The following is a 57,671-nucleotide window of genomic DNA, read 5'->3' as shown; positions in this document are numbered from 1 at the left end:
GTAGAATATGTTAACTTATAGAAAGTTGGGGTATGCACTGCAAAACCTATACGAAATGGAGAATATTCAAATGGACGAAGGATTAATCCCATTTTTACATCAAACCCAGAACCTGAGATATTGTTATAACTTTCAAGAGAATAACCTTCTCCTCTTTTATATGATTCATCATACCCAGAATATTTATCATAATCCACATCATAGGCCCCAATGGTCAATCCTAAATATACACGATCATTTATATTAAAAGATACATTAAAATCATACTGATCAATTCCCCCCTTTTCTCTTGAATTAAAAACAGAAGAAGGCTCTACCGGCAGAAAAGGAACATATAAATCTGGTTCATTATCAATCCGATCTCTTTCTGTCAGACCTCCTTGATACCCCAAAGCCCCAAGCCATCCAGCATCAGGATCTGAGAATATCCTATTTGCATTATCAAAATCCAAGTGCTGCCTAGAATTATCCCAAACATATCGTTCTGCATCAGTTGCCTGTAAAGCCATAGAATTAGTTTGAGAAACATAATATGGAGATCCCGGATTACTAGGATTCTCAACTACTCCCATCATCCCCGACATCGACATATTTTTATAAAAAGATTTAGAACGCTTATAATTAAATCCAAAATTTACATAACGTAATGGAGTCTGATTACCTATTTTAGTAGCAAAAACAACTCCTATATTATCAAACGACCATCTATTCTTATCTATAGTTGATTTTTGACCTTCATATTTACTCTCCATTCCATAAGCTGAATAACTAAATGAAGTCATTACATCATTACTCCGATAGATACCAATACCAGCAGGATTTGTCCCCATTGTAGTTATATCTCCACCTAATGCCCCCATCGCACCACCCATTCCTACAAAACGAGCTGTACCATTCAAATCTTTATCTGCTATTTTGACACCATCATATACAGATTGTGCACTAACGGCTCCTATCACAAAAGATAAAGTATATATTACTGTTATAATCTTCTTCATAATCTAAATTAATCATATTAATACTATCTTCTAATTATCTTCTACTACTCCTACTAGAAGAACCGCCTCCTGAACGGGACGAACTACCGCCACCTGAATAACTACCGCCACTTGAACGAGAACTGCTACTGCTGGCTGGAGAATAACTTCTAGAAGATGAAGAAGAACGGTTACTATTATAGTTACTACGAGTGCTTTCCCTCGAATAAGTACGTGATGGAGAAGCAGAACTACCTCTATTATATGTCGAACTGGATCTTCTTGAAGAAGGAGAATATGTAGATGAACTACGAGCACTACTTCCGCGGGAACTATTATAAGAACTAGCACGAGTAGAGGTGCGAGTACTTGTCCCACTACTACGAGTACTACTTGGACGGGTATATGTACTTCTTCTTGAGGAGGATACATCTGAACGAGTAGATACTCCAGAACGTATGGATTCACTTCTTGAACCAACTACTCGCCCCGTTGAGACACGACCTCCAGAAGGTACGCTAGTAGTCCTACGTACTTGCGAACGACCATAATCTGAACGACGAGAAGTAGAAGAACTATATCTACTAGGAGCATATGAACGGCGACCCGTATAAGTGTTGCGTGCCCAATGGCTTCCACCACCCCAGCCCCAGCTAGGACCGCCGTGCCAATAGTGATGATGTCCCCAATAGCCACCACCATACCAACCACCCCAGTAGCCACCATACCAGCCGCCCCAGGAACCCGGGTAATATCCCCAAGAGTAGTAAGGACGATTCCAGCCCCAGCCATAATTCCAACCCCAGCCGTAAGAACCATAACGCCAATCCCACCAAAGCGGGTTACTGAACGTCGGGAATGCATAAGCATACATGCCGTCGGTATATACGTTCCAGTCCCAGGAATTCGGTCCGTAAACTACGTCCCAATATAACGGGCTGCTAATGCTAATAGCAAAACGCGGATTACGGAAACGGATGATACGTTCTGCGTACTCATAATCTTCCTGTGTACCGTCAAATTCGCCGGTCACCCATTCTCCATCCAAATCCGGATTAGATTTTTCTTTTATATATAAGGTATCATTGTCCATTACGAACTCATTATCACGTGCATCGTAACGGCGATTATATTCATCCACATCCCGTGTTTTTCCCTTACGGTCCTGAACAACTACGGTAGTACCCGGTGAAGTATAGATGTTGGTCACCTGTTGTTTCGTTTCCTTCTTAACCGGAGTTTCTTTCTTCTCCTGTTTATCTTTGGAAGGTACGAAGTAAAGGTCGTCATCAACGCTTTGTGCCAGCAAGCCTATCGGTAGGCACAAGGCAAATAGCAAGAAGTAAACAATCTTTTTCATATCATCTCGGTTTATGTAATTACTTAAACTTATTCACATTACAAAGATAAGGAAGAGATTTTTCGTCCGAAGGAGATTTTCCCCAAAGGATAATAGGGAAATCCCTATTTCTAACTATCTTAGTAGAAGATACATTGCACCTTGGCATAAAATTCAAGTAAACTTGATTTTCTATACTTGGTTTGTAGTATCTTTGCATATTATTTACCAGAAAATAAAACAACTATGAAGTATTTTGAGTTCACGTTCCATACAAGTCCTTGTACCGAAACAGTTAATGACGTACTAACTGCAGTGCTAGGCGAAGTGGGATTCGAGAGTTTTGTTGAATGCGAAGGCGGACTGACCGCATATATCCAACAATCGGTATGTGATGAAAACGCTATCAAAACTGTAATCGCCGAATTTCCTCTATCCGATACGGAAATCACCTACACATTTACCGAAGCAGAAGACAAGGACTGGAACGAGGAATGGGAAAAGAATTTCTTCCAACCGATTATTATTGGAGACCGCTGTGTAATCCACAGTACTTTTCACCAGAATGTACCCAAAGCGGAATATGACATCGTCATCAACCCACAAATGGCCTTCGGTACGGGACATCACGAAACGACAAGCCTCATCATCGAAGAATTACTGGACAACGAACTGAAAGATAAATCCTTGCTCGATATGGGTTGTGGGACTTCTATTTTAGCTATCCTGGCACGTATGCGGGGGGCACACCCCTGTACAGCCATCGACATCGATGAATGGTGTGTACGCAATTCTATCGAGAACATTGAACTGAATCATGTAGACGAAATCGACGTTTCACAAGGAGATGCTTCATCACTTACCGGAAAAGGGCCTTTTGACATTATCATCGCCAATATCAACCGGAATATATTATTGAATGACATGAAGCAGTACATTACCTGCATGCATCCAGGTTCAGAGCTTTATATGAGTGGATTCTATGTAGATGATATTGCTGTTATCCGTGAAGAAGCGGAAAAAAACGGACTGGCTTTTGTACATTACAAAGAGAAGAACCGTTGGGCAGAGGTAAAGTTTATTTATCAAGGCTAATCCCCTCCAACTGATTTTTCAGATAAAAACAATATCCCCATGTCCGGACATCACATATAACAAAATGGGAATGTCGGACATAGGGATGTCACATATAAAGAAATTTATGCGAACTCCTTCTTTACTTGCTCACACCATTCCTTGATTTTCTTCTTTGCCTGTTCAGACTGATTATCCAAATCAATCACCAATCCGCACCACTGATTACCTCGTAAGGCTCTGGAACGTTCGAAAGTATAACCTTCAGAAGAAGTGAAGCCGACTAATGTAGCCCCGTCTCCTTCAAAAACTTCCGCCAACAAGCCAATACCATCGGCAAAGTTTTCAGGATAGCGTATCTGATCTCCGAGACCGAAAATAGCAACCTTTTTTCCTTTCAGTTCCATTGTTCGAAGCTCCGGTAACAGTTCATCCCAATAAGTAGGCAGCTCACCGTCAAACCACGTGGAAGCTCCAACAATAAAACAATCGTAAGCTGTAAAATCATTCTGCCATGCCTGTTCAATCGCTACTACTTCTATCTTATCTTCTCCAAACTCTTTCTGAATCTTCTCCGCTACCCAGCTTGTTCTTTCAGCCTTAGTAGCATAAAATAAACCTATCTTTTTCATAATCTGTACAATTTAATATTCCAACAAATTCTTGGCAGCTTCGTATATCTTAGCCTCATCCGGCAATATTTCTTTTTCCAGAATCGGATTAAAGCCGACAGGAGTAAATGTAGAACCGACACGTTCTACCGGACCGTCCAAATAGCGGAACATCTCCCCTCCAATCATAGCCGCCAGTTCCGCACCGAAACCGGAGAATACTTTATCTTCGTGAACAACCAATGCTTTACTGGTTTTCTTTACTGATTCAAATATCGTTTCTTTATCCAACGGAATCAAAGAACGAATATCAATGACTTCTACTTTCCAGCCACCTTCTTTCTCCAGCCGTTCGGCAGCGTGTAAACAGAAATGGGTAGTGTTGCCATAGGTGATAATACTCAAATCTGTTCCTTCACGACGGATACGTGCCTTTCCGAAAGGAACTTCAAAATCTTCCGGTACAACGGCTGCTGCCTCCACCGAGTTATACAAAGCTTTCGGTTCGAGAAACAATGTAAAGCCCTTGGAACGCATACTGGTCCGCAATAATCCGGCGGCATCATCAGCAAAGGAAGGACAGACAATTCGTGCTCCGGGCAAAGTTGTCAAAGCTCCCTCTATATTTTGGGAATGGTATAATCCCCCACCAATATAACCACCGGAAGCTAGCCGTAAAGTTATGTTCGGAGCAAACTTTCCATTGCTACGCCAATACTCATGTGTACATTCTACATATTGTTCTACGGCAGGCCAGAAATAGTCAGCAAATTCCGCCCCTTCTATCACGACATGGATTTTAGGGTCAAAGCGGCTCATTCCGTTAGCTGTACCCACAATATAATCTTCCGCAATCGGTGCGCTGAATACACGTGCATCACCAAACTCCTGCTGCATACCTTTAGTCACATTAAACACACCGCCTTTTTCCTTGTTTGCTACATCCTGTCCCCAGATAAACGTATCGGGGTTATGACGGAATTCGGCTTTCAACGTTTCGTTAATGGCGTTCACCATAAAAGTTTTCTCTCCTTCTGCCTGATGGATACCTTCTTTATACTTTTGAGGCTGATAAGGTTCGGGTATCACAAAGTCATAGATACTCTTGGGATCAGGATCGGGAGCAGACAAGGCCTTTCGATTAGCGGCTGATAATTCTTTCTTTGCATCAGTCTCTATTTGCAGCAATTCTTCTTCCGTCAAACGTTTATAGCGAAGCAACATCCGGCGGAATTTCATCAACGGGTCAGCTTCTTTTACATATTCCAGTTCGTTTTCATCCCTGTACAAGGTATGTTTATCCGAATTAGAGTGGGAACCGATACGGACGCAATTGGCTTGTACAATTACCGGGTTACGAGTGGTTATGGCATATTCCCGAGCTTCGGTCATAGCGTTCATCGAGTCAAATACATCTTTTCCATTACAATAGATAATTTTCAGGTTCTTGAAACCTGAGAAGTTCTCTGCCACTTTCCGATTGGCCGTCTGTTCGGATTTCGGGACGGAGATACCGTAACCATTATCCTGTATTACGAAAATCACAGGAAGACGCTCGAGACTAGCGCCATTGATGGCTTCATACACAAAGCCTTCGGAAGTAGCCGATTCTCCATGAGAAGTTATGGCAACTCCTTTATGACCATAATACACCATAGCTCTGGCTACACCTGCCGCATGGAGGTCATGTGTCCCCGTAGCAGACGAGATATTTTCGATGTGCCATTTCGGTTTTGCGAAGTGATTAGACATGTGCCGCCCGCCACTACCGGGATCAGTCGCTTTCGATATACCATTCAGGATAATTTCTTCTGCAGTCATTCCGGCAGAAAGCACAGTCAGCATATCCCGGTAATAAGGGAACAGAAAGTCTTCGCCGAGAGTAAAAACCTGCCCAATAGCCAGTTGGATTCCGTCATGTCCTGCATAAGGAGCATGGTAAGACCAACCTAACGATTGCAGCAAATAGGAAGGGGCTTTCTCATCCAGAGCACGTCCCAATGTCATCAGATGATACCACTTCTTCAAGGTTTCAATATCTGTATTTTTTATATCATACTTTTTCATAGTTAATGAACTCTTTATTAATGAAACAATCAGTTGAATCAACCTTTCCAGTTCTCCAGATAATCGGCTATGAAATGCAGGAAGTTACCACCCAGCATACCGTCTACCACCCGATGATCGTAAGACAAGGAAAGATACATCTTATGACGAATAGCAATCGTATCACCTTCCGGTGTCTCCACAACAGCAGGTTTCTTTTCAATGTATCCCACTCCCAGAATAGCTACTTGAGGCTGATTTATAATCGGCGTACCGAATAAGCTCTTGAATGTACCGAAATTAGTAATAGTAAATGTTCCGCCATCAATGTCTTCCGGCATCAATTTGTTATCTCTTGCTTTTAATGCCAATGAATCAATGGCGACTGCCAATCCGTTTAGATTCAAATGGTCGGCATCATGCACCACCGGAACAATCAGATTTCCGTCATTCAAGGAAACAGCGATACCGACATTGATGTGTTTCTTGAAAAGAATATTATATCCGTCTACCGATACATTCAGCTGCGGATAAGTTACCAGCGCTTTCGCTACCGCTTCCGTAATCATAGGCATATAGGTCAGCTTCACTCCTTCGTGACGGAAGAAGACATCCTTATTCTTTTCACGCCAACGGACTAGCTTGGTTACATCCACTTCCAGCACATTCGTAACATGTGGAGATACTTTCTTTGACATAACCATGTGGTCGGCAATAATCCGACGGACACGGTCCATTTCTTTCATCTCTACTCCGGACGTATTGATAGGGGCAGATGATTGAGGTGTAGCAGTGGAAGCCACAGATTGTACAGCAGGTACCGGAGATGACTTTGGACTCGCTGAAGCAGCAGGCATAATAGCCGACGGTGCATTTGCAGTCGAAGTTATGCCTATTGTTGCCGGTTTCGGCTCGCTAACAAGCCCTCTCTTTTTCCTGTCAATATAATCTTTTATATCTTTTTTGCTCAATCGTCCTTCATAGCCAGTCCCTTGCAGGGTATCCAGTTCTTCCTTCGGAATCTTAGCGTCCCGTGCCAATTGAATCACCACTGGAGAGTACCAACGTTCTTCGACAGCAACACCCGGTTTCGGCACTTCATTATGGGATTTCTCTTTAGTAGTTTCCTGAGAGGAGTTCGATTCATTGGAAGTTTCCTGTTCACTAGCACTGTCACCGTCCAAATTAATAACAGCAACGACAGTGCCCACCGCTACCGTATCTCCCTCTTTACACAAAATCTCCATTACTTTCCCCGCTACCGGAGAAGGTATTTCCGCACTCACTTTGGCAGTGTTTACTTCAAAAAGCACATCGTCTTCCTGAACCGACTCACCTACCTTTACAGACCAAGAAACAATTGTTCCTTCGGTTATACTCTCGCCCAACTTAGGCATTTTTATTTCGAATCTTGACATAGACAGTAAATTTATTATTCAACCTTGACACATTACAACAATACGTTGAAATAGAAAGTTTTAAGTTAAAGTATTTTTAACCGGACATCAACGGTTACATATCCATTCTTCACGAATGTACTTCTCCGAACGAAGCCGGTTGACAGCTTCCTTCTCCTCTACACTGAAAGAACTGACGGATTGCGATTCACTGAAATATTGAAAAGCATTTTCCTTGAAATCATCCACACTCCCCGCCGGCAAATATCTACCGATATTAGTAACCTCACTCCGAATGGAAGGAACGGCATATACGGAAGACAAAGTGCCGTCATGAGCTATCACATCCGGATTCAATACCTTATTTAATATCGTGAGGTCTGTATCATAAAGCAGTGTGCAATGATATAATACTCTGTCTTTATGTACACACTGTGCACTCCCCGATATTTTCAATCCATTCAGATAGATACCCAGCCGTTCATCTCCTTTAGCTTCTATACCGATGAATGACAGAAAGTCTAACGTTCGCTGAAGATAATGAACAAATTCAGGCAAACGCGAAACTGTTTCTATAAAAGTAAAATTGACATTACCCAAATCGTGATATACTGCCCCTCCTCCCGAGAAGCGACGGGCAATAGCTATCCGGTGCTGTTTCGCCCATTCCTTGTCAACTTCCGACCGAAGACGCTGATGTTTCCCTATCACAACAGAAGGAACGCTCTGCCAAAGCATAAAAACATCCTCCGTTCCCTGCTTCAGCAAATACTCTTCTGCCGCTAAATGGAAATAAATATCAGTATAAGGACTGTATATACATCGAATCATAGGTCTCGAAGATAAGGGATTAAAACATTACTTCGTGATAAATCTCTCCAACCGTCGGATGCGGAAATACGGTCTTCTGAAATTCTTCCAGCGTATATCCTCTCTGAATAGCAATGCCTGCTATGACAATCAACTCCGACGCCGGATTTCCCAGCATGTGGCAGCCGATGATTTTGCCCTCTTCATCTTGAATCAATTTACAGAGACCGTTCCCTTGCTCATTCTCCGCAACGAATCGTCCGGAATAAGCCATTGGTAGTTTCGTAACACGATAAGGGAGTCCGAGTTTTATCAGTTCTTCCTCAGTCTTACCTACTCCTGCCATTTCGGGATTCGTATAAACAATTCCCGGCACACAGTCGTAGTTCATCCGATCTTCTACTCCCAATATATGATTGATAGCAACTTCTGCTTCACGAATGGCGGTATGTGCTAATAAAGAATATCCTGTAATATCTCCGCAAGCATATACCCTAGGATGAGTAGTCAGTAAATGTTCATCTACTTTCACTCCATTCCGATGTAGCTCTATATTCAATTGTTCTAATCCTACGTTGGACAAATTTGCCTTACGTCCTACACTAAGCAGTATTTTATCCGTTTCAATCGCAGAAGCCTTGCCTCCCTTTTCAATCACGACCCTATCAGGTTTCACTTCCACTACTTTAGTATCCAGATAGAAAGAAACTCCCCGCTTTGTATATTCCGTACGAAGCATACCACTGGTTTCCTTATCCATGACTCCCAATATTTCAGGCATCATTTCCACGATATGTACCTTCACTCCCATACTGTTAAAGAAAGAAGCAAATTCCATTCCAATTACTCCCCCACCGATAATTACTAACGTTTTAGGTAGTTCTTTTATCTCCAATGCCTCTTTGGAGGTCCAGTAATCAACTTCCGCCAATCCCGGTATCGGAGGAATCACTGTATCGGAGCCGGTACATACCAGCAGATACTTTACAAAATACGCCTCTCCGTCACAAACAATGCGAATCAACCCATTTTCTTCCCCTTCTACAAAAGCTTCTTTCTCCACAATCGTAACCCCGTAAGAATTGACAGTCATTTTCACACCACCCGTCAGCATTTTCACCGTTTTATCTTTGCGGCTCATAATTTTAGATAAATCAAAGGAAGGGGATTCGGCAAACACGCCATACTTGGAAGCATTCTTAATGCTATCCAGAATTTTAGCAGAATATAACAGAGTTTTAGTAGGAATACACCCTTCATTCAAGCACACCCCACCTATTGCTTTTTTCTCGAAAAGAACGGCTTTCAGTCCGTTCGCCCCTGCCCGTTCGGCGGCCGTATATCCGGCAGGGCCACCCCCAATAATAGCTATATCAAAATTCATAATCGTATATCTTTTTAATAATAATACGATTATAACAAATGAAAGAAGAAATTAGTTGTTCAGAAAAATAATGCCCGCTATTTAATTGTCAGTTTTTTGAGGTCCTCCAATGTACCGTTAAATACATTCAGGTCTACATCTTCCTTAATGCCGGGTACATTCCCGACATCAGTGTGTTGCCAGAAATTCCATTTACCCTGATATTTCACCGAATCCACATAATAATGTGCAATCCAATAAGGGTAAGCATTGAAAATGGAATCATCCAGATAACGGGTTTTAAATTTATAAGAAGTATAAAGAATGGGCTTCACCCCATAATGTGATTCTACGCGGTCCAACCAGCGCTTCAAACCTTGTTGCAGTTCTTGTTTTTCCTTTCTTCCGGTCACTTCCACATCAAGCACGGGAGGTAAGTCACCGGTATCCAGTTTTACCGTACGAATAAAAAAGTCAGCTTGTTTCAAAGCATCCGTACCAGGGATATAGAAATGATAAGCCCCACGAATAAAGCCATGATTACGAGCATTGGCAAAATTCACCTCAAATGTAGTATCGTTATGGTCCCCCCCTTCTGTCGCTTTCATAAAGACAAAGTGTAAAGGAGTAGCCGCTTGCTGGTTCCGCTGAAGTCTCTCCCAGTCAATTTTTCCTTGATAATGAGATATATCAATACCATGAATATCATATCCGGAAGGAATACAAACTCCATACTCCTTTAAACCGTTACAAGGTTTCCAACGATAGGCATAAGGACGAATGAAAAAATAGTAGAAGACAGCAGAAAAACAACCGACAATCATCACTGTCAGAATATTACGCAACCAGATAGGCATAGCACGTCCGTACTTCCCCTGTACTTTTTTCGAAGCATGGGGAGATTTGGAAGAAGAAACAGTTCTTTTTTTTCTAGTGGTGGAAGCAGCATTCTTCTTTTGAACGGCAGCTATCGGATTATTACGTGACGGCAAGTGTCTTAGTGATTAAAAATTAGTGATTGGTGACAAATGAAAAAAAAGCGGCGAACAGCAACCATACATTCTGCATGGCATTTACTGTTCACCGCTTCATGTTTATCGTTTACTTACCTTGTTCCAGCTGTAAAGTCTTAGTTGCCTGATCGCAAACTTCAGTAGGACCAAAGTACTGGATTGGTCCCGGATATACATAATCCGTTTCGATAGCCCAACGATCACGTTGTGCAGCGAATGCCTTGAAAGGAGCACCATCCAGTTTCACCAATGCTTTCTGAATAACCGGTTTCATTTCACCGTGACGACGTTCCATATTCATCATCATTGTGATAGGTACACCACCAGCAATCCATTCGGCAGCAGGAGCAGTTGTATTACGTACAGAAGACATATAACCGGTCTTACCGTTAGCAATCAACATAGAAGCTGTGTAACCCAAAGAGTAGCAGTAGTCAGCGTCGAAGTTTGATGGAGCAGCGCAACGGCCTTCGTAACCGAAGAAGTGGTGCTGAGCAGCAAACTTACCAACATACTTACCTTCTTCTTTCCATGCAGCCAATTTAGTAGCTACCATTTCGGACAACAGTTTTTCAGTTTCAATCAATGATACCTGAACGTTTCCGTGCGGGTCACGATCCAAAGTCAACTGACGTGCAACACCTTCCGGCAGACTTGCATAGATAGCAGAGTTTTCCGGAGAAAGTTTACGAATGATATAATCACGTTGGTGAGATTTCTTAATTTGAGCAAACTCTTCTGCGTTAGCAGCCAGGAAGTCGTTCAATTCAGCAATCAGACGTTTCATAGCCGGGATGAATTCGACCAATCCTTCCGGAATCAATACTGTACCGAAATTATGTCCCTGTGCAGCACGATCTGCTACCACTTTAGCGATATAAGTCACTACATCGTCCAAAGACATATCTTTTGCTTCTACTTCTTCAGAAACGATACATACGTTAGGTTGTACCTGCAAAGCACATTCCAGCGCGATGTGAGAAGCCGAACGCCCCATCAATTTGATGAAATGCCAATATTTGCGGGCAGAGTTACAGTCACGTTGAATGTTACCGATTACTTCCGCATAAGTCTTACAAGCAGTATCAAAACCGAAAGAAGTTTCAATCATATCGTTCTTCAAGTCTCCATCGATAGTTTTCGGGCAACCAATTACCTGTACACCGTATTTCTTAGCAGCATAGTATTCAGCCAACACACAAGCATTTGTATTAGAATCATCACCACCAATGATAACCAATGCTTTAATGCCCAGTTCTTTGATAATTTCAAATCCTTTTTCAAATTGGCTTTCAGCTTCCAATTTCGTACGACCTGAACCGATGATATCAAAACCACCTGTATTGCGGTATTCATCGATAATGTCAGCAGTCAATTCCATATAGTTGTGGTCTACCAGACCACCAGGACCTAAAATGAAACCATACAATTTATTATCCGGGTTCAATTTCTTGATACCGTCAAATAAACCGGAGATTACATTGTGCCCACCGGGAGCTTGTCCACCAGAAAGGATGACACCCACGTTCATAGCAGGAAGAGTTACAGCTTCACCAGCTTCGAATGTAATCAACGGCATTCCGTACGTGTTAGGGAACAATGCTTTGATAGCTTCCTGATCGGCTACAGACTGAGTAGCAGCACCTGCTACAGCTTTAACGGCTCCTGATGCCAATGCTTTCGGAAGTTTGGGCTGGTAAGCAGCCCTTGCGATTTGCAATGCACTTTTAGTCATTTTCTTTAATTTTTTATTTAAAGGTGTTAGTAAGTTTCTTCTTAAACTTGAAAAGCGTTGCAAATTTCGCATTTTTCCGTGAATTATAAAAGAGGAAGCACAATTTTATTTACGATTCCTTATTGTTTCCAACCTCCACCAAGCGCTTTATAAAGCTGTACGACGGCTATCAACTCATCACGAATAGCATTACTTAAGCCAATTTGTGCATCAAAGTATCCACGTTGGGCATCCAATACGTCCAGATAGTTAATAACCCCATTAATATATTGGAGCTGTGCCAGATCCATATAGCTCTTAGCCGAACGTTCCAAATTAGCACGAAGTTCGTACACCTCTTTTATCTTGTTAAAATTCACAATTGCGTTACGTGTCTCTTTAAAAGCTGTCAGCACGGATTTCTCATAGTTATGCACCTCACCTTCAAAAGCCGCTTTTTTCGCTTTCAATGCCGCACGGTTCTTTCCCCAACCAAAGATAGGAGTCAACAAAGCCCCTTCCATTACTGCATACGGAGATTTCAACAATTCTGACAATGAAGTACTCTCCGTACCAAAACCACCGGTCAGAGCAAGACGCGGAAACATATTCGTATAGGCTACTCCTACTTTCGCATTAGCAGCGATCAATTTCTGTTCTGCCTGACGGATATCAGGACGACGTTCCAACAAAGTGGAAGGCAAGCCAACCGGAAGTGTTTCCGGAAAATTGAATTCCTGAAGCAAACGGGAACGGGCAATACGGTTAGGATATTCACCTGCAAGAAAAGCAATATCGTTTTCCTTAAGAGAAATCTTACGTTCTAAATCCGGAACTAAAGTAGCCGTACGTGCCAACTCCACTTGTGCCTGACGATAGGAAGTTTCGGAAGTCAATCCTCCGGCAAAACGGATACGTGCCAAACGAACACCTTCTTCACGAGCTTTCAATGTTTGCTTAACTATGTCTAACTCTGTATCCAATGCTACCAATTCATAGTAAGCTTGTGCTACTTCGGCAACAATCGTCATCCGGAGTGCACGTTGCGCCTCTATAGATTGCAGATATTCAGCAATACTGGCCGAACGTGCCCAACGCAGATTTCCCCAAAGGTCGAGTTCCCATGAAACAAGAAATTGGGCTTCAAAAGTGTCTGCTTTCTTAAACGCATCCCCACCATGATTTTCCAATTCACGTTCAGCTGTTACTTTTCCTTTTATATCCGGAAGCAAAGCTGCAGTAGAGATTCGTTTTTGTGCAGCCATTTCCTTCACACGGGCAGCCGCTATCAACATATCCTTATTATGCTCCAAGGCACGGTCAATAAGGCTGCGGAGAGTGGAATCAGCATAAATATCTTTCCAGTCCTGATCTCCGAAACTGACAGAATCCTGATGTTGAGCCAAACTATCAGGTAAATGAAGGTCAGGACGAACGTAGCTTTTCCCTACCTTGCAGGAAGTTAATATTCCTGCAAATAATAAGATAGCCATATATAGTTTCTTTCGTTTCATTATTTCTTATGTTTTAAAATTTTCGACTTTGTTTTATACACCATTACAAAGAAGAAAGGCACGAGAATGATGCCAAATACAATAGCAAATATCATTCCGAAGAATACTCCCGTACCAATCGCCTGGCGGCTTGCCGAACCAGGACCGCTTGCCAATACCATTGGAAGCATACCAAGCACAAATGCAAGCGAAGTCATCAGAATCGGACGAAAACGTAATCTTGCCGCATAAATAGCAGATTGAATCAAATCTTCTCCCTTATCCACCTGCACTTTGGCAAATTCTACAATCAAAATAGCGTTCTTAGCCGCCAATCCCACCAGCATTACTAAGCCTATTTGGAAATAAACATCATTTTCCAATCCACATACCCAGACACCCAAATAGGCACCCAATGCAGCTACCGGCAAAGAAAGCAATACAGCAATAGGTACTGTCCAACTTTCATATTGCGCAGCAAGAAAAAGGAATACAAACAAGAATACCAGTGCCATAACCATACCTGTCTGACCTCCAGCTTGCTTTTCCTGATAAGAAAGTCCGCTCCATTCCAATCCGATATTATCAGGTAGGTGATCGCGGGCAATCTGTTCCATGATCTCCATTGCTTGTCCGGAACTATATCCTGGTGCAGCAGCTCCACGAATCACCGCAGTAGTAAACATATTAAAACGCTTGATACTTCCCGGACCTGTGGTATATGATGCATTGCCTAAAGAAGTCAGCGGTACCATTGCACCATTAGACGCTTTTACAAAGAATAGATTAATATTATCTTTATGTTCACGGTAAGGAGCTTCCGCTTGGATATATACCTTATATATACGGTTGAACATATTAAAGTCATTCACATACACAGACCCCGTATAAGCTTTCATGGTAGAGAACACATCTGCCAAAGGTACACCCAACATTTTCACCTTATCCCGGTCCACATCAAAATAGAGTTGCGGAATTTCTGACTGTAAAGAAGAAGACAATCCTGTCAGTTCTTTATGTTTGGAAGCATAGTACATCAAGGTATCGGTGGCATCTACCAAATTATCAAAAGTCGCTTCTCCACGAGCTTCCAACTGCATCTCAAAACCTCCGGAACTACCCAATCCCGGTATTACCGGTGGAGTAGACAAGTAGACCTTACATTCCGGATATTCTTTGAGGTGTTTCTCTACCGTATCCATAATTTTTTCGATGCTGGTATTCTTCCGTTCTTCCCATGGTTTCAGAATCACAGTCAGTTCAGAACGAGCCTGATTACTACCGACACGCGGACTGCTACCCGTCACATTCTGAATATATTCTATATAAGGATTCTTTTCCAAATAAGCTATGGCACGTTCCGTCACAATACGGGTACGCTCCAATGTAGCGCCTTCCGGCAACTCAAGTTCAATTTTAAAATATCCCTGATCTTCCACCGGCAAGAAACTGGTCGGAATAATACGGTGAATTAATAGGATAGCGATCAGAACCATTCCAAAAGCACTTAATACCCGACGAGGATGCTTTATTGTACGGGTTACGGCAGCTACATACTTATTACTACCAACACCTAGCCATTCATTGATCTTCCGAAAAATAATATTTTTTTTCTTTCCGCTATCCGGCTTCAATATTAACGAACACATCACGGGACTCAGTGTCAAAGCAACCACTGTAGAAATAAGTACGGACACCACGATAGTCACCGTAAACTGACGATACAACTGTCCCGTAATTCCACTCAGGAAACTAACCGGAACGAATACTGCAGCCAACACCAATGAGGTAGCAATCAAAGCGCTGGCAAGTCCGTTCATTGCTTTCTTGGTAGCTTCATAAGGACTTAGATGTTCCGTTTCCATTATATGTTCCACACCTTCCACCACCACAATCGCATCATCCACGACAATACCAATAGCAAGAATCAATCCGAGTAATGTCAATATATTTAACGAGAAACCGAATATTAACATGAATCCGAAAGTACCAATCAACGAGATAGGAACTGCCACAATCGGAATCAACGTTGCACGCCAGCTTTGCAAAGACAGATATACCACCAATACTACCAGCACCAATGCTTCAAACAACGTCTTATATACTTCGTGAATAGATTCAGAGATATAAGTCGTCATATCAAATGGAATCTCATAACTCAATCCTTCCGGAAAGTTCTCGCTAATTTCATCCATAGCCTCTTTTACTCTCTCGGCCACTTCCATTGCGTTAGCACCCGGTAACATATAGATACCAAGTACAGCAGCATTCTCTCCATTGATCCCACTCTCTGTATTATAAGAAGAAGCTTCCAACGACACGCGTGCCACATCTTTTAATCGGATAATAGAACCGTTAGCATTGGCACGTACTACAATATCCTCGAACTGTCCGACAGTGGAAAGACGTCCCTGAGTAGTGATAGGAATAGTAATATCCAATCCTTCCACCGGTTGCTGTCCTAATACACCTGCCGCAGATTCACGGTTCTGATCTTTCAAAGCATTTTGTAAATCCTGTACGGTCAACCCAAAATTTGCCAACTTATCGGGTTGTGCCCATATCTGCATGGCGTAATAACGGCTACCAATATTAGAAACGCGTCCTACTCCCGGGATACGGCGAATCACATCAAGCACATTGATTGTAGCGAAGTTACTCAAATAGATTTCATCAAACTTCGGATCAGTAGAAGTCAGACAGAGCGTCATTAATTGACTAGGAGCCTGTTTTTCTACTGAAATACCATTTTGAATCACTTCTGCCGGAAGACGGGATTCAGCTAGCTTCACACGATTCTGAATCTCAACTGCCGCCAAATCCGGATCAGCAGATACATCAAAAGTAACCGTTGCCGAGAAACCTCCAGAGTTAGAGCTATTTGATTCCATATAAAGCATCCCCGGTGTACCGTTGATTTCCTGCTCAATCGGAGTAGCTACCGCTTGTGACACGGTAAGTGCGCTGGCACCCGGATATGAGGCACTGATTTTCACTACCGGAGGCGTGATCTGCGGATATTGGTCTACCGGAAGCATTGTCAGACCGATAATTCCGACAATCACTATCACAATAGAAATTACAGCCGAGAAAACCGGCCTATCTATAAAAAAAGTAACTTTCATCTCTTATTCTCCTTTTGTGTTATCCTTCATTTCTATCGAAGTATTTCCAGTTTCAGTTGTAGTGTCTTTTACTTTTGTTTCCGGTGTACTGATTCGTACTTTCATTCCCGGTGTCAATTTATGGAAACCTTCCACTACAACCTTCTCTCCTTCCGCCAAACCTCTTTCCACTACTACATTATTTCCGACTTCCGGTCCTAATTCCACGAAACGTTTTTCTACCGCGTCATCTTTACGCAGAGTATAAATATAAGCTCCGCCCTTTTCGATAGTAACAGCTTTCATTGGAACAACAAGGGCTCCTTCGCGAACATCCAGCAACAGCTTTACTTTCGTAAACTGTCCCGGCAATAATACTTGTTTGGGATTAGGCATTTCCGCACGTACGGAGAAAGTACCTGTCTGAGGATCTACCTGAGGTTCAGCAAAATCAACATAACCTTTATGAGGATAAACGGTATTATCTGCTAAAGTAATCGTAATATTCGGTTGCCAGGAACGGGTCGAGTCTTGCTGGCCTAAATTAATATTTCTTTCTTTACTTTTCAGATAATCAAGTGCTGTCATACTGAAATCGACCAGTACGGTATCACTTTTCACAATAGTAGCGAGTAGAGATTTTCCTCCGGGTCCCACCAAGGTACCCAAATCCACATTTCTTTCACTGATATGACCAGACAATGGCGACCGGACAATGGTATATCCCAGTTCCAATTCAGCCTGCGCCAAGTCCGCCTCACTCATGGCGACCGTAGCTTCGGCACTTTCATAAGCAGCCTCAGCATTGTCCAAGTCCAACTGACTTGCAGCATTTTGTTCAAACAATGGACGTATACGCTTCAAATCTCGTTCAGCCTTCAAAGCCTGTGCTTCGTCTTTTTTCAACTGTGCTCTGGCCTTGTCGGCTTTTGCCCGATATTGATCCTGGTTGATTACAAACAAAACCTGATTCTTATTCACATACGTACCCTCTGCAAAAAGCATATTTTCCAGATAACCTTCCACCCGGGCACGTACTTCGACGAACTGTTGGGCACGAATTCGTCCCACATATTCCCCGTATATCTCTACATCATCTTTTACTACCGGTTCAACAATGACTGTCGGCATTTCCGGCGTAGCCTTCTGAGGTCGGGTCAACATCCAATACACGCCCAACACAACTACCGCACAGATTATAGCAGCAATGGTTCTCTTTCTCCTCAGTTTCAATTCATGTTTCGAAAAGAATAATCTCATATCGAATCTTATTATTTAATTTAACTTATGTTTGTTATATCCACATTTATACAATTTGCGTGCCAAAATCACTTTGATCTTTTGTTATCTAATAATCAACCATTTATGTCATTCACATTCTTTCGTGAGAATGGGGAGTTTAGCTGCAAAGTGTAGAATTAATCCACATTTCCGACTTTTGGAACATTTTTTTTAATTCCGATTTCAACAACTAAACAAATTATGCCCTACATTTGTATTTATATATACATCATCAACACTAGACCATGTCCTAATGAAAAAACAAATCTTCTCAACATTAGTTTTATCAATGTGCCTACTATTGCCTTTTTCCTTATATTCTCAGGAGCAACGCAAGAAGGTAGGTGTAGTTTTGAGTGGCGGCGGTGCCAAAGGAATGGCGCATATCAAAGCATTAAAAGTGATCGAAGAAGCGGGTATTCCTATCGATTACATAGCCGGAACTAGTATGGGAGCCATTGTAGGAGGACTCTACGCTATTGGTTATACTCCCGAGCAATTGGACAGTATGGTTCGAAAACAAAACTGGACGTTTCTGTTAAGCGACCGTATCAAACGAAGTGCCATGTCATTGACCGACCGTGAACGGTCGGAAAAGTTCATTGTCTCCATACCTTTCACCAAAAGTCCCAAAGATGCGGCTTCTTCGGGCGGAATTATCAAAGGGCAAAATCTTGCCAATCTATTTTCAGACTTGACTATGGGCTATCATGATTCTATCAACTTTGATAAACTCCCCATCCCTTTCGCTTGTGTAGCAGCAAATGTTGTCAATGGAGAACAAATTATATTCCACAACGGGGTCCTGTCAACTGCCATGCGGGCCAGTATGGCTATCCCAGGTGTATTTACACCGGTACGACAAGACAGTATGGTATTGGTGGACGGTGGAATTGTAAATAACTATCCGGCAGATGTTGTAAAAGCTATGGGAGCTGATGTTATCATCGGAGTGGATGTACAAAACGCCTTGAAAAAAGCGGATAAGCTGAACAGTGCTCCTGATATCTTAGGGCAAATCGTAGATATTACCTGCCAATCCAATCATGAAAAGAATGTAGACCTTACCGATACTTACATTCGTGTAAACGTAGACGGTTATTCTTCGGCTAGTTTTACTCCGGCCGCTATTGACACTTTAATGCGAAGAGGAGAAGAAGCAGCTAAAGCACAATGGAATTCCTTACTCGCTTTGAAAAAGAAGATAGGAATATCCGATAATTATGTTCCCAAACAACATGGTCCGTATTCTTCCCTCTCCAATGTACGTACAATTTATGTGACAGACATATCATTCTCCGGTGTAGAAGCTGACGACAAGAAATGGCTAATGAAAAAATGCAACCTGAAAGAAAATAGTAATATTACCACCCAACAGATAGAACAGGCATTATATCAATTAAGAGGAAGCCAATCTTATTCCAGTGCCAGCTATACGTTGACGGACACTCCCGAAGGTTATCACCTCAATTTCCTACTGCAAGCAAAGTATGAAAAAAGAATTAATCTGGGGATCCGTTTCGATTCGGAAGAAATAGCCTCTTTATTAATCAATGGAACGGCAGACCTCAAAACTCATATTCCTTCCCGACTATCTCTTACCGGGCGATTAGGGAAACGGTATGCGGCGCGCATTGACTATACATTAGAGCCTATGCAACAGCGCAACTTCAATTTTTCGTATATGTTTCAGTATAATGACATCAACATATATGAAGAAGGAGAACGCGCCTATAACACTACTTACAAATATCATTTAGCTGAATTTGGCTTCTCGGATGTATGGTATAAGAATTTCCGTTTTGGTCTCGGATTCCGTTTCGAATATTATAAATACAAAGACTTCTTATTTAAGAAGCCGGAATTTATCGGCTTGGATGTAGAATCAGAACACTTCCTTAGCTATTTTGCACAAGTGCACTATAACACATACGATAAAGGATATTTCCCCTCCAAAGGAAGTGATTTCAAAGCCGCCTACTCACTCTATACCGATAATATGGCGCAATACAATGAACAGGCCCCATTTTCCGCACTGAGTGCTTCGTGGGCAAGTGTGATTCCTGCCACCCGCCGTTTTTCTATCATTCCGTCGATCTATGGGCGTGTCCTGATAGGGAAAGGAATTCCTTATCCCCTGAAAAATGCTATCGGTGGTGAAGTATACGGTTTTTATATTCCACAACAGTTGCCTTTTGCCGGCGTAACAAACATGGAATTAATGGAAAATTCTATTATCATTACTTCTCTGAAGTTCAGGCAACGTATGGGAAGTATTCATTACCTCACCCTGACAGGCAACTACGGTTTGACGGACAGTCACTTCTTCGAAATACTGAAAGGCAAACAATTGTTCGGCATCAGCGCAGGTTATGGAATGGATAGCGTTTTCGGTCCTCTGGAAATATCATTGGGATATTCCAATCAGACTGATAAAGGAAGCTGCTTTGTGAATCTGGGATATTATTTCTGATTCCAATCTTTTATAATTTAAACTTTATACTATACAAATTTTTCCCGCTTCTGTAAATTCAGCAGACCGATCATCATCCAGATCAGACTGGAGGAGAAAAGAAATATACGATTTTTGATAAGAATCCCTTCCCATATCATCGGATGAAAATTATCAGGCACACGGAAGGGATTCAGCAAAATATTCCAAAATGAACGTTCTATGCTATTCATATTACTGAAAAACATCAGTACAATGCCAATGATAATCATAAGTACAGCCGTTCCGTTTCCACTCCGGGTAATCGTAGAAAACATAAAAGTCAAATTACCAAAAAAAAGAACCGGAAACATCAACTGCAAAGACATCTCAAAAGGATTGATTGGATACAGCAATAAGATAGCGATGTACGAAAAGACGATTAGAATAGCAAAAATAACCACGTAAATCATGAGTAACCGTACTCCCCATACTTTATACCGATAGTCAGGAATACCAAAAAGTATTTCCAATATCCGGCTGTCTTCGTCATTTTGAATGCCGAAGACAGCCGGGTAGAATATCAGCAATAAACATGGGAACATGAGTATATTATAGATAAGCCCTTCATTAATTTCTGCCCGGTTCCACGCACTCTGAAACATAAAAAAGGCAAAGAATCCAAATGCCGCTAACAGAAACCAAAAGAACTTTCCGGCAAAAATAATCTTCAAATTATATTTTACCACCTTAGGCAGCAGCTTTATTAATTGATTAAATGTCATATCATTCTTTTCTTTTAATTCATATTCTTCAATAGGCAGAGATAAGCATCTTCCAGATTGGCCTCAACTTCTTCGGCTCCTTCGTATGGTTGCTCAACAGAAAGATAACGAACACGGATAGTATCCCCTTGCTGGATATGATGTATGACCAAAGATTTATCCAATGCCTTTTCAAACTCCGTTTTATCTATATTAAACTGCCATACCTTTCCATTAGCCATTTCCACCATGTCCGCCGGATCACCGAAATATTTCAGTTCACCCTTGTTTATTACCACAACCTGATTACAGGAACTGGATATATCTTCAATGATATGAGTAGAAAAAATGACCACACGATCTTTACTCAATTCCACCAACAGATTACGAAAACGGATACGCTCACGAGGGTCGAGTCCTGCTGTCGGCTCATCTACTACCAGAATACGTGGCAAATGGAGCAAAATCAATGCAATGCCGATCCGCTGTTTCATACCTCCCGAGAAAGAACCGATATTTTCATCTTTCCGCTCATACATATGTACCGCATTCAAAACATACTCTAACCGTTCCTTACGCAAATCCTCATCTATTATTCCTTTCAGTATAGCCTGATAATCAAGAAACTCCCAAGATGTCATATTTTCGTAAGTGCCAAATTCCTGCGGAAGGAATCCTATCAAGCTTTGCAATTCTTCCCTATAGATACGGGTATCCATACCATTAATCCAGATACTGCCATAACTCTGCTCGAATATGCCACAAATCACGCGCATCAAAGTTGACTTTCCGGCTCCGTTCGGTCCCAGGAGTCCGAACATACCTGTCTGAATCTCAAACGAAACTCCACGCAATGCTTTAAAAGGTTTACGTTGTTTTCCAATCAAAGGAACACTCTTTACCATACGGAAGTAAAAGCGGCGAAGTCCGGCAAATCGTCCGGTAACACGTTCTATATTTACATTATGTTCATATAGATACTGTGAGGTAACGTAGATAGCAATACCCGCAAACCACAACAGCCCAATCATTACCACCAAACCGTTATTATCCAGTCGCTTGAACAGTTCGAACAAGATAACAGGAGGAAGTCCCCAGAATATCACACGGTTTACTGCCTTTACTCCCTTACTATTTTCGTAACGATAATATAAATAAGAACGTATTTTTCTCCACAAGTACAAAGCCGATGCATAAATAGCAAACGAAAACAGAAATATCCAAAGTCTATTTTGAATAAAAAAATAAGTAAAATAAACACCGAACGCTAACATACCGAATTGCCACAACACATTGACAAAGTCTTTTAGAGAATGATATTCACGACTCATTCCCAGCCTTTTCCGTATTTGCAGACCACTATGCCATTGACGACTGATACGTCCCGGCCAATCATATATCTTAACCAGATTCCGGACAGATATGTGTATTTCTTCATTCGGATCTATGACTTTCGATTTAGCTCTTCTAAGACTAGTCTGTGCAAAATAAGTCAGTCCTGGTATACCCGCAACCAGTGCTACTAAATAGATAGACTGCCAAAGTATTCCTTCAGCATATAGCCAGATACTGACAACGCCAACTACAAAAAGAACAAAATGGAAAATCCACATTTTACGAGACAAAGAACGATACCACCAAAGCACATTTTCCAATCCCATGCAGACAGTAGGAATCAAAATCAACGTCAATAAGGCAGAGAAAAGAAGTCCACCAATCACTGTAATAGCAAAAGGCGCCCCAATGGCTCCGGCATATTCCGTATCTCCCATGGCCAACGGCAACATAGCGGCGATCGTTGTGATAGAAGTTATCAAAATCGGACGGATACGTGACATTCCGGCAGTCATTAATGCCCGATTCCGGCGATATCCTCTTTTACGTAAAATATTAGCATAGTCTATAAGGATAATTCCGTTATTTACAACTACTCCCAGCAGAATCAAGAACCCCGTCAGCGTATTTGCATTCATCAGGCTATTGCTCGAAAGCAATAACGCCAGCAAAGAGCCGATAGCAGCAAGCGGAATAGTAAAAAGTAATACAAAAGGAGTTACTACAGACTCAAAAACAGAAGCAAGTATCATAAAAATCAAAATGAAGGCTGCCAGAATAAGAAATTTGAAATCTCCAAACTGATCCTCCTCATGGAATACTTGCAAGGCAACGCCTGAAGGTAGATTATAACCGGCAATCAATTGGTCTATATCAGAACGATAACTTCCCAATAATTCCTTTGAGGACTGCACATCTCTTGAGAAATTATAATAAACTTCAAGTTGTTTATCCTGATTGACACGTATGATCCGCGAACGTCCGCGACCATAATTAATAGAGGCTATATCTTCCAGATTGTGCATTCCACCCTTTGCATTTTCTATCCGAACAGCACGCAAATCATCAACTGTCTTTTCTTTTTGAACCTTCTCCTCCGCTTCTTCTTCCGTCTCTGTACTTTTTTTCAAAATTTCATCGCGAATGATAATGTCATAATTATCTTCTCCCACTTTAAAAGTCACTTCAGAAGAAAACTCGTTATTGAGTGCCGTTAATCCCGAAGTTATATTAGCACGATTGATATCATAAGTAGTCAGCAGAATCGGGTCAAAGTTCAGATTTATCTCTGGCTGACGAGGAGTATACGATACATGAGTATGTTGCACAAATTCCTGTTCATCCAGTAGGTAGCGGATTTCCTCAGCTACCATTTGCATCATTTCGAAATCAGAACCTCTGACAACCACTCGTTCATTATTATCACCAATACCCAGTAAACGCATAAAGCCTCCAAGACTACTCAATACCGAATTTTCCTGTCCGCCTCCCATAGCATCAGAGACATAGACTTCCGCCCCATTAATGTTCGAGACTTTGGATTGCACATCCGATTTGATGTCCGTAATTTTCCGTTTACCTATCTTTTGATAATCTTTTTGCAAAATGAGCGTAATAGTTGCTTCTTTCTCCCGGACACGGCAGATCAAATCTTTCTTTTCTGGGAAATCCTTCAGACGTTCTTCCAGCACTTTGACTATCTTGTCCGTATTCTCAAGGGTACTTCCGGTAGGCATTACAACACTTATATTAAACCGATCCGAATCCACTTCTTTCATCTGCTGCACATTCAAGGTCAGTGATAATATCAGAGTAGCAAAAAGTAAAATCACCGCTCCGAATATAGTGACTCCCGGATTACGCATACACGTCTTCAGTAAAACCAGATACACTTGTATCGGACGTTGAATAATCGACACTTTCTCATAAACGACACTTCTTCCTTTCTTCTTTTTCAGAATAACATAAGTGACCATAGGAATGAAAAGCAAAGCCACAAACAAGGAAATAGTCAGCGTAGATATAATAGACACCCCGATATGATGCCCTATCAGTTTAATCAGGAAATTATCTGAAAAGACAAACGGCAGGAAAACAGTGACAGTAGTCAACGTAGCTGCTACAATAGAGCGCCACACCTCTTTAGTGCCCTGAGTAACTGAGCGCTCGGGTGTGTAGCCGCTTCCGGATAAACGATAAATATTCTCCAGCACTACAACACTATTATCCAGTAGCATCCCAATGGCAAGTGCCATTCCCACTAATGTAAGGCTATTGATAGTAATGCCGGAAGCATAGAAGAAATTGAAGGCCGTATAAACTGAGATCGGAATTGAAAGTGCGATAAAGAACACCAGCCGCATATTTTTCAAAAAAAGCCAGAGAATGAAAACAGCCAACAATCCACCGACCAATGCCAGGTTAATGATTTGATTGATGTTATTCTCCATCGTTTCAGCCTTATTCTCCTGAACGACTATTTCCAGATCAAGCGGAACTATTTTTTCATTCAGTTTGTCAATCGCATCAGAAACACGGTGGGAAAGCTCTATAAGATTTGCCTGCGAATCATTTATCAATACCACAGAAACAGCCTCTTTCCCATTTACACGACTATAAGTGGTTTCATCTTTCAGATCAAAGAATACGGTTGCCACATCTTTCAACAAGACAGGTCCGGGAGCCACCACAATATTTTCCAGGTCAGATACTTTCGTATACATCGCATTTACGTGAACAAAAATCTTACTATCCGGCTCATTGGCAAAACCGACAAACGTTTTCTCCTGCGTATTCTGTGAAAGCAGATTACTTATCTTTGACGCCGTAAGGTTCAACGCTTTGCACACCTCCGAATGGAGACGTATCTCAATCGCTTTTTGCCGTCCGCCATATATATTGACAGATGCCACACCATCTATGTTCTCCAAATCGGAAAGAATATTATCCTCCACTAAGTTCCTGACACGGTCTGTCCCTCCCGAACCCCGTACCTGAAGTACCATAAAGTTATTGTTCATCTGTGCAATATCAACTTTCTGTACCTGCACAGTAAAACCACTGGGAAAAGATGCTGCCACTTCATTCACCTTTTCCTGCAACTTAAGAGCAGTCATCTTGAAATTGACATTCTTCTTAAAATCAATTTGTATGTTCGATTGCCTCCTGTCTATATAAGATTGCAGTTTGTCTACTCCTCCTATCGTACTGACAGCTCCTTCAAGCGGAATTATCACTTCCGACTCCACATACGAAGGGTCCATATCCTGCTGCGACGACACTTGGATAAACAATACCGGAAGCTCTGCATTAGGCAGCAACTCTACCGGAAGCTGTTTGTAGGACACATAGCCCAAAAGACTAAGTGCAATAAACAGCATACAGATCGTAATTCTCCTATTTAGTAAAAAGTTCATCTTCAGCTTTTTTTAGTTCGGTGATTTATACGCCTTTTTATCTTTTCAAGGACATAATATACACATGGGATAACCATCAAACTCATCAAAGTAGAAGTTATCAGTCCTCCAATCACAGCAATAGCCATTGGCGAACGAAGGGAAGCACCTTCACCAAATCCGAATGTCATTGGAAGCATAGCCAGAATCGTAGTCAACGTAGTCATTATGATAGGACGGATACGTTGCTGTCCTGCTTCTACAATGGCGTCAGTCAACTCCATTCCTGCCTGGCTAAGTTGGTTGATACGGTCTACCAGAATAATAGAGTTATTAACGGCAATACCTCCCAACATCACGATACCGATAACTCCCATCATATTAATCGTGGTTCCGGTAATGAAGAAAAGCAAGATAGCACCCACCACAGCCAGCGGAATAGTCAGCAGAATCGTAAAAGGATGTAACAACGATTCAAACTGTGAAGCCATGACCATATAAACAAGTACAACAGAAAGCAATAAAGCAAACAATAAGCTATGCATAGACTCCTGCCGTTTTTCTTCTTCTCCGGTCACTGTGATACTATAATTAGCAGGCAAATCAATATCTTTAACAGCCAAACGCACTTCTGCCGCCACTTTATCAAGTGATTTGCCAGTGTCCATATTAGCCATTATTTTACCTATACGGCTCTGATTGCGACGTAGAATCTCTTTAGGTGCCTGCCCATGAGTAATACTAGCGATCTCGTCCAACAAAAACTCTTGTGTACCACTTCTGATAACAAGTGATCCGAGAGCTCCTAAAGATATATCCGGTACTTTAATCACGATATCACGCATCTCACCGCGATACTCCATTTTACCGGCTTCCTTACCACTCAACTGTTGTTTCAACTGTTCAATCACTGTAGCAACACTCAGATTATTGATCCCGGCTATGGTACGGTCTATTGAAATCACTACTTCCGGAGCACCGTCTTCAATAGAAGTTACAACGTCATACACCCCATCCACTTCCTGCATTCTTTCCTTTACTTCTCCGGTAATCTTCGCTATTTCGTCCAACTCCTCTCCTTTCACTTCCACTACAATAGGAGCTCCTTCACTACCCAACAGAGAACTCAAAGAATTTTCATCCTGACGGATAGATAATTCCAGACCATCGGGATTCTTCGCTTCTTCAAGGAACCGGGCAATTACATTTTCTGGAGAAAGAATACACTCCGGAAAAAGAATAATTTTCATCATCGCCGTATTTTCTCCTTCAAATATGGCATTTTCCGAACCGCTTCCCTCTCCGACATGACTATATATCGTACACAGAGAATCGCCTCCGACAATAGTATATAATAAATCTTCGAGATTACCCACAGCCGCAGCAGTACGTTCCATTTGCGTACCTTCAGGCATTTTCACAACAGCAGTAAAAGCCTTACTTTCCGCCCTCGGCATAAACTCCGTACCAATGAACGGAGTCAGCAAACCTGTAACTACAAGTAATAACACTGCCATACCAATTACCCACCAACGATGTCGAACCAACTTGCGAAGTATCTTGCTATATCTAGTAATACGGATTGATTTCACTTCTTCCATTTTTACTTTCTTGCCGGAAAGTTGAGTATATAACATCGGAATCACTAGGATAGCAACAAACAAGGAAGATACAAGTGAGAAAGTAACTGTCCAAGCCTGATCTTTAAACAGTTCACCCGAAGCTCCATGAAGATAAACAATCGGAAGAAATACCACAATAGTCGTCAAAGTAGAAGCAATAACCGCATTTGCCACCTCCGCAGTTCCGGTGACCACTGCCTCCTTAACACTCACTCCTTTTTCCTGATTCCGGAAAATACTTTCTATAACTACAATGGCATTATCTACCAGCATACCCGCTCCGAGAGCCAACCCTCCCAAAGTCATAATATTCAGCGTAAGCCCATTGAAAAACATCAAATTGAAAGTTGCTACAATAGAGATTGGAATAGAAAGACTGACAATCAACGTTGTTCCCATTCGACGAAGGAATACAAACAATACAATGACAGCAAGGACAATACCCAATATAGCACTGCTTTTCACTTCACCGATAGCACTTTTTATAAAAGTCCCCTGATTGGAGATTACCTGAAAATGATAGCCGGGCAAAGCATCTTCTATCACTGCCAACCGACTAGTTACTTCGTCTACCACCTTCACCGTATTGAAACGCATTTCCTTATAAATAGACAAACCGATACTACGTTTTCCATTAATACGTACAATGTTTTCGGGACGTGCATTCACAAACTGCACAGTAGCTACTTCTTTCAAAAAGACGGGAGCCTTGTTGACATCTGTCACAGTTTCAGAAGAACTATTCCCTGAAGTCTCCTGCTGTACCGGTTTATATCCGACGATCAAATTTTCAAAATCGGCTTCTGTGGAAAACAGACTCGAACTTTTCACTAAATACTGCAATCCCAATTCACTTACCCGTCCTCCGGATATGCTCTGATTATTAGACTCAATACGCGAAGCGATATCCTCTATCTTTAATTGGAAAGCATTTAATTTATAAGGATCAGTCTGAACGGTAAGGGTAGTCACTTCCTCTCCCGAAAGAGTCACTTCGGCAACACCTTCCAGGCGAATCAGCTCGTTACGGATATAACTTTCCGCAATCCTTCGCAATTCCGCCATATCCGTAATATTCTGATGAGACATCCCCACCAGGACAACTGGCGACAGATTCGCGTCGTGTTGCGTTATTTTTAGTTCCGTAATCTCCTTATTCTGGGCAAACGGATTCATAGCTTTCTGCAAATCGAGAAAAGCTTCATCCATATCCTTTGTCCAAGTATATTCTACGGTAATCCGTGCCGTTCCCGCTTTAATCACCGAAGACACCTGTGTAACGTCACTCTGCCGAATGGCCATGGATTCCATGTTTTTCACAAATTGTTTTTCGATCTCTTCAGGAGGACGTTCTCCTACCTTTAGTTCGATAAACAAGCGGGGATTATTCAGATCAGGCAATAAGTCGACACTCAACTGATCGTATGACACCTTTCCCAACAATAAGAGGGCAAATACAATCATACAAATTGTAACCGGATTGCCTACTGCAAATTTGACTATATTCTTCATAAGTATTTCCTATTTTCAAAAGGCACGTTTATTCGTCATACGAATAATTTACTTTTGAATTTTTACTTTAGCATCTTCCTTCAATGTTTCAAACCCCTTCACTACCAGATTGTCATTTACTTTGAGTCCGGATATGATTTCAATGTTATATTCATCCTCTAAGCCTGTTTCTAAATTACGTATCTTTGCGGTATTCTTCTCAACGACATATACATATTTGCGACGACGGTTCGACAGAATCACGTCCTTGGGGATAATAATGGAGCTGTCTGCTCTGTCTACCACAATATCTGCTTTAGCAAACATACCCGGACGCAATTTTAGTTGATTGTTATCAACTAAAACCTTTCCTTTATAGGTACGCGTTTCCGAACTGATTGCGGGAGATAATTCGCTGATTTTCCCTCTCAAAGTATCACCCGGTATGGTGTAATGAGTAATATATACCGGTTGTGCTTCCTTGACATAGCGGATGCTGCTCTCTGGCAGATTGATATCCATATACATTTTATCATAAGCCATTAGACTTACTACCGGCTTACCCTGCTCTACCCTGATATCAGTTGTATAATGGGGCAGGTCAACAATCACACCATCAAACGGAGCTTTTACCTTCATTTTCTCCAAATTGAGTTGTGCGTTTTCATAATCATAACGGGCATTCGTCACCTTAACTTCCGTATTCCGCATCTCACTCATCGTCACCCCTCCCTTTTCATAAAGCGCTTTTTGTTTCGATTGCTCCTGTTCGGCTATTTCGAGACTGAGCTTTTTAGCGTCGATAGCAATGCCGTTTTCATATTCTTTGTCTTCCAACCGGACAATTATCGTACCTTTACTCACCCTATCTCCCATTTTGAAAGTTTTTCCTGTCTTCGGATTAATTTGAAGTTTATAAAAGCCGCTCATTTCAGAGTTCAGAGACACCCCATAAGTAGGCTGTACTGTTCCTGTTGTATTTATCAGTTTACTGATCGAACCTTTTTTCAGTTCGACAACAGATACCGGAGTAGCAATGTTATTGGGTGCGTTTTGTGGTCTGTCACCACAGCTTGTCAAGCCTATAGTTGCTAATAAAGAAAATGCTATTAAAATGTGATACTGTTTCATGGTCTGCTTATTTTTTATCGATTATATCTTTCATCGGAACAATAGGAATATTCTTGTCGAAGTCATACAATGAAAGAATTTTAAGATTAAGTAATTCTATTCTGTAGTTGATTAATGCTTGCGTATAAGTGATTTTCTTATTTGAAAGTTGTGTCTGGAACTGACTCATTTCCATACCGGTAATATCGCCTTCCCGATAACGTGTCTGGTTCAGATCATAAGTTAATTGAGCATTTTGCACATTCTGCTCGGCAATTTTGATCTGAGTACGGAGATTCTCAAGACTACGCCATACCTGACGGATATTCAGTTCAATATCTACCTTTTCTTCATGAAATTCAAGTTCATTAATTTGTTGTGCAACCTTTTGTGCTTTGATTCGTGCTCTCTTTTCCCCCCAATCGAATATAGGAACAGTAAAACTGATAGAAACACGCGGATTTTGTGTCGGATTATTAAACATTTTATTCAAATGACGGTTATCTCCCATTAATCCGAATGACAAAGAGATATCCCCTTTGAACTCATTCAATGCTTTTGTCTTAATCATTTCAAACTCAAGTTCTTTACTTTCTATTTCACGCTGACGAAGTTCCAACCGTGAGCCTAATCCATGTGTGATAGCTTGTTCCAAATCTACTTGAATAGGTTTAATATCAACTTCGGCAAATACTAAAATATCCTCATCCAATCTCATTCCAAGTGTTTGTTTCAACTTATCTTTCGCATTTTCCAAACTCACCTTACTCTCGTCTACCGACGAACGAGCTGTCGCTAGATTCAACTCAGCCTGAAAAAGTTCGTCTTTGGCTGCTAAATCCGCTTCTACCTTATTTTTTATAATATCATAGCTTTGCTGGGCATTGATTAGTTCCTCACGGCTGATTTCCAAATTACTTTGCGCCATATAAACAGCATAAAATTGGTCTGTTATACTTTTTTCCGTATTCAACCGCTGCAGAGCATAACTAATATCAGCATTTTCATAATCATATTCAATCTGTTTCAATTCCATTTTCCGCTTGTTGTAAGTGAAGATAGGTTGAGTCAATTGCAAATAGAGGTCATTGCTGAATGCCCGGTCGCTGGTTTTATTCCCTTCCAAAATGGAATTATTGTCTTGCCAACCGAACTTGTTGATTAACGAAATCGTACCGTCCGTCCATAAGATGGGTTGCTCAATTTGAAAAGTCCCACTACTGTTGAGCGTTTCATTAGTATACCATTGCGACAGCCGGTTATCGAAACGCCTGTTTTTGTTATAATCTAACGGATTCAGGTTTAACGAGAACCGCGATTTCAACGAAGCCTTCTGAGCAATCAGGTTCTGTTTATACCTTTCCAAATTCATATAGGAACGGCGGAGAGAAGGACTGTTTTCCTGCGCAATTTCCATAGCCTTGTCAATCGTTAAGGGAATTTGCCCTTGCGAGGGTAATGTAATTCCCATGAAAACAACAATTGCCAGTAGCATTCTTTTTAATAGTAGTAAGTCAATTTGCATATAGTTTGCTGTTTTAATTAATATCGTTTCACTATTTTCACTGCGTCGGCTGTTACAGACCGCAGTTTACATTCATCTGTCAGTACCACCCGGATCGTATCTGAGTCAAAGTAGTAACTACCCAGTTGTTCCCACCCCTCATTTGCTTTTCTCAGGTTAACATAGGCATCTTCTACCTCACTGCCATACTTTACTTTAAAATGATATTCCCCCTGAAGATTATTGTTCCAACGAAGTTCATCATCCTTGAATACATGATAATACAAGTCATACTGACCGACTTCCGGTACAGGTACTTTCCATGTAGCAGTCTGGCTGCCGTCCCCACTTTTAATCACAAAAGCCGAACGAATATATTTTCCATAATATCTGTCATTGGTAGTAGCCGTCCATTGTAAAGGTGGACGCCACCAGGATATACCCGAATATTTAAAAGGTGTTTCCTCCACTTCGTCCAACCACTTAGGCAAGAGCCCCACAATGGGAGGAGCGGAAAGAATAAAAAGAGTAGAATCTTCATTATCCACAATAATTTCCCCCGGCAAATCGAACGAAGATTCCGGCAATATATAAATACTGTCTTTGACTATTTTGTTTCGTTCCTGTTTGACATTATTTATGTCTTGACTAATTATATTCGGAAGATTCCCCGAAACCATAGTATTAATCTCAACATTACGGATCTGATCTTCCCAAACCGAAACAAATTCCTTACTGGTATGAGCAGGCATCTCTATTTTTGTTTTGGCTCTGGGGTCTTCCAAAGGCTGATACCACCAACCGTCTTTACGAATATCCATGTGAATAATCCCATCATAATCCGAATTATTACTTATCAGCATTTTCAATACAAAAAATTCTTCTCCACCCTTATTGGTAATTTTAGTCAATGTTGGTTCCCCTAACGAGTAAAAAGGAAGAGGTGTTGTTTTTTCCCATTCTCCCAACAATGAACGAATATCTGTCCGACTTATCTCTCCCAATGTGTCGAGCATATTTTCAAACTTTATATTCAAAAAAGTATTACGTTTCAGCAATGAATATAATGAGTCCCTAAAGGCTTCTACGCCCATATTTATTTCTGCCCTGGCAAAAAGACGGCTTGCTTCCTGTCCGACGATATTATTCTGCAAGTTGCGCAGTTCCATATCGACCAGCAATTCTTTAAATGTACGCTTCTCCAGCAACAGAACAGCCTTTTCATTATTACTAATACCATTAATCTGGCGCTCCCAACCTCCATTCTCTGATTTTTTTTGCAAATACAACTCAATCACTCGGTTGGCAACAGGCCATTCCGAAGAAAAAATATTATACCGGAAATTATAGATTTGTGGAAAAAGAAAATAAGGATTTGCCTCTGACGAAAGATTACCTTTTCCCCTGCTACCGGATGAAAAATTATAATTTCCTTCCGTTTGCGCAAATCTCCAGATAAAATTATTGAACGTACGCATCTGTGCTTCCTGCAAACTGATTTCATTCCTGTCTCCATATCTCGACCAACGTATATGGTTTTGAACCTGTTTCTTCATATCCATATCATCAAACAATGCCCCTTTTTCCGGAAATAAGACCATTTCCGGTTGCACGGTTTCCTGTGCTTGCGACCAAGCACGTTCATAACCCACAAATTGTATTGGTACTTCTATCAACGAAAACCGTTTGAAAGGATAATCCAATTTATAGTTTCGAGCCAGTTGGTCTTTAACATTACGTATTAATGAAGGGATCGTATCGTGGATAGAATCCAAAGCTGCCGAAAAAAAGTCATGTCCTTTCAGATGCCAGATACTATATAGGACGCTGTCTGCAGATATACTTTTCTGCTGATAATCTCCTATGGCCAGTGATATTGTTTGAGACGGAAAATCTCCCTTAAACGTATAAACCCCATGTTCATCGCTCTTACCTTCGCCTTGGGAAAGCGGAACCAACCCTGCTAGAGGCTTCACTTTCAAATGGTAATTGCTGAAATAAGTTTGTTGCCAGTCCGGATTTTCATCACTATAACCAGTTCCGGCACGAGGATACCAATATGTTTCGGGAGTAAGCAATAAATAATCCTTTGTCTGGAAACAGTATTGTTTATCAATATTGAACAGAAATTTCTTTTTAGAAGCCTGTAACACTTCCGGAGGAATATCCAGATAACAAAACGAATTATCTATTTGTCCATCATACTTAAATGTCACTAAGGCAGTGTCTCCCTTTGCCAGATTCGTACCGAAATCTACTAATACGATTTGCTTGTCACGCTTGAATTTAAGTGGTTGTCCATCCGAATCAACGGAACGTACGGTCAGCCCCGGATTCAGGCAAAACGTAAATACGGCAGACGAGTCCAAAGCTACCCCCCTCATGGTTACTTCGGATAGAAAGTCATCAAGACGTTGTTCTACCGAAAAATCATATTGATGAATAAACAGCTTCGGAGTAGCGACATATTGGTTGTTAACACGTGTATATGCAGCCCGTATATCGCCCTGATACAAAATGGAATGCACATGCCAATATCCGCAAGCTAAACTCAGCAAGAGTGTACACACAGAAAGAAAGACCCATGGATAATTGCTACGCGACGAGTGAGGCAGACGCCGGAATAGAGAGATAGTGAAAAAGACAAATGCCAGGCCGGCGAGAAAATAGATAGCCCGGTGATTCAAAATTACTTCCCAATTGGAAAATCCAACAATAGTAGATTTTACTAATGGGAGACTATACGCCATATAATCGAAAAGGTAATAAAACTTATCCTCAATATAAAAAACAGTCAATCCGATATACCCCAACAGAATAACAAAAGTGAGTGCCTGATTCTTCAGCACCAACATCAGAAAGATAGACAGGCCAATAATAAAAACGAGCGTAGGTACACTAATCAGCAGAAAATATAATAAATAAGCTATCCAGTCCACTTCTCCCACTGTCAGATTGAATGCCATTGTAATGCCCATAATAATAAGATTTAGCAGCAGAAAAACACGCAGATTCCCCCAGATCTTACCAATCACGTACTCGGCATTACTTAACGGACGGACATAAAAGACTTCCGACGTATCCAGTTTCTTGTCCCTTTTCAGAAAATCAGAGGCAAGAAAAATAGCAATGACAGCCTGTCCTGTATTCAGCAATAGCAGAATTAGATAAGGTATATTCGACGGAATGGACATAGCAATCCAAAATCCGTAAGTATCCTCCGATACAAATAGGAGAAAATTAAAAAGAGTAGTGATACCTATGGCGAGCACTGTAAACACCCGGAAGAACCAACTTCTTATTAATAACTTGCTTTCATACTTTGCTACCGATTGTATATTAGATAAAAAGGTCATATCAGCATATCGTGTTTAGTCGTTTGTCCAAAGGTTTAATTGATTCTCCATATAATATACATAGGCGTGTTCAAGATTAGGAGGAAATGGCTCCGCTTCGTATCCTTCTACTTTATCGGCAACCACCTGTACCTCCCAAGCTGTCCCTGAGGGAATAGTAGATATGACCGGATATTTTTTATCAATCTCATGCAATTGATCGCCACCGGCTCTGATCCTCCACACCTTGCCTTCGGCTTTCTTCAACATATCTTGCGGAGACCCATAGAAAGAAACTTCCCCCCGGTTCATCAACGCCATATTGTTACAAGTACTGGAGATATCTCCTACAATATGGGTAGATAAAATAATAGTGACGTCATTTTCACTAACTTCGGAAAGAAGGTTACGGAAACGAATACGTTCTTCGGGGTCAAGCCCGGTAGTAGGTTCATCTACAATAATTACTTTAGGATGATGTATCAATGCCTGCGCAATTCCCAACCGACGCTTCATGCCTCCTGATAATTTGTTAGCATACCGCTCACGTACATCAAACAATCCTACATTTTCGAGCATTTCATCCACAGCCTGCTTTCTTTGCCTGTTTTGAGTCATTCCCGACAGACGGGCTGCATAGTCCAAAAACTCATACGTTTTATATTTGGCAAAGAAACGAAAGTCCTGAGGGAGATATCCTAAAATACCACGAATTTCTTTCCGTTGTTTCATCAAATCGTATCCACAGATTTCAACCTGTCCGGAAGTTGGCTCCATTAGAGCTACCAGAATACGCATTAAAGTAGATTTGCCGGCACCGTTGGGACCCAATAAGCCAAACATCCCCGTAGGAATCTCCAGATTGACATCTTTCAATGCATGGTTTCCATTTGGATAAATCTTATTGAGGTTTTTAATAGTTATGCTCATGACATTTTGTTAAGCCTATGTTGTATTGGCTGATAAAGATAGGGTTTATTTATATTACAAGAAGCACAATTGTAAAGATTAACTTATATTAGCAGTCAATAGAAGATACTGGATTCATTCAAATGCAAAAGAGGAAGCCGCTTCACAGTGACCTCCTCTCTCTATACTCTATATGAATGCCCCAAAGGGTTTATTAAAAAAGGAGCATACACAAAAGGGTTTTATCTTAAAAAATTAATTATTAAAAACTTATTCTACTGACTTCAATCAGACAGATAACATCAAAATCATATCAACGATCTTCACAGACAGTTGATATTTAGGGGAAATGTGCATCAAAATAAAATCTGATGCGTAAGCTAGATTAGATAAGATGTACCTCTGTACTTTTCCTAACCAGCATAGTAAAGTAGGGATTCACACGCTACGAATAAATCTAAGCCCCTACTATATATCTCAAATAAATATCTTAGATACTACCTCCCTTACCACCGCTGTGAGTAGGATTATAAGTTACCGTCTTATATTGCTGATCAGCACCTGTATAACGTATCGCAGAGACAGATATTGTTTTTTCGCTTCCGCCATACACTACTGTTGTAGATAATGTAGTTTTACGAGTCTTGGCATAACAAGTATAGTTCATCTCAGTATAACCATTTACATTCACTGTATTGTATGTACGTTCAGTTTCGGTTACTCCAGATGTTGTTCCCATTAATGAGTACATACGAGTTTTAAGATAAGCAGCCATTGCGTTTAGTGTATTTTCGGGAACGCTACTTCCTAATGCTTCTTTTATAGCCTCAACTACACCTCTACCTTTCTCGTAATCCCAACCTGTTTTTTCTTTATACTTCAACACGATACCTGTCAAGGCCTTTGCATTCTCGCTATTGTCACGACTTTCCTGTCCAAGGATTTCGTCTTTCTGAATTACTTCTTTTTCTACTTTACTATTTACTTGATTCTCTATAGCATAAGCAGAGAAGTGTGTAACAGGAGCTTTATAATTAGCCTCACCCACTGTAACTTCAGCAGCCTGTACTTCCCATTCCCCGTTATCCGGATTCAGATAGGAAAGTTGCATAGTTGCTTTAGGGAAAGTTACCCCCGGAATAGGATTAGGAATAGAAATATTTACAGGTTCGCTAAACTGCAAACCTGTCGGCTGAAATTGAGCAGCAGCCAAAGGTATACTTTTTACAGCTTCTACGACCTCAGTAGGCTTAACTTCAGTAACAACCTCTTTAGGAGCAGGAACAAATGTAGTTACACTGATATCAACTTTACCGTTTTTCACAAGGGTCGGATCCTCCTGCGCATCTTCTTTAATTACACCTGCCGGGATCACAATTTCCACTTTCGCAAGAGGCATATCTTCAACAACTTTGTCCGGCTCAACCTGTCCAAAGTCTTCTGTGGTTGTAGGAATCGCCTCATTTGATGTACTTTCATCCTCTACAGTAATTGGATCTGTCATTTCATCCAATACCACTTCTTTTACCGGACTTACTTCCGTCAAGGCAAAAGCAACTTTTACTACACTACGATTCTCAGCATTATCAGCAATTTTCACAGAAGTTTTCTGAGAAAGATAACCATTAGGAGCAACAGAAACCTCATAAGTTCCCGTATTACTTTCCGTTACAGAAAACTCACCTTTCGAATCCGTTATACAATCTTTATCGCCAACTTTCACTTTTACCCCACTTTTTCCTTCACCTTTTACAGTTACAGCACCTTTAATGTAATACTCTACCACCGGTTTCGGAGTTTCAATTACTTCTCCTTCTGCCGGTTTAGGATCGTCATCATCGTCATGACATGCAACTGTAGCAAAAGACAACATACCAAAGGCTATCGCCATGGCACTCACATACATCCATTTTACACTTTTCATAATGTTTCAAATTTGTTAAAATACTTATTCATATCAATCATGTTCAATTCTCACTCGTCCTAATTAAATAATAGCGAATATGATCCGGTTGCCAGAAACGTGAATTCTCGACAGACCTAGGCTCGGTATTATAACTTTCCCCCAAAGAACGGTGGGCGTATTCATTCCCACTACGCATATCATACTGAAAAGCAAAATATTCGGGAAGCATAATCCGCAATGCATGCCGTTTGCGTTTCTTCCCCGGCAACGGAATAGAGAAGTTAAACCCTGCATTCTTTGCCCCGTCCGTATACATACCATATATACCCACAATATATTCGCCGAAATAACGTGAAAGCGTTCCGCGTATTCCATAATCTCCATAAATAAAACGGGATCCTTCCACCTTCACCAGCGTGTTCACTTCCGGCACATAATATCCCACACTAAGCCGTCCATTGATTCTTTTCCACTTACTCATCTCCCACTTGCTACCGTAGAAATGAGAAGAACCGGTAATTCCTCCTTCACCTTCTACCGTCCACCGACCATTTGCAGAAAAATAACCGACTCCCGCAGCAACTCCCATACGATCATCTGAGAAATTACCGCCTGTCAGGTATCCTTTCCAATGATTAGCCAAACGAAAATCCTGACGTAAAGTCATGAATCCCAAGCGAACACAGTCCCACTTTCCTTCTTCATTATTTACGATAGGCAGACTGACTTGCATCCGTAGCGAAGCCCCCTTCCATAATTGCATTTCCAGAGCGGGTTGCAGATCAAGAGCCGCCTTATATAGTTTATAAGTTACATTATTGACTAACATCACACCAGGATATAACACCAAATCCACCTTACCGAAAGTACTGTCTTCCCGTTTTATTCCTTTCAAACGACGCATGGCGGTTCCTGTAGAAGTCGTCATCTCCATATTACGATATACCTCATCCAACGTGTATTCACCGGACTGATACTGTTGAACCAGTTTTGCCGGGAGAGTTATACACAGCTGGGGTAACGCATTATCTAATATAACCAATTGTAGAGTCGGCATTTCTGGCATAGCAACCAAATGACGTATGGCAATACCGATCCCATTATAAGCTCCTCTATACACAGAAGTCTCAAAAGCCGCTGTTATCGTGTCACTTTTCTCTACAACCGAGATATTCTCCATTTCCAGTTTTTTCAAAGTTTCGATCACACGAACGGACTGTGCATGTAACGAAATTCCCCAACAGAGAAAAACATATACTATACCAACTATTCTTTTCATCTTCATTTAATGTATTAATGTACATTCATACCGTAAACCGGCAGACACACATGTAAATTCGCGGGTAAACACGTTGACGGATAGATGCTTCCAAAAGCGCATAGCAGCACCAATGTTCCAACCATGCGTATCATATTCCGCCATGAATTTCAATTCCCGACAAAAAGAGGGAGTATAACGAACTCCGCCGAAAGGTCCTTTATTATATACAGGCTTATCACCCTGATGAAAATACCAACCCGCCGTAATTGCCAGTTGATGTCCCGAACGGAATCCGATTGTTTTAGTAAGCACACCATAGTAGGCACCCCAATATGGAGTTTTTCCTTCAGTCAGAAGATCATCCCCCCCAATCACAACAGCTGGAAAATAACGGCTTTCTTTTAACGGACGAATACGAATCGTATTGGAACGGTCTTGATTGTGATAACCTGTTCTTCCCGTAGCCGTTGTCATTTTGAGTAATGTCATTCGATAAGTAAATTCAATGAAAGAAAACAGTGTCATATCCACGAAATAATTCATTGTAGGAAAACTGAAAACAGAAGGGGTAACTTGCTCGGGTAGGTAGTTTGCTCCTCCTATAAACGTACCGGTTTCCTGCATCTCGGCAGTAGGTATCATTAATTGTCCTGTCGATCCCAAGGAGTATTGTGCACGAACCAAACTGGTCGTCAATATGAAAATCAGAAGTAGAATAATGCCTTTCAATAAAATAAATGGCTTATTCCTGAAAACAGCTTTAGTTTGTTCCATCTCAATTTGTATATTGTTCCCCAATAGCAATTTTCTCAAAGAATTGATTAATCTGCTATTTTTACTATTCATATTTCTGTTACTTCTTAGGTAACAGAACACACACAATCGAAACTAAGCGGAATGAAAATAGAGAAAAACATCGACAAATGTGGTACCAAAGGGCTTTCTGGCTTTAGTGAAAGAGGAAATCCTTTTGAATATAAACAAATTAGCAACAGAGCATGAAGACAATATTATTTCATGTTCGGATATTTTTTTGCCCTATGTTTCAGATAAAACGAAAAAAAATGGAGGATTATTTGTTTGCTATTTCTTTTTTTGTCTATCTTTGCGTCAAATTTAATTCTGTTACCTAAGAAGTAACACACATACTTCACTGCTTATTATCAGTATTTTACCTATTTACCCCTAGTTACATAGCAATTTCTAACGTAAAATAAATTCATTCTATTTACTTCTGTACGTTCTTGCAGATTGAAGCCTTTCAGATAGATTTGTGTTGTTTTTATAGATTTGTGGCCTAATGATTCACTTATCATTTCAATAGGAACTCCGCGATATTTAGCTGTTGTTGCCCAAGAGTGACGAAGAGTGTATGAAGATACAGGCGAATTTAGATGAAGCACTCTTGCCAAATCCTTCAAACGATTATTAAACTTTCGAAGTGCAGACTGATATTCCCGATAAGCTCCTTCATCTTTCCGTTTTTTGTCGCCAGACAGGATATCAAACAGATAATCGGGACAGTCAGAAGGAGTCACTTGGTTACTTCGAAGCTGATTAATCATTTCCTTCGCAGTATCAAGTACTTCCACACTCATAGGAGTCTTAGTCTTGATACGATTATATCGTAGCACATTACTGTCTAAGGACGACTTTTCCAAATGAGCCAAATCGGCAAATGACATTCCACAAAACTGAAACATCAAAGCAGCAATAGTTTGTGTATGACGCAAGCGCTCCGATTTGGGATCATCATACAAAAGCCTGTGAAGCTCGGCAACCGGCAAGGCTTTCTTTTGCCGGATATCCACCCCTGTATAGACATCGTGAAATAATCGGTGCACATAAGGGGCACTCCCCGATTCTACTCCTCTATTATAAATGCTGCGAAGCATACGCATATATGTAGAAACCGTATTAGGTTTCAAGCCACATTCATATAGGTACTGCCCATAACAACGCAAACGTCCCCGGGTCACTTGCCTGAACGATACATTGAACGTACCGCAAAACGTAGTGAAAGATAAAAGGGCATTCTTATAGACATGCGCCGTAGAATACCGTCCTTCTTTCCGTAAACGCTCGATATACATCTCTGCACATCGGCTAAATCCATTTTTATTCATTTTTTGCATCATAAATAATTTTATAAATAATATAATGTATGAGAAAGAACAAAAATAAGCTACTTTATGATTTCGACCACTATAAAAATAAAAAGATAAAGGCTCGAATAATGTTTTTTCGATTATTTATTCGCACAAATCAAAGAAAGTGCCTATCTTTACCACAAGTATTTTTTATTATTCACCATTAAATGTAAAGATTATGGCAAGTAGAAGAGAACTAAAGAAAAACGTAAACTATATCGCAGGAGAGTTGTTCACCGAGTGTTTAATCAACAGCATGTTTATCCCTGGAACAGATAAGGATAAAGCAGATGAGCTGATGTCTGAAGTATTGAAGATGCAGGATGAATTTGTGACCCGTATCAGCCACACAGAACCGGGCAATGTGAAAGTTTTTTATAAAAAATTCCGTGCTGATTTTAATGCAAAGGTAAACGAGATTATTGAAGCTATCGGAAAATTGAACTAAAAACAAAATGAAGAAAGCAATTTATAGCTTTATCTATTACCGCCTGTTAGGGTGGAAAACAAACGTTACGGTACCTAATTATGATAAATGCGTGATATGTGCCGCACCACACACAACGAACTTTGATTTATTTATTGGAAAACTATTTTACGGTGCTTTAGGCCGCAAGACAAGTTTCATGATGAAAAAAGAATGGTTCTTTTTTCCATTAGGATTAATTTTCAAAGCTGTAGGCGGGATTCCCGTAGATCGTGGACGGAAGACTTCATTGGTAGACCAAATGGTTCACCACTTTAACGAATGCAAAAAGTTTCATCTGGCCATTACCCCCGAAGGAACCCGGAAAGCCAATCCAAACTGGAAAAAAGGATTTTATTATATCTCCCTCAAAGCGCAGGTGCCTATCGTATTGATTGGCATCGACTATGAAAAGAAGACGATTTCGGCAACCAAAGCCATTATGCCTTCGGGAGATATTAATAAAGACATGAGGGAAATCAAGCTCTATTACAAAGATTTCAAAGGAAAACATCCTGAGAACTTTGCTCTTGGAGAAATATGATTTAAGTATTAGACAATAAGTATTAACCATAATGGATTCCATTCGAGTTTCTATCATACAAACCGATATCGTTTGGGAAAATAAACAAGAAAATCTCCGTTTGCTCCACGAAAAGCTACAAAGCCTCCGTGGAACAACGGAGATTGTTGTTTTACCGGAAATGTTCTCGACAGGGTTCAGTATGCAAAGCCAGACATTAGCAGAGCCCAATTCCGGCAAAACAATCTCTACTTTGAAACAATGGGCATCCTTATTTCAACTGGCTATCTGTGGAAGCTATATAGCCACTGATAACGGACAGTTTTATAACCGTGCTTTCTTCCTCACTCCCGAAGGAGAATACTATTTTTACGATAAACGCCATTTGTTCCGCATGGGACGTGAAGCCGAACACTTTTCCGCAGGTAACAAACGGATCATCATTCCCTATCATGGGTGGAATATCTGCCTGCTTGTATGTTACGATCTCCGTTTTCCTGTGTGGAGCCGGAACGTCAAGAATGAATATGACTTATTAATATATGTAGCAAACTGGCCTATCCCCCGTCGCCTGGCTTGGGACGCTTTGCTCCGAGCACGTGCTTTGGAAAATCAATGTTATGTATGCGGTGTCAACAGAACAGGCATGGACGGATATCATCTTAAATATAATGGAGGAAGCAAAATCTATTCCGCTTTCGGAGAAGAAATAGCCTCATTGCCGGACGAACAGGAAGGAATAGCTACGACAAGCCTCCAACTGGGTGCTCTCAACCGGCTCAGGGAAAAGTTTCCGGTTTGGAAAGATGCAGACGAATTTCATCTTTAGTATTTGCTATAAAACAAATGTTAAAAACGGCTTGATATAGCAACAATACCTAGATGTTAGTAGTTAAACATATAGACTTCTTTTGTATCTTTGTCGTGAAAATACAGTCGTAAGGACGCTAATCTTACATAACTTAATAAACAACTTTATGAAAACAAATCTTAGTTCTCAAATCAGCCTCCACCGGGTCTCCCCCAGATACTACAGACCGGAGAATGCATTTGAAAAATCAGTCTTGACAAGACTCGAAAAAATCCCTACGGACATCTATGAATCTGTAGAAGAAGGGGCTAACTATATTGCTCGAGAAATAGCACAGACCATCCGCGAAAAACAAAAAGCAGGACGTTTCTGCGTATTAGCACTTCCCGGAGGTAATTCACCCAGCCATGTATATCAGGAACTGATCCGTATGCATAAAGAAGAAGGCCTTAGCTTCCGTAACGTGATTGTATTTAATATGTACGAATACTATCCGTTATCTTCTGATGCAATCAACAGTAACTTCAATGCATTGAAAGAGATGTTGTTGGATCATATTGATATTGACAAACAGAATATATTTACTCCTGACGGAACAATCGCCAAAGATACAATCTTCGAATATTGCCGGTTGTATGAACAACGCATTGAAAGTTTCGGAGGAATTGACATTGCTCTGTTAGGTATCGGTCGCGTAGGCAATATCGCATTCAACGAACCGGGTTCCCGACTGAATTCTACCACCCGCCTGATTTTGCTGGATAATGCTTCACGCAATGAAGCATCTAAAATCTTCGGAACGTTGGATAATACGCCGATCAGTTCTATCACAATGGGAGTATCAACTATTCTCGGTGCAAAGAAAGTCTATTTACTTGCGTGGGGTGAAAATAAAGCAGCTATGATTAAAGAATGTGTAGAAGGACCTATCTCCGATACCATTCCTGCATCTTACCTGCAAACTCACAACAATGCCCATGTAGCCCTTGACCTCTCGGCTGCTATGAACTTAACCCGTATCCAACGCCCTTGGCTGGTTACTTCTTGCGAATGGAATGATAAATTAATCCGCAGCGCTATCGTTTGGCTATGCCAGTTGACAGGTAAGCCTATTTTGAAATTAACAAATAAGGATTACAATGAAAACGGTCTGAGCGAACTTCTGGCATTGTATGGTTCGGCATACAATGTGAATATTAAGATATTCAACGATTTGCAACATACTATCACAGGTTGGCCGGGTGGCAAACCGAATGCTGACGATACTTACCGTCCAGAACGTGCCAAACCATATCCGAAACGTGTGATTATCTTCTCTCCGCATCCAGATGATGATGTAATCTCCATGGGTGGAACACTCCGTCGTCTGGTAGAACAGAAACATGAGGTGCACGTAGCTTACGAGACTTCCGGCAATATTGCCGTAGGTGATGAGGAAGTAGTTCGTTTCATGCATTTCATCAACGGATTCAACCAACTCTTCAACAACAGCGAAGACCAGGTTATCAATGAGAAGTATGCAGAAATACGTAACTTCCTGAAAGAAAAGAAAGACGGTGATATGGACAGCCGTGATATACTTACTATCAAAGGCTTGATTCGTCGTGGTGAAGCACGTACCGCTTGTACTTATAACAATATACCACTAGAACGTTGTCACTTCCTCGACTTACCATTCTACGAAACAGGTAAGATTCAGAAGAACCCAATTAGTGAAGCGGATGTGGAAATCGTACGTAACCTGCTTCGTGAAGTGAAACCTCATCAGATTTTTGTAGCCGGTGACCTCGCAGATCCTCACGGAACACACCGTGTATGTACGGACGCCGTATTTGCTGCCGTCGACCTCGAAAAAGAAGAAGGTGCAAAATGGTTGAAAGACTGCCGTATCTGGATGTATCGTGGTGCATGGGCTGAATGGGAAATTGAAAACATTGAAATGGCAGTGCCTATCAGTCCGGAAGAACTTCGTGCAAAACGTAACTCTATCCTGAAACATCAGTCACAAATGGAAAGTGCTCCGTTCCTGGGTAATGACGAACGTTTGTTCTGGCAGCGCAGTGAAGACCGTAATCGTGGCACAGCTACTTTGTACGACCAGTTAGGTCTGGCTTCTTACGAAGCTATGGAAGCATTCGTAGAATATATTCCGCTATAAATAGAAAAGCTCTTAATTAAGAGAATATAAAACAATGAAAGAAGAGTGGGAAGTTTCGATACTTCTCACTCTTTTTTGTTTATTTTTGCGGGGAAAACCTAAAAGCATTGAATGATGAAAAAAATAATAGTGTTCTTCATATATCTGACAATGGGGATTAATATTCTTTTTGCCCAAGACATCGAAAATAATATAAAAGAGCGGCTAACGGATTATTTCAATAAATATACCGCAACTGCCAAAATCAGCACCCCAAAACTGAATAGCTTCGACATTGATTATGACCGCAAAACAATTGCTGTTTATGCCTCTGAAAGCTTTGCCTACCAACCTTTTCGGTCGGAAACCGTAGAGACTATTTATAATCAAGTAAAAGATTTACTTCCCGGTCCGGTTCATTACTACCAGCTCACTATTTATGCAAACGGCAAGCCGATTGAAAATTTAGTGCCCAACCTTTATCGAAACAAGAAAAAAGATAAGGAACGGATGTCTTTGGACATTGATTATAAAGGAGTTCCCTGGGTGAAAAACATCTCACGCCCCAATGAAGTATCACGCGGGTTACAAGACCGCCATATCGCTGTCTGGCAAAGCCACGGTAATTATTTCAAAAACGATAAAAACGAATGGGGCTGGCAACGCCCCCGCTTGTTCTGCACAACAGAAGATCTGTTCACTCAATCTTTTGTTCTTCCTTATGTAATTCCGATGTTGGAAAATGCAGGCGCCGTTGTCTACACGCCTCGCGAACGGGATACGCAAAAGAATGAAATCATTGTGGATAATGACACGCCTAACGCTTCTCTCTATCTGGAGGTAGGCAGTAAAAAAGCTAAATGGGACAGAGCCTCGGTAAGAGGATTCGCCCAAAAGAAAACAATCTACCAAGATGGGGAAAATCCTTTCGCAGACGGTACTTGCCGAATGATCTCCACAGAAAGAAAGAAAAAGAAGAACAAGGACCAAGCTTTTGCCGAATGGGTACCTACCCTGCCGGCAACCGGAACATACGCTGTTTATGTTTCTTATCAGACATTACCCAACAGCGTAAGTGACGCCAAATATCTTGTCTTTCATAATGGAGGGGTTACGGAATTTAAAGTAAACCAAAAGATAGGCGGAGGAACTTGGGTATACCTCGGCACCTTTGAATTTGACAAAGGCAACAACGATTATGGCATGGTGGTATTGAGTAATGAAAGCAGCGAACATGGTGTAGTATGTGCCGATGCGGTGCGTTTCGGTGGAGGAATGGGCAATATTTCCCGCGGAGGAAAGATAAGCGGATTGCCGCGCTATCTGGAAGGGGCACGCTACTCTGCCCAGTGGGCGGGAATGCCTTACGATGTATATGCCGGGCGTAAAGGCGAGAATGATTATGCGGACGATATCAACACACGCTCCAATACAATCAATTATCTATCGGGAGGTTCTGTTTATAATCCTACGCAACCAGGGCTAGGAGTACCATTGGAAATGACAATGGCACTTCACAGTGATGCCGGATGCAGCAAAACGGACGAAATCATCGGTTCGCTCGGCATTTACACTACTGATTTCAATAACGGCAAACTGAATATGGGAACGGACCGGTATGCTTCACGTGATTTGGCGGATATTCTGCTCACACAAATTCAAAAAGATATTCGTTCAAGCTATAATCTCCCTTGGACACGGCGCAGTATGTGGAACCGTAATTATAGCGAGACACGGCTTCCGGCTACGCCTTCCACCATTATCGAGCTGCTTTCACATCAGAACTTTGCCGATATGCAGCTCGGCCATGACCCCAACTTCAAATTCACGGTAGGACGCGCCATTTACAAAGGAATTTTGCAGTTTATTACCAGCCAACATGATAAAGATTATGTGGTACAACCGCTTCCTGTTAGCAACTTTGCTATTCGTTTCGGCAAAAAAAAGAATACGCTGGAACTTTCGTGGAAAGGAGAAGATGACCCGCAGGAGCCTTCAGCACGTCCACGGGAATACATTGTATATACACGCATTGGCTACGGAGGTTTTGACAACGGAACTTTAGTCAGCAAGTCTTCATACACTGTTAAGATAGAGCCGGGACTGGTTTATTCATTCAAAGTAACGGCCGCAAACAGAGGTGGAGAGAGTTTCCCTTCTGAAATACTCTCAGCCTACAAAGCAAAACGTGAACGTGAAAAAGTTTTAATCATCAATGGATTTGATAGGATCAGCGGTCCGGCCGTCATCAATACTCCGGATAAAGCAGGATTCGACTTAGAGCAGGATCCGGGAGTTCCGTATCTGTCGAATTTCTCATTCTGCGGAGTACAAAGCGGATTCGACCGCACACAAGCGGGGAAAGAAGGGAAAGGAAGTTTGGGGCACAGCAGTAGTGAATTGGAAGGAATGAAAATAGCAGGAAATACATTTGATTATCCATTCATTCATGGGAAAGCGATTCAGGCAACCGGAAAATACAGTTTTGTATCATGCAGTGACGAAGCGGTAGAAAACGGAATCGTCACGTTGGAAGATTATCCGATTGTAGATTATATCTTAGGACTTGAGAAAGAGGATGCGTCAGCTAAGGCTTATTACAAAACATTTTCTTCAGCAATGCAACGCATTATCTCCAGTTATTGCCAATCCGGCGGAAATATACTTGTGAGTGGTGCATACGTAGGCAGTGACATGAATGGCACGCAAGGAAACAGGGAATTTACACAAAGAGTTCTGAAATATGGGTATCAAGGTAGTCTGACGGACAAAAATTCTAATCGGATCAACGGACTCGGACGCACAATCAGTATTCCCCGATTGCCCAATGAGAACAACTATGCGATCCCCGCTCCGGATTGCATTGTCCCGGTAGATTCCGCATTTCCGGTATTTACTTATGCGCCTGGCAATCAAAGTGCAGGTATTGCCTATAAAGGAAACTATCGTACCTTCGTACTGGGTTTCCCTTTTGAAAGTATCCTGTCGGAAGCAGACCGTGCAACCGTTATGGCAGGCATATTGGGATTCTTTACTCAAAAATAAGAGTTCATTGCAGGGAAACAAAAAATATCCCTTTTTATAGCCTGTTTTTCATTTTAAATTCTATCTTTGCAAGAAACAATAACTCTTAAAACTAAAGAACAATGTATACTATACAAGCAAATCCCAGCGGTACACGCAGCATAGAGGTATCTACTGAAAATCTAAGAACAATTGAAAAATATTCTCTGTTCCGTCACCTGATTGACAGTACAGGTATTGTAGACGAACCGGTGCTGGACAAACTGAAATTGAATGTCCGCTCTCTTATCGCCAGTCAGGAAGAAGACAGTAAAGATTTGCTGGATCTTTGTATTGATGTGATTTATCACAATAATATGAAAGCGTTCGGCCTGCAACAGCTTATCAAGCTCTATCTGACCTGGCTCTCCAGTCCGGAAGCAGAAGAAGAGGAGGAAGAATGATTACGGTGGATACCCGGGGAACAACGGCATACAGTCCGTTAATTCCCGCAATCAAAGCCATGTGTAACGCTGTTCCCGGCGAAACGCTAGAAATCATCATGAACCATGCCGACGCATTTCAGGATTTAAAAGAATATCTGTCAGAGCAAAGCATCGGCTTTCGTGAGATCTATGACGGCGAACAGTTGACTGTGCAATTTACAATCGCAAAGAAATAACTACAAAGCGATAAAGCATAAAGTTATAAGGTGATAAGAGGCGTGGCTGAACTTTATAGCCCTATCATCTTATAACTTTATAAGTTTATCCGTATCTTTGCGGCATGAAAGATTTTCGACTGACTGACTGGTTACCTACAACAAAAAAAGAAGTAGAACTTCGCGGCTGGAATGAATTGGACGTCATTCTTTTCAGCGGTGATGCATACGTAGACCACCCTTCCTTCGGAGCGGCTGTTATCGGACGTATCCTCGAAGCAGAAGGATTAAAAATTGCTATCGTTCCCCAACCAAACTGGCGCGATGACCTGCGTGACTTCAAGAAATTGGGACGCCCCCGTTTATTTTTCGGCATTTCCGCCGGAAGCATGGATTCAATGGTCAATAAATATACTGCCAACAAACGCTTGCGCAGCGAAGACGCTTATACACCGGACGGACGCCCGGATATGCGCCCGGAATATCCTTCTATCGTTTATAGCCAAATTCTGAAAAAGCTATATCCCGATGCCCCCGTAATATTAGGAGGTATCGAAGCAAGTATGAGACGCTTGAGCCATTACGATTATTGGCAGGACAAAGTACAAAAAAGCATTTTATGTGACAGTGGCGCAGACTTGCTGATCTATGGTATGGGCGAAAAACCTATTGTAGAATTAATCCGCAAAATGAAAAACTTGCTCCCCACAGAACAAGCCACGTTGACAACCAACGAATTTAAAACGATCGTCGGAACAATTCCTCAAACAGCCTATCTTTGCCGTGCAGCAGAATGGACGGCAGCCGAAGAAGACATTCAACTTTATTCTCACGAAGAATGCCTGGCAGACAAGAAGAAGCAGGCAAGCAACTTCCGGCATATTGAAGAAGAATCCAACAAATATGCAGCTTCACGCATCACACAGGCGGTAGGAAACAAAGTGGTAGTAGTCAATCCTCCATACCCTCCGATGAGTCAGGAAGAACTCGACCATTCGTTCGATTTGCCTTATACCCGGCTGCCTCATCCCAAATACAAAGGGAAGAGAATTCCTGCGTATGATATGATTAAATTCTCCGTCAATATTCACCGGGGCTGTTTCGGTGGCTGCGCATTCTGCACCATCTCGGCACACCAAGGGAAATTCATTGTCAGCCGTAGTAAGGCATCTATCTTGAAAGAAGTAAAAGAGGTGATGCAACTACCTGATTTCAAAGGATATTTAAGCGATCTCGGCGGTCCTTCTGCCAATATGTATCAGATGAAAGGAAAAGACGAGGCGATTTGCAAGAAGTGCAAACGCCCCTCATGCATACATCCTAAAGTTTGTCCGAACTTAAATTCAGACCACCGTCCCCTATTGGATATTTATCATGCGGTAGACGCTCTGCCCGGTATTAAGAAATCCTTTATCGGCAGTGGAGTACGCTATGACCTGTTACTACATCAAAGCAAAGATACGGCAACCAATCGCAGTACGGCCGAATATACCCGTGAATTGATAGCCAGTCACGTCAGTGGGCGGTTAAAGGTAGCTCCGGAACATACAAGCGACCGTGTATTGTCCATCATGCGCAAGCCTTCTTTTGAACAGTTTGAAACATTCAAGAAGATATTCGACCGCATCAACCGGGAAGAGAACCTGCGTCAGCAGCTCATTCCCTATTTTATATCTTCACATCCCGGATGCAAAGAAGAAGATATGGCGGAGCTTGCCGTTATCACCAAACGCTTGGACTTCCACTTGGAACAGGTACAGGACTTCACCCCTACTCCTATGACAGTAGCGACTGAGGCTTGGTATACCGGATTTCACCCGTACACACTGGAACCTATCTTCAGTGCTAAAACACAGCGGGAAAAACTTGCCCAACGACAATTCTTCTTCTGGTATAAGCCCGAAGAACGGAAAAACATTATCAATGAGTTGAGACGTATCGGACGTCAGGACCTGATAGATAAATTATATGGAAAGAAGAAATAATTCTTCTTTCCATATAAACAAAAACGATTAAAAGAGTTCCTCATTAACAATATATCATTCTTTCACCGGCAACGCCACAACTTCTTGCAACACACTCACCGCAGTTTCCACATTAGTCACATCTTTTATCAGCATACTTCGCTTGCCGTTCTGTTCACGCAGGTCACAACGGCGGGTATATTTCATCATATAATCTATCACTTTACCGAAAGCCTGACTTTGATAGAACGGACTATCCGGGTTGGAGACAAAGAACAACGTCATCCGACCACCTTTCAGGAAGATCTTCTCTGCTCCCAAGCGTGCTGCCAGACGACGGAGAGGAACAATACGAAGCAATTCTTCCGTTTCCGGCGGAACAGGTCCGAAACGGTCCTCCAGACGGGAACGGAATGCCTCTACGTCTTTATCCAGCATCAAACCGTCCAATTCACGATAAAGCAACATACGTTCGCTACTGCCCGTCACGTAATTAGCAGGCAATAACAGTTCAAGGTCACTTTCCACCTGACATTCATCCACAAAACCTTCACCGCTAATCTGCCCTTCACCTTTGATTTCATCCGCATACAAATCTGCAAATTCATCATTCTTCAATTCGTGAACAGCTTCGGAAAGAATCTTTTGATACGTTTCATATCCCAGGTCGGCGATAAATCCGCTTTGCTCGGCTCCAAGCAAGTTACCGGCACCGCGAATATCCAAATCCTGCATGGCGATATGGATACCACTGCCCAAATCACTAAAATTCTCAATTGCTTGTAACCGACGGCGTCCCTCTGCTGTCAGGCTACTCAACGGAGGAGCCAACAAATAACAGAACGCTTTCTTATTGCTGCGCCCTACACGGCCACGCATCTGATGAAGGTCACTCAAACCAAAATTCTGCGCCTGATTGATGATGATCGTATTGGCATTCGGAATATCAATGCCACTTTCAATAATAGTAGTTGCAAGGAGTACGTCATAGTCATAGTTGACAAAATCAAAAATGATTTTCTCCAGTTCGGCAGGTTCCATCTGCCCGTGTCCAATTGCCACACGACAGTCAGGGATATGACGTTCAATCATCGCTTTTAATTCGGGCAGGTTTGCTATCCGGTTGTTGACAAAAAACACCTGTCCGTTACGACTCATTTCAAAGTTGATAGCGTCCGTTATCACTTCTTCATTAAAGGTATGCACTTCGGTCTGAATCGGATAACGGTTAGGCGGCGGTGTAGAGATCACACTCAGGTCTCGCGCACCCATTAATGAGAATTGCAGCGTCCGGGGAATGGGCGTGGCAGTCATAGTCAATGTATCGACATTCACCTTCAACTGACGTAACTTCTCCTTGACGGAAACACCGAATTTCTGTTCCTCATCAACAATCAGTAATCCTAAATCCTTGAACCGGACATCTTTTCCCAAAATACGATGAGTACCGATAAGTATACCGACATCACCTTCCTTCAATTCTTTCAGCACCGCTTTTGCCTGTGCGGCCGTACGTGCACGGCTCAGATATTCCACCCGGCAAGGCAATCCCTTCAAACGTTCGCGGAAGGTCTGGAAATGCTGATAAGCAAGCACCGTGGTCGGCACCAGAACTGCAACCTGCTTATTGTCCGCCACCGCCTTAAAAGCTGCCCGGATAGCCACTTCCGTTTTTCCAAAGCCTACATCCCCACAGACGAGACGGTCCATTGGGCGGTCACTCTCCATATCGGTCTTCACATCGACAGTAGCTTTGCTCTGATCGGGTGTATCTTCATAAATAAAAGACGCTTCCAACTCACGCTGCAAGAAACTGTCGGGACTATAAGAAAAGCCTTTCTCCTGACGACGTTGCGAATACAACTTAATCAAATCGCGGGCAATATCCTTGATTTTGGTTTTTGTACGCTCTTTCAGTTTCTCCCATGCCCCCGTTCCCAACTTATTAAGGCGGGGAGCTTCGCCATCCTTACCCTTATATTTAGAGACCTTATGCAAAGAATGAATCGAGACAAACACCACATCCTCATTCTGAAAAACCAGTTTCAGAACTTCTTGCGTAGTATCTCCATTCGGAATACGCACCAATCCGGAAAAACGTCCGATACCGTGGTCCGTATGCACCACATAATCACCCGGAGTAAACTGATTCAGTTCTTTCAAGGACAGGGCCACTTTACCTGAACGAGCCTTATCGCTTTTCAGATTATATTTATGGAAACGGTCGAACAACTGGTGATCTGTAAAGATACAGAGACGCAATGTGTTATCAACAAAACCTTCATGCACAGTACGTTCTACAGGAGTAAATTTGATCTTATCCCCCCGGTCTTCGAAGATTGCCCGGATACGATCCGTCTGCTTCATGCTGTCACTACAAATATAAAGGGTATATCCTTTTTCCAAATACTCCTTGAAAGAGCCGGCTACCAAGTCGAAGTTTTTATGAAAGATAGGCTGTGCGGAAGTATCAAAAGTGACGCTGGCATTCGGAGTACCGGTCGGCTTGTTACCAAACTCCAGCCGGCGGAAATCAAGTGCACGCACGGTAAATTCACTGCCGTCTATCAGTTTGCCTTCCAACGTAATACCGCCATTTTCTTCGACTTCCTGTACGGCTATCGCCTGCGGCGTCAACGCCTCATCGTGCACGACCTGAATCCGTTCACGCAACCAAAGGAAGTCACGCATTGCCAAGGTAGTCTCTTTCGGTATGAAATCCAAAAACGAGGTAGTAACATCTCCCGTCACAGCCAAATCGGGCACGATAGACACTCCTTCTTTCTTCTCCCGAGATAGCTGGGATTCAACCTCAAAGGTACGGATACTCTCTACTTCGTCTCCAAAAAAGTCAATGCGGTAAGGATATTCCGAAGCAAAAGAAAAGACGTCGATGATGCTACCACGAACGGCATACTGCCCCGGCTCATATACATAATCCACATATTCGAAACCATAACTATGCAACACATCCGTGATAAAGGTCGTGTCTACCTTCTCGCCGACATTCAGTTTCAGAGTCTTATCGCTCAATTCTTTACGGGATACGACTTTCTCCGCCAATGCATCCGGATAGGTGACGATGCACAAGCCCTTCTCCCCTTTCTGCAAACGGCTCAATACTTCCGTGCGGAGAATCTCATTTGCCGCATCTTTTTGCCCGTACTTAATGGAACGGCGGAACGAAGAAGGAAAGAAAAGTACAGTTTCTGTCCCCAACACTTGCGTCAAGTCGTGATAAAAATACCCCGCTTCCTCCAGATCGCCCAGAATAAAGACAAAAGGACAACCTCCCTCCTGCACCAATATAGAAGAAAAAAGCGAAGCAGCAGACGCATATAATCCTCCACAAAAAATAGTTTGAACAGAAGTATCCTTCAACAAACGCTTCATCACTGCCATGTTAGGATGGGCAGCATATAGTTGTTGCAACTCAGTTATCGTCATACCTATAAAAATTTCCCCGCAAAAGTACAAAAATAACGCGAGCACCTTGTACATTACCGTTAGAAATTAAAGGCAGTACCGCTTGAATTTAATTCTATTTCCCCATTCGTTTACTTCTCAATATACTATCCTTTATTCGTTTGACAGCTGTTGAACACAAACTCAACTATTGTCAGACAAATAGAATCTTGCATAAAAGAACTTAGTCCTTAAGGGCAAAAACATCTAAATACTAGTACTAAAAAGCTAAACTTACCATATACTTCCACGTTAAATTATCCTTAGTCCGTTCGTAACTAAAGGAAAAGAACTACTTTTGTTTCTAAAATTTATAGTATTTATATGCAAATATCGGATAGCATTGTAATTATCCCTACCTATAATGAACGGGAGAACATAGAAAATATCATCCGTGCCGTTTTCGGACTTCCTAAGATATTCCATATTCTGGTAATAGAGGACGGTTCGCCGGACGGAACGGCAAACATCGTCAAGACTTTGCAACAAGAATTTCCCGAACGTCTTTTTATGATTGAACGCAAAGGAAAGTTAGGGCTGGGCACTGCCTATATCGCCGGATTCAAGTGGGCACTGGAACATTCGTACGAATATATTTTTGAAATGGATGCTGATTTCAGTCATAATCCGAATGACTTGCCCCGTCTGTATCAGGCGTGTGCGGAAGCAGGAGGAGATGTAGCTGTCGGCTCCCGCTACGTCAGCGGAGTGAATGTAGTCAATTGGCCTATGGGCAGAGTACTGATGTCTTATTTCGCATCCAAATACGTGCAGTTCATTACAGGTATTCCTATCCACGATACCACTGCCGGATTTGTTTGTTACCGCCGACAGGTACTCGAAACGATTGATCTAGAACACATTCGTTTTAAGGGATATGCCTTCCAGATCGAAATGAAATTCACCGCTTATAAATGTGGTTTCAAGATTATCGAAGTTCCCGTTATCTTCATCAATCGCGAGTTGGGTACTTCGAAAATGAACAGCAGTATCTTCGGAGAGGCCGTATTCGGAGTGATTAAATTAAAAGTAAATAGTTGGTTCCACAAATTCCCCCAAAAGAAATGAAACGTACACTGATTCAAAATGCCGTTATAGTCAACGAAGGAAGAAAAGTTCTGGGTTCGGTTGTTATCGAAGGCGAGAAGATTGCCGAAATACTGACCGGAGAAGAAAAAACAACTACACCTTGTGATGAAATCATAGACGCAACCGGATGTTATCTTTTGCCGGGCGCAATTGACGAACACGTGCATTTTCGTGACCCGGGACTGACTCATAAAGCGGATATAACTACCGAAAGCCGTGCTGCGGCCGCCGGAGGCGTTACCTCTATCATGGATATGCCGAATACGAATCCGCAGACGACAACGTTAGAGGCTCTGGATGAGAAACTTACTTTATTGGCCGGGAAGTCGGCCGTCAACTATTCCTGTTACTTCGGGGCAACCAACAATAACTACCCGCAGTTTGCCCAACTGGACAAACACCGTGTTTGTGGCATAAAACTATTTATGGGATCAAGCACAGGCAATATGCTGGTAGACCGCATGGCGAGCCTGCGCAATATATTCGGCGGAACCGATTTACTTATCGCCGCCCATTGTGAGGACCAGGGAATTATCAAAGAAAATACAGACAAATATAAAAAAGCATACGGGGACGATGTGCCTTTGACCCTTCATCCGGTTATCCGTTCGGAAGAAGCTTGTTACCGTTCCTCCGAACTGGCAGTACAACTGGCACGTGAGGCAAATGCCCGCTTGCACATCATGCATATTTCCACAGCCAGAGAACTGGATTTATTTTCCGACGCTCCTTTGATAACGAAGCGAATTACGGCGGAAGCTTGTGTTTCTCACTTACTTTTCACGGAAGATGATTATCAGACTTTAGGCGCACGCATCAAATGTAACCCTGCCATTAAAACAGCCGAAGACCGGAAGGCTTTGCAGGAAGCTGTCAACAGCGGTCTGATCGATGCCATTGCGACCGATCATGCTCCGCATCTGCTAAGCGAAAAAGAGGGAGGCGCTTTGAAAGCGATGTCCGGAATGCCAATGATCCAATTCTCTCTGGCCAGTATGCTGGAACTTGTAGATAAAGGTATCTTCTCTATCGAGAAAATAGTAGAAAAGATGTCTCATGCGCCTGCTCAAATGTATGAAATAAATAATCGCGGATTTATCCATAAAGGTTATCAGGCAGACCTTGTATTAGTACGTCCCAACTCCAAATGGACAGTAACAACGGATTGCATTGTAAGCAAATGCCAATGGAGTCCGCTGGAAGGTCATACCTTCAACTGGAAAGTGGAGAAAACATTTGTGAACGGTCACCTGTTATACGATAACGGAAAAATAGACGAAACTTATCGTGGACAAGAATTAAGATTCAGATAAATATAATTCGTCATCGGCAAACTTATGAGCACTGTTCTATCTTATAAAATACATACCGTTACCCCCTACATCAATTGGATTTACTTTTTCCATGCCTGGGGATTCCAACCTCGCTATGCAGCTATCACCAATATTCATGGTTGCGATGCCTGCCGTGCCATGTGGCTGGCCTCCTTTCCGGTAGAGGAACGTAACAAGGCTTCGGAAGCCATGCAACTGTTCAAGGAGGCAAACCGTATGCTGGATGTACTCGACCGGGACTATGAGGTCAGAACAATCTTCAAGTTGTGTAAGGCAAACTCCGACGGGGATAATCTGGTAATTGAAAAAGCAGAGAATCAGTTCATGGTCTTTCCCTTACTCCGTCAGCAAACACCTAAGAAGGACGGAAGTCCTTTCCTTTGCCTGAGTGACTTCATCCGTCCGCTTTCTTCCGGCATTCCGGATACGTTGGGAGCTTTCGCTTCTTCCATTGACGCAGACATGGAAGGACTATACGAACAGGATCCTTACAAACATTTGCTCGTACAAACCCTTTCTGACCGACTTGCGGAAGCAGCCACAGAAAAAATGCACGAGTATGTGAGAAAAGAAGCGTGGGGATACGCGAAAGACGAAAATTTAGGCATGGCGGACTTATTAGTCGAGAAATATCAAGGCATCCGTCCTGCCGTCGGTTATCCTTCTTTGCCGGATCAGTCCGTCAACTTCCTGCTGGACGAACTGCTGGACATGAAACAGATCGGCATTTCACTGACTGAAAACGGGGCAATGTATCCTCATGCATCGGTGTGCGGCCTGATG

General features: G+C 41.9%; 37 protein-coding genes (2 of these 37 cut by a window edge). 13 read left to right on the top strand and 24 right to left on the bottom strand.

The features are described from left to right. On the bottom strand, nucleotides 1–998 hold the 5' portion of the coding sequence (locus BHV72_RS19120; RefSeq protein WP_022043364.1) for an OmpP1/FadL family transporter. The gene continues 652 nt to the left of window position 1, outside the view; 998 of the gene's 1,650 nt are visible here — the first part of the coding sequence; its start codon is at nucleotides 996–998; the stop codon falls past the left edge of the window. Nucleotides 999–1,032: 34 nt separating this feature from the next. Then, on the bottom strand, nucleotides 1,033–2,337 hold the full coding sequence (locus tag BHV72_RS19115) for a hypothetical protein (RefSeq protein ID WP_005677841.1): 1,305 nt from the start codon (nucleotides 2,335–2,337) through the stop codon (nucleotides 1,033–1,035). Between the two features lie 225 nt (nucleotides 2,338–2,562). Between BHV72_RS19115 and prmA the strand changes: the two genes are divergently transcribed. After that, nucleotides 2,563–3,411 (top strand): 50S ribosomal protein L11 methyltransferase, encoded by an 849-nt coding sequence (gene prmA, locus BHV72_RS19110; RefSeq protein ID WP_005677840.1) that lies wholly within the window; start codon nucleotides 2,563–2,565, stop codon nucleotides 3,409–3,411. Between the two features lie 104 nt (nucleotides 3,412–3,515). Here the strand turns inward: prmA and BHV72_RS19105 are convergent, their stop codons facing one another. From BHV72_RS19105 to BHV72_RS19060, 10 genes are all read right to left on the bottom strand, one after another. Continuing rightward, the gene (locus BHV72_RS19105; protein WP_195414336.1) at nucleotides 3,516–4,022 is read right to left on the bottom strand and encodes a flavodoxin; all 507 of its coding nucleotides are present in this window, start codon (nucleotides 4,020–4,022) and stop codon (nucleotides 3,516–3,518) included. Nucleotides 4,023–4,034: 12 nt separating this feature from the next. Further along, nucleotides 4,035–6,068 carry an alpha-ketoacid dehydrogenase subunit alpha/beta gene (locus tag BHV72_RS19100; protein ID WP_195414335.1) on the bottom strand — a complete coding sequence of 678 codons (2,034 nt, stop codon included), beginning with the start codon at nucleotides 6,066–6,068 and terminating at the stop codon, nucleotides 4,035–4,037. A 38-nt stretch (nucleotides 6,069–6,106) separates the two neighbouring features. Further along, nucleotides 6,107–7,465, bottom strand: coding sequence for a dihydrolipoamide acetyltransferase family protein (locus BHV72_RS19095; protein WP_005677836.1), 1,359 nt, complete (start codon nucleotides 7,463–7,465; stop codon nucleotides 6,107–6,109). 87 nt (nucleotides 7,466–7,552) lie between these two features. Further along, entirely contained in the window at nucleotides 7,553–8,275 is a 723-nt protein-coding gene (locus tag BHV72_RS19090; protein WP_005680625.1) for a lipoate--protein ligase family protein, read from the bottom strand. Between the two features lie 19 nt (nucleotides 8,276–8,294). Continuing rightward, the gene (gene lpdA, locus BHV72_RS19085; protein ID WP_005680623.1) at nucleotides 8,295–9,638 is read right to left on the bottom strand and encodes a dihydrolipoyl dehydrogenase; all 1,344 of its coding nucleotides are present in this window, start codon (nucleotides 9,636–9,638) and stop codon (nucleotides 8,295–8,297) included. Between the two features lie 77 nt (nucleotides 9,639–9,715). Next, a complete protein-coding gene (locus BHV72_RS19080; RefSeq protein WP_195414334.1) occupies nucleotides 9,716–10,609 on the bottom strand; it encodes a glycoside hydrolase family 25 protein in 894 nt (297 codons plus the stop codon). A 109-nt stretch (nucleotides 10,610–10,718) separates the two neighbouring features. After that, nucleotides 10,719–12,365, bottom strand: a complete 1,647-nt coding sequence (locus BHV72_RS19075; protein ID WP_005677832.1) for a diphosphate--fructose-6-phosphate 1-phosphotransferase — start codon at nucleotides 12,363–12,365, stop codon at nucleotides 10,719–10,721. 119 nt (nucleotides 12,366–12,484) lie between these two features. Continuing rightward, entirely contained in the window at nucleotides 12,485–13,858 is a 1,374-nt protein-coding gene (locus BHV72_RS19070) for an efflux transporter outer membrane subunit (protein WP_005677831.1), read from the bottom strand. Continuing rightward, complete coding sequence (locus BHV72_RS19065; RefSeq protein ID WP_005677830.1) at nucleotides 13,858–16,962, bottom strand: efflux RND transporter permease subunit; 3,105 nt, start codon at nucleotides 16,960–16,962, stop codon at nucleotides 13,858–13,860. Before BHV72_RS19065 ends, BHV72_RS19070 begins: the two co-directional genes overlap by 1 nt. Before the next feature lie 3 nt (nucleotides 16,963–16,965). Further along, nucleotides 16,966–18,201 (bottom strand): efflux RND transporter periplasmic adaptor subunit, encoded by a 1,236-nt coding sequence (locus tag BHV72_RS19060; RefSeq protein ID WP_005677829.1) that lies wholly within the window; start codon nucleotides 18,199–18,201, stop codon nucleotides 16,966–16,968. Between the two features lie 274 nt (nucleotides 18,202–18,475). On the opposite strand from BHV72_RS19060, the gene BHV72_RS19055 reads away from it, so the two are divergent. Then, complete coding sequence (locus BHV72_RS19055; RefSeq protein ID WP_286857531.1) at nucleotides 18,476–20,695, top strand: patatin-like phospholipase family protein; 2,220 nt, start codon at nucleotides 18,476–18,478, stop codon at nucleotides 20,693–20,695. Nucleotides 20,696–20,724: 29 nt separating this feature from the next. Here BHV72_RS19055 and BHV72_RS19050 read toward each other — a convergent pair whose 3' ends face one another. The 11 genes from BHV72_RS19050 to BHV72_RS19000 form a co-directional block, all read right to left on the bottom strand. Further along, nucleotides 20,725–21,438: a hypothetical protein gene (locus BHV72_RS19050; RefSeq protein ID WP_005677825.1), complete on the bottom strand. Its 714-nt coding sequence runs from the start codon at nucleotides 21,436–21,438 to the stop codon at nucleotides 20,725–20,727. A gap of 14 nt (nucleotides 21,439–21,452) precedes the next feature. After that, nucleotides 21,453–26,168 carry an efflux RND transporter permease subunit gene (locus BHV72_RS19045; RefSeq protein ID WP_122264114.1) on the bottom strand — a complete coding sequence of 1,572 codons (4,716 nt, stop codon included), beginning with the start codon at nucleotides 26,166–26,168 and terminating at the stop codon, nucleotides 21,453–21,455. 2 nt (nucleotides 26,169–26,170) lie between these two features. Beyond that, complete coding sequence (locus BHV72_RS19040) at nucleotides 26,171–29,281, bottom strand: efflux RND transporter permease subunit (protein ID WP_122264113.1); 3,111 nt, start codon at nucleotides 29,279–29,281, stop codon at nucleotides 26,171–26,173. 48 nt (nucleotides 29,282–29,329) lie between these two features. Then, entirely contained in the window at nucleotides 29,330–30,391 is a 1,062-nt protein-coding gene (locus BHV72_RS19035) for an efflux RND transporter periplasmic adaptor subunit (protein ID WP_005677822.1), read from the bottom strand. Nucleotides 30,392–30,398: 7 nt separating this feature from the next. Further along, a complete protein-coding gene (locus tag BHV72_RS19030) occupies nucleotides 30,399–31,895 on the bottom strand; it encodes a TolC family protein (protein WP_005677821.1) in 1,497 nt (498 codons plus the stop codon). A 17-nt stretch (nucleotides 31,896–31,912) separates the two neighbouring features. Beyond that, entirely contained in the window at nucleotides 31,913–35,230 is a 3,318-nt protein-coding gene (locus BHV72_RS19025) for a golvesin C-terminal-like domain-containing protein (protein ID WP_022043353.1), read from the bottom strand. A 15-nt stretch (nucleotides 35,231–35,245) separates the two neighbouring features. After that, entirely contained in the window at nucleotides 35,246–36,139 is an 894-nt protein-coding gene (locus BHV72_RS19020; RefSeq protein WP_005677819.1) for an ABC transporter ATP-binding protein, read from the bottom strand. 469 nt (nucleotides 36,140–36,608) lie between these two features. Further along, nucleotides 36,609–38,042 (bottom strand): hypothetical protein, encoded by a 1,434-nt coding sequence (locus BHV72_RS19015; protein WP_005677818.1) that lies wholly within the window; start codon nucleotides 38,040–38,042, stop codon nucleotides 36,609–36,611. Between the two features lie 43 nt (nucleotides 38,043–38,085). Then, on the bottom strand, nucleotides 38,086–39,303 hold the full coding sequence (locus BHV72_RS19010; protein ID WP_005680616.1) for a YjbH domain-containing protein: 1,218 nt from the start codon (nucleotides 39,301–39,303) through the stop codon (nucleotides 38,086–38,088). A 6-nt stretch (nucleotides 39,304–39,309) separates the two neighbouring features. Next, on the bottom strand, nucleotides 39,310–40,059 hold the full coding sequence (locus BHV72_RS19005) for a YjbH domain-containing protein (protein ID WP_032837640.1): 750 nt from the start codon (nucleotides 40,057–40,059) through the stop codon (nucleotides 39,310–39,312). 401 nt (nucleotides 40,060–40,460) lie between these two features. After that, nucleotides 40,461–41,420 (bottom strand): tyrosine-type DNA invertase cluster 3b, encoded by a 960-nt coding sequence (locus tag BHV72_RS19000; RefSeq protein ID WP_022043351.1) that lies wholly within the window; start codon nucleotides 41,418–41,420, stop codon nucleotides 40,461–40,463. A gap of 193 nt (nucleotides 41,421–41,613) precedes the next feature. Between BHV72_RS19000 and BHV72_RS18995 the strand changes: the two genes are divergently transcribed. The 8 genes from BHV72_RS18995 to BHV72_RS18960 all read left to right on the top strand — a co-directional run bounded on the left by BHV72_RS18995 (nucleotide 41,614) and on the right by BHV72_RS18960 (nucleotide 51,021). After that, nucleotides 41,614–41,883 (top strand): hypothetical protein, encoded by a 270-nt coding sequence (locus BHV72_RS18995; protein WP_005677810.1) that lies wholly within the window; start codon nucleotides 41,614–41,616, stop codon nucleotides 41,881–41,883. Between the two features lie 7 nt (nucleotides 41,884–41,890). Next, entirely contained in the window at nucleotides 41,891–42,445 is a 555-nt protein-coding gene (locus BHV72_RS18990) for a 1-acyl-sn-glycerol-3-phosphate acyltransferase (protein WP_005677808.1), read from the top strand. Between the two features lie 31 nt (nucleotides 42,446–42,476). After that, a complete protein-coding gene (locus BHV72_RS18985; protein ID WP_005680556.1) occupies nucleotides 42,477–43,253 on the top strand; it encodes an amidohydrolase in 777 nt (258 codons plus the stop codon). 148 nt (nucleotides 43,254–43,401) lie between these two features. Continuing rightward, the gene (locus BHV72_RS18980) at nucleotides 43,402–45,393 is read left to right on the top strand and encodes a glucosamine-6-phosphate deaminase (protein ID WP_005677806.1); all 1,992 of its coding nucleotides are present in this window, start codon (nucleotides 43,402–43,404) and stop codon (nucleotides 45,391–45,393) included. A gap of 114 nt (nucleotides 45,394–45,507) precedes the next feature. Then, a complete protein-coding gene (locus tag BHV72_RS18975; protein ID WP_122264154.1) occupies nucleotides 45,508–48,417 on the top strand; it encodes a golvesin C-terminal-like domain-containing protein in 2,910 nt (969 codons plus the stop codon). Between the two features lie 101 nt (nucleotides 48,418–48,518). Beyond that, nucleotides 48,519–48,839, top strand: coding sequence for a DUF8442 family protein (locus BHV72_RS18970; RefSeq protein WP_005677804.1), 321 nt, complete (start codon nucleotides 48,519–48,521; stop codon nucleotides 48,837–48,839). Continuing rightward, the gene (locus BHV72_RS18965) at nucleotides 48,836–49,057 is read left to right on the top strand and encodes a sulfurtransferase TusA family protein (protein WP_005677803.1); all 222 of its coding nucleotides are present in this window, start codon (nucleotides 48,836–48,838) and stop codon (nucleotides 49,055–49,057) included. Before BHV72_RS18970 ends, BHV72_RS18965 begins: the two co-directional genes overlap by 4 nt. A gap of 104 nt (nucleotides 49,058–49,161) precedes the next feature. After that, nucleotides 49,162–51,021, top strand: a complete 1,860-nt coding sequence (locus tag BHV72_RS18960; protein ID WP_022043349.1) for a YgiQ family radical SAM protein — start codon at nucleotides 49,162–49,164, stop codon at nucleotides 51,019–51,021. Between the two features lie 54 nt (nucleotides 51,022–51,075). Here the strand turns inward: BHV72_RS18960 and mfd are convergent, their stop codons facing one another. Beyond that, nucleotides 51,076–54,447, bottom strand: coding sequence for a transcription-repair coupling factor (mfd, locus tag BHV72_RS18955; protein ID WP_122264111.1), 3,372 nt, complete (start codon nucleotides 54,445–54,447; stop codon nucleotides 51,076–51,078). A gap of 342 nt (nucleotides 54,448–54,789) precedes the next feature. Between mfd and BHV72_RS18950 the strand changes: the two genes are divergently transcribed. The 3 genes in view from BHV72_RS18950 to BHV72_RS18940 are tightly spaced (at most 24 nt apart) and all read left to right on the top strand, a layout consistent with a single transcriptional unit that may run on beyond the window. Next, nucleotides 54,790–55,533, top strand: coding sequence for a polyprenol monophosphomannose synthase (locus BHV72_RS18950; RefSeq protein ID WP_022043347.1), 744 nt, complete (start codon nucleotides 54,790–54,792; stop codon nucleotides 55,531–55,533). Next, nucleotides 55,530–56,867 carry a dihydroorotase gene (locus BHV72_RS18945; protein ID WP_122264110.1) on the top strand — a complete coding sequence of 446 codons (1,338 nt, stop codon included), beginning with the start codon at nucleotides 55,530–55,532 and terminating at the stop codon, nucleotides 56,865–56,867. Before BHV72_RS18950 ends, BHV72_RS18945 begins: the two co-directional genes overlap by 4 nt. Nucleotides 56,868–56,891: 24 nt before the next feature. Further along, a protein-coding gene (locus BHV72_RS18940; protein ID WP_022043345.1) for a vitamin B12 dependent-methionine synthase activation domain-containing protein crosses the window boundary here: on the top strand, nucleotides 56,892–57,671 show its 5' portion. Its footprint extends 129 nt past the window's final position; 780 of the gene's 909 nt are visible here — the first part of the coding sequence; the start codon lies at nucleotides 56,892–56,894; its stop codon lies beyond the right edge, outside the window.

The organism is Bacteroides sp. 43_46, assembly GCF_001915455.1.
GTDB classification, from domain to species: Bacteria; Bacteroidota; Bacteroidia; order Bacteroidales; family Bacteroidaceae; genus Bacteroides; species Bacteroides caccae.
This window is presented reverse-complemented; position numbering and strand designations above follow the sequence as displayed.

Excerpts from the sequence above, each read along its gene's own strand:
- BHV72_RS19115 (WP_005677841.1), bottom strand. The coding sequence starts at position 2,337 with ATGAAAAAGATTGTTTACTTCTTGCTATTTGCCTTGTGCCTACCGATA.
- prmA (WP_005677840.1), top strand. The coding sequence starts at position 2,563 with ATGAAGTATTTTGAGTTCACGTTCCATACAAGTCCTTGTACCGAAACA.
- BHV72_RS19105 (WP_195414336.1), bottom strand. The coding sequence starts at position 4,022 with ATGAAAAAGATAGGTTTATTTTATGCTACTAAGGCTGAAAGAACAAGC.
- BHV72_RS19100 (WP_195414335.1), bottom strand. The coding sequence starts at position 6,068 with ATGAAAAAGTATGATATAAAAAATACAGATATTGAAACCTTGAAGAAG.
- BHV72_RS19095 (WP_005677836.1), bottom strand. The coding sequence starts at position 7,465 with ATGTCAAGATTCGAAATAAAAATGCCTAAGTTGGGCGAGAGTATAACC.
- BHV72_RS19090 (WP_005680625.1), bottom strand. The coding sequence starts at position 8,275 with ATGATTCGATGTATATACAGTCCTTATACTGATATTTATTTCCATTTA.
- lpdA (WP_005680623.1), bottom strand. The coding sequence starts at position 9,638 with ATGAATTTTGATATAGCTATTATTGGGGGTGGCCCTGCCGGATATACG.
- BHV72_RS19075 (WP_005677832.1), bottom strand. The coding sequence starts at position 12,365 with ATGACTAAAAGTGCATTGCAAATCGCAAGGGCTGCTTACCAGCCCAAA.
- BHV72_RS19070 (WP_005677831.1), bottom strand. The coding sequence starts at position 13,858 with ATGAAACGAAAGAAACTATATATGGCTATCTTATTATTTGCAGGAATA.
- BHV72_RS19065 (WP_005677830.1), bottom strand. The coding sequence starts at position 16,962 with ATGAAAGTTACTTTTTTTATAGATAGGCCGGTTTTCTCGGCTGTAATT.
- BHV72_RS19060 (WP_005677829.1), bottom strand. The coding sequence starts at position 18,201 with ATGAGATTATTCTTTTCGAAACATGAATTGAAACTGAGGAGAAAGAGA.
- BHV72_RS19055 (WP_286857531.1), top strand. The coding sequence starts at position 18,476 with ATGAAAAAACAAATCTTCTCAACATTAGTTTTATCAATGTGCCTACTA.
- BHV72_RS19050 (WP_005677825.1), bottom strand. The coding sequence starts at position 21,438 with ATGACATTTAATCAATTAATAAAGCTGCTGCCTAAGGTGGTAAAATAT.
- BHV72_RS19045 (WP_122264114.1), bottom strand. The coding sequence starts at position 26,168 with ATGAACTTTTTACTAAATAGGAGAATTACGATCTGTATGCTGTTTATT.
- BHV72_RS19040 (WP_122264113.1), bottom strand. The coding sequence starts at position 29,281 with ATGAAGAATATAGTCAAATTTGCAGTAGGCAATCCGGTTACAATTTGT.
- BHV72_RS19035 (WP_005677822.1), bottom strand. The coding sequence starts at position 30,391 with ATGAAACAGTATCACATTTTAATAGCATTTTCTTTATTAGCAACTATA.
- BHV72_RS19030 (WP_005677821.1), bottom strand. The coding sequence starts at position 31,895 with ATGCAAATTGACTTACTACTATTAAAAAGAATGCTACTGGCAATTGTT.
- BHV72_RS19025 (WP_022043353.1), bottom strand. The coding sequence starts at position 35,230 with ATGACCTTTTTATCTAATATACAATCGGTAGCAAAGTATGAAAGCAAG.
- BHV72_RS19020 (WP_005677819.1), bottom strand. The coding sequence starts at position 36,139 with ATGAGCATAACTATTAAAAACCTCAATAAGATTTATCCAAATGGAAAC.
- BHV72_RS19015 (WP_005677818.1), bottom strand. The coding sequence starts at position 38,042 with ATGAAAAGTGTAAAATGGATGTATGTGAGTGCCATGGCGATAGCCTTT.
- BHV72_RS19010 (WP_005680616.1), bottom strand. The coding sequence starts at position 39,303 with ATGAAAAGAATAGTTGGTATAGTATATGTTTTTCTCTGTTGGGGAATT.
- BHV72_RS19005 (WP_032837640.1), bottom strand. The coding sequence starts at position 40,059 with ATGGAACAAACTAAAGCTGTTTTCAGGAATAAGCCATTTATTTTATTG.
- BHV72_RS19000 (WP_022043351.1), bottom strand. The coding sequence starts at position 41,420 with ATGCAAAAAATGAATAAAAATGGATTTAGCCGATGTGCAGAGATGTAT.
- BHV72_RS18995 (WP_005677810.1), top strand. The coding sequence starts at position 41,614 with ATGGCAAGTAGAAGAGAACTAAAGAAAAACGTAAACTATATCGCAGGA.
- BHV72_RS18990 (WP_005677808.1), top strand. The coding sequence starts at position 41,891 with ATGAAGAAAGCAATTTATAGCTTTATCTATTACCGCCTGTTAGGGTGG.
- BHV72_RS18985 (WP_005680556.1), top strand. The coding sequence starts at position 42,477 with ATGGATTCCATTCGAGTTTCTATCATACAAACCGATATCGTTTGGGAA.
- BHV72_RS18980 (WP_005677806.1), top strand. The coding sequence starts at position 43,402 with ATGAAAACAAATCTTAGTTCTCAAATCAGCCTCCACCGGGTCTCCCCC.
- BHV72_RS18975 (WP_122264154.1), top strand. The coding sequence starts at position 45,508 with ATGAAAAAAATAATAGTGTTCTTCATATATCTGACAATGGGGATTAAT.
- BHV72_RS18970 (WP_005677804.1), top strand. The coding sequence starts at position 48,519 with ATGTATACTATACAAGCAAATCCCAGCGGTACACGCAGCATAGAGGTA.
- BHV72_RS18965 (WP_005677803.1), top strand. The coding sequence starts at position 48,836 with ATGATTACGGTGGATACCCGGGGAACAACGGCATACAGTCCGTTAATT.
- BHV72_RS18960 (WP_022043349.1), top strand. The coding sequence starts at position 49,162 with ATGAAAGATTTTCGACTGACTGACTGGTTACCTACAACAAAAAAAGAA.
- mfd (WP_122264111.1), bottom strand. The coding sequence starts at position 54,447 with ATGACGATAACTGAGTTGCAACAACTATATGCTGCCCATCCTAACATG.
- BHV72_RS18950 (WP_022043347.1), top strand. The coding sequence starts at position 54,790 with ATGCAAATATCGGATAGCATTGTAATTATCCCTACCTATAATGAACGG.
- BHV72_RS18945 (WP_122264110.1), top strand. The coding sequence starts at position 55,530 with ATGAAACGTACACTGATTCAAAATGCCGTTATAGTCAACGAAGGAAGA.